At 44.7% G+C, this 57,671-nt stretch carries 41 protein-coding genes (1 of these 41 running past the window's edge); 21 read left to right on the top strand and 20 right to left on the bottom strand.

Annotated elements, in window-relative coordinates; genetic code table 11:
* Both A3EU_RS0111510 and ftcD read left to right on the top strand, forming a co-directional pair.
* Window positions 1–687, top strand: the final stretch of a protein-coding gene (locus tag A3EU_RS0111510) for a BamA/TamA family outer membrane protein (protein ID WP_020536316.1). Its footprint begins 720 nt before the window's first position; 687 of the gene's 1,407 nt are visible here — the last part of the coding sequence; the start codon falls outside the window, past its left edge; the stop codon is at window positions 685–687.
* Between the two features lie 253 nt (window positions 688–940).
* Complete coding sequence (gene ftcD, locus A3EU_RS0111505; protein WP_020536315.1) at window positions 941–2,629, top strand: glutamate formimidoyltransferase; 1,689 nt, start codon at window positions 941–943, stop codon at window positions 2,627–2,629.
* Between the two features lie 97 nt (window positions 2,630–2,726).
* On the opposite strand, the gene bamA is transcribed toward ftcD, so the two are convergent.
* Window positions 2,727–5,279: an outer membrane protein assembly factor BamA gene (gene bamA, locus A3EU_RS0111500; protein ID WP_245569350.1), complete on the bottom strand. Its 2,553-nt coding sequence runs from the start codon at window positions 5,277–5,279 to the stop codon at window positions 2,727–2,729.
* Between the two features lie 197 nt (window positions 5,280–5,476).
* A complete protein-coding gene (locus tag A3EU_RS0111495; protein WP_020536313.1) occupies window positions 5,477–6,217 on the bottom strand; it encodes an undecaprenyl pyrophosphate synthase in 741 nt (246 codons plus the stop codon).
* Window positions 6,218–6,403: 186 nt separating this feature from the next.
* Between A3EU_RS0111495 and A3EU_RS0111490 the strand changes: the two genes are divergently transcribed.
* The 14 genes from A3EU_RS0111490 (at window position 6,404) to A3EU_RS0111425 (ending at window position 30,989) form a co-directional block, all read left to right on the top strand.
* Window positions 6,404–8,101, top strand: a complete 1,698-nt coding sequence (locus tag A3EU_RS0111490) for a M3 family oligoendopeptidase (RefSeq protein WP_020536312.1) — start codon at window positions 6,404–6,406, stop codon at window positions 8,099–8,101.
* A gap of 287 nt (window positions 8,102–8,388) precedes the next feature.
* Entirely contained in the window at window positions 8,389–9,534 is a 1,146-nt protein-coding gene (locus A3EU_RS0111485; RefSeq protein WP_020536311.1) for a T9SS type A sorting domain-containing protein, read from the top strand.
* 250 nt (window positions 9,535–9,784) lie between these two features.
* Complete coding sequence (locus tag A3EU_RS30180) at window positions 9,785–12,610, top strand: M4 family metallopeptidase (protein WP_020536310.1); 2,826 nt, start codon at window positions 9,785–9,787, stop codon at window positions 12,608–12,610.
* 337 nt (window positions 12,611–12,947) lie between these two features.
* The gene (locus A3EU_RS0111475; RefSeq protein WP_020536309.1) at window positions 12,948–13,523 is read left to right on the top strand and encodes a hypothetical protein; all 576 of its coding nucleotides are present in this window, start codon (window positions 12,948–12,950) and stop codon (window positions 13,521–13,523) included.
* Between the two features lie 295 nt (window positions 13,524–13,818).
* Window positions 13,819–15,405 carry a sodium:solute symporter gene (locus A3EU_RS0111470; RefSeq protein WP_020536308.1) on the top strand — a complete coding sequence of 529 codons (1,587 nt, stop codon included), beginning with the start codon at window positions 13,819–13,821 and terminating at the stop codon, window positions 15,403–15,405.
* A 114-nt stretch (window positions 15,406–15,519) separates the two neighbouring features.
* Window positions 15,520–16,509: a beta-ketoacyl-ACP synthase III gene (locus A3EU_RS0111465; RefSeq protein ID WP_020536307.1), complete on the top strand. Its 990-nt coding sequence runs from the start codon at window positions 15,520–15,522 to the stop codon at window positions 16,507–16,509.
* A 6-nt stretch (window positions 16,510–16,515) separates the two neighbouring features.
* Window positions 16,516–17,109 carry a plasmid pRiA4b ORF-3 family protein gene (locus A3EU_RS30175; RefSeq protein WP_020536306.1) on the top strand — a complete coding sequence of 198 codons (594 nt, stop codon included), beginning with the start codon at window positions 16,516–16,518 and terminating at the stop codon, window positions 17,107–17,109.
* A 587-nt stretch (window positions 17,110–17,696) separates the two neighbouring features.
* Complete coding sequence (locus A3EU_RS0111455; RefSeq protein WP_020536305.1) at window positions 17,697–23,171, top strand: T9SS type A sorting domain-containing protein; 5,475 nt, start codon at window positions 17,697–17,699, stop codon at window positions 23,169–23,171.
* Between the two features lie 509 nt (window positions 23,172–23,680).
* Window positions 23,681–25,573, top strand: a complete 1,893-nt coding sequence (locus A3EU_RS0111450) for an amidophosphoribosyltransferase (protein ID WP_026211350.1) — start codon at window positions 23,681–23,683, stop codon at window positions 25,571–25,573.
* Between the two features lie 22 nt (window positions 25,574–25,595).
* Entirely contained in the window at window positions 25,596–26,816 is a 1,221-nt protein-coding gene (gene hflX, locus A3EU_RS0111445) for a GTPase HflX (protein WP_020536303.1), read from the top strand.
* A gap of 48 nt (window positions 26,817–26,864) precedes the next feature.
* The gene (locus A3EU_RS0111440; RefSeq protein ID WP_020536302.1) at window positions 26,865–27,962 is read left to right on the top strand and encodes an aminopeptidase; all 1,098 of its coding nucleotides are present in this window, start codon (window positions 26,865–26,867) and stop codon (window positions 27,960–27,962) included.
* Between the two features lie 162 nt (window positions 27,963–28,124).
* A complete protein-coding gene (locus A3EU_RS0111435; RefSeq protein ID WP_044085774.1) occupies window positions 28,125–28,904 on the top strand; it encodes a hypothetical protein in 780 nt (259 codons plus the stop codon).
* Between the two features lie 126 nt (window positions 28,905–29,030).
* Window positions 29,031–30,047: a UDP-glucose 4-epimerase GalE gene (galE, locus tag A3EU_RS0111430; protein ID WP_020536300.1), complete on the top strand. Its 1,017-nt coding sequence runs from the start codon at window positions 29,031–29,033 to the stop codon at window positions 30,045–30,047.
* A 138-nt stretch (window positions 30,048–30,185) separates the two neighbouring features.
* Window positions 30,186–30,989 (top strand): hypothetical protein, encoded by an 804-nt coding sequence (locus tag A3EU_RS0111425; RefSeq protein WP_020536299.1) that lies wholly within the window; start codon window positions 30,186–30,188, stop codon window positions 30,987–30,989.
* Between the two features lie 20 nt (window positions 30,990–31,009).
* Here the strand turns inward: A3EU_RS0111425 and rsgA are convergent, their stop codons facing one another.
* Complete coding sequence (gene rsgA, locus A3EU_RS0111420) at window positions 31,010–31,960, bottom strand: ribosome small subunit-dependent GTPase A (protein WP_026211349.1); 951 nt, start codon at window positions 31,958–31,960, stop codon at window positions 31,010–31,012.
* Between the two features lie 274 nt (window positions 31,961–32,234).
* Complete coding sequence (locus A3EU_RS30170) at window positions 32,235–33,572, bottom strand: cytochrome P450 (protein WP_020536297.1); 1,338 nt, start codon at window positions 33,570–33,572, stop codon at window positions 32,235–32,237.
* A 47-nt stretch (window positions 33,573–33,619) separates the two neighbouring features.
* Between A3EU_RS30170 and A3EU_RS30165 the strand changes: the two genes are divergently transcribed.
* Both A3EU_RS30165 and A3EU_RS0111405 read left to right on the top strand, forming a co-directional pair.
* Window positions 33,620–34,594 carry a formylglycine-generating enzyme family protein gene (locus A3EU_RS30165; protein ID WP_020536296.1) on the top strand — a complete coding sequence of 325 codons (975 nt, stop codon included), beginning with the start codon at window positions 33,620–33,622 and terminating at the stop codon, window positions 34,592–34,594.
* 140 nt (window positions 34,595–34,734) lie between these two features.
* Entirely contained in the window at window positions 34,735–36,537 is a 1,803-nt protein-coding gene (locus tag A3EU_RS0111405; RefSeq protein WP_020536295.1) for an acyl-CoA dehydrogenase family protein, read from the top strand.
* A gap of 210 nt (window positions 36,538–36,747) precedes the next feature.
* On the opposite strand, the gene A3EU_RS30160 is transcribed toward A3EU_RS0111405, so the two are convergent.
* The 4 genes from A3EU_RS30160 to A3EU_RS0111380 all read right to left on the bottom strand — a co-directional run bounded on the left by A3EU_RS30160 (window position 36,748) and on the right by A3EU_RS0111380 (window position 40,631).
* Entirely contained in the window at window positions 36,748–37,440 is a 693-nt protein-coding gene (locus A3EU_RS30160; RefSeq protein WP_020536294.1) for a DUF1361 domain-containing protein, read from the bottom strand.
* A 638-nt stretch (window positions 37,441–38,078) separates the two neighbouring features.
* On the bottom strand, window positions 38,079–39,536 hold the full coding sequence (locus A3EU_RS0111390; protein ID WP_020536292.1) for a DUF4153 domain-containing protein: 1,458 nt from the start codon (window positions 39,534–39,536) through the stop codon (window positions 38,079–38,081).
* A 136-nt stretch (window positions 39,537–39,672) separates the two neighbouring features.
* Window positions 39,673–39,981 (bottom strand): winged helix-turn-helix domain-containing protein, encoded by a 309-nt coding sequence (locus tag A3EU_RS0111385; protein ID WP_020536291.1) that lies wholly within the window; start codon window positions 39,979–39,981, stop codon window positions 39,673–39,675.
* A complete protein-coding gene (locus A3EU_RS0111380; RefSeq protein ID WP_020536290.1) occupies window positions 39,978–40,631 on the bottom strand; it encodes a hypothetical protein in 654 nt (217 codons plus the stop codon). Before A3EU_RS0111380 ends, A3EU_RS0111385 begins: the two co-directional genes overlap by 4 nt.
* 157 nt (window positions 40,632–40,788) lie before the next feature.
* Here A3EU_RS0111380 and A3EU_RS30155 point away from each other — a divergent pair, with 157 nt between their 5' ends.
* From A3EU_RS30155 to A3EU_RS0111365, 3 genes are all read left to right on the top strand, one after another.
* The gene (locus tag A3EU_RS30155) at window positions 40,789–41,343 is read left to right on the top strand and encodes a DinB family protein (protein WP_020536289.1); all 555 of its coding nucleotides are present in this window, start codon (window positions 40,789–40,791) and stop codon (window positions 41,341–41,343) included.
* 101 nt (window positions 41,344–41,444) lie between these two features.
* Complete coding sequence (locus A3EU_RS0111370) at window positions 41,445–42,065, top strand: RNA polymerase sigma factor (protein ID WP_020536288.1); 621 nt, start codon at window positions 41,445–41,447, stop codon at window positions 42,063–42,065.
* Complete coding sequence (locus A3EU_RS0111365) at window positions 42,062–42,802, top strand: hypothetical protein (protein ID WP_020536287.1); 741 nt, start codon at window positions 42,062–42,064, stop codon at window positions 42,800–42,802. Before A3EU_RS0111370 ends, A3EU_RS0111365 begins: the two co-directional genes overlap by 4 nt.
* Window positions 42,803–42,922: 120 nt before the next feature.
* Here the strand turns inward: A3EU_RS0111365 and htpG are convergent, their stop codons facing one another.
* From htpG to A3EU_RS0111305, 12 genes are all read right to left on the bottom strand, one after another.
* Complete coding sequence (gene htpG, locus A3EU_RS0111360; RefSeq protein WP_020536286.1) at window positions 42,923–44,782, bottom strand: molecular chaperone HtpG; 1,860 nt, start codon at window positions 44,780–44,782, stop codon at window positions 42,923–42,925.
* A 138-nt stretch (window positions 44,783–44,920) separates the two neighbouring features.
* A complete protein-coding gene (locus A3EU_RS0111355) occupies window positions 44,921–45,613 on the bottom strand; it encodes a DUF6090 family protein (protein ID WP_156825736.1) in 693 nt (230 codons plus the stop codon).
* A 120-nt stretch (window positions 45,614–45,733) separates the two neighbouring features.
* The gene (locus A3EU_RS0111350) at window positions 45,734–46,024 is read right to left on the bottom strand and encodes a PAAR domain-containing protein (protein WP_020536284.1); all 291 of its coding nucleotides are present in this window, start codon (window positions 46,022–46,024) and stop codon (window positions 45,734–45,736) included.
* A 17-nt stretch (window positions 46,025–46,041) separates the two neighbouring features.
* Window positions 46,042–47,850 carry a type VI secretion system tip protein VgrG gene (gene vgrG, locus A3EU_RS0111345; protein ID WP_020536283.1) on the bottom strand — a complete coding sequence of 603 codons (1,809 nt, stop codon included), beginning with the start codon at window positions 47,848–47,850 and terminating at the stop codon, window positions 46,042–46,044.
* A gap of 127 nt (window positions 47,851–47,977) precedes the next feature.
* Window positions 47,978–48,439, bottom strand: coding sequence for a phage tail protein (locus A3EU_RS0111340; protein ID WP_020536282.1), 462 nt, complete (start codon window positions 48,437–48,439; stop codon window positions 47,978–47,980).
* A 57-nt stretch (window positions 48,440–48,496) separates the two neighbouring features.
* Window positions 48,497–48,970, bottom strand: coding sequence for a phage tail protein (locus tag A3EU_RS0111335; protein WP_020536281.1), 474 nt, complete (start codon window positions 48,968–48,970; stop codon window positions 48,497–48,499).
* 33 nt (window positions 48,971–49,003) lie between these two features.
* Window positions 49,004–51,154 (bottom strand): phage tail sheath C-terminal domain-containing protein, encoded by a 2,151-nt coding sequence (locus A3EU_RS32730; RefSeq protein ID WP_020536280.1) that lies wholly within the window; start codon window positions 51,152–51,154, stop codon window positions 49,004–49,006.
* Window positions 51,155–51,389: 235 nt separating this feature from the next.
* A complete protein-coding gene (locus A3EU_RS35500) occupies window positions 51,390–51,611 on the bottom strand; it encodes a DUF5615 family PIN-like protein (protein WP_020536279.1) in 222 nt (73 codons plus the stop codon).
* Window positions 51,612–51,839, bottom strand: a complete 228-nt coding sequence (locus tag A3EU_RS0111320; RefSeq protein WP_020536278.1) for a DUF433 domain-containing protein — start codon at window positions 51,837–51,839, stop codon at window positions 51,612–51,614.
* A gap of 47 nt (window positions 51,840–51,886) precedes the next feature.
* Window positions 51,887–53,755: an ABC-F family ATP-binding cassette domain-containing protein gene (locus A3EU_RS0111315; RefSeq protein ID WP_020536277.1), complete on the bottom strand. Its 1,869-nt coding sequence runs from the start codon at window positions 53,753–53,755 to the stop codon at window positions 51,887–51,889.
* Between the two features lie 73 nt (window positions 53,756–53,828).
* The gene (locus tag A3EU_RS0111310; RefSeq protein ID WP_020536276.1) at window positions 53,829–55,127 is read right to left on the bottom strand and encodes a DEAD/DEAH box helicase; all 1,299 of its coding nucleotides are present in this window, start codon (window positions 55,125–55,127) and stop codon (window positions 53,829–53,831) included.
* Between the two features lie 362 nt (window positions 55,128–55,489).
* On the bottom strand, window positions 55,490–57,671 hold a 2,182-nt coding region (locus A3EU_RS0111305), incomplete at its 5' end, for a T9SS type A sorting domain-containing protein (RefSeq protein ID WP_156825735.1).

Genomic DNA, 57,671 nt, shown 5'->3' with positions numbered 1-57,671 from the left:
GAATGGATAGACCCCTTAGTTATTCAGGATTTCAACCCCGATTATTTTGGAGGCAACAAGAATGAAATCAGTTTTTTTCGGCTGCTTTATCGTTTCGCCTATGATTTTAGAGACAACCGGGCCTATCCTTGGTCAGGTCATATTTATGGTGCTGAATTACTGAAAGATGGCGTCGGAATCTTCAATGACCGTTCTTCGCTTACCCTGGATCTTTTTGGTTCTAAATATTGGCCGATAGGGGAGCGTTGGAGCTTTGGGCTTGTCGGAGGAGGGAAATATTCATTTATCCGCCAGCCACAGGCGTATCGCTATAATCGGGCGTTGGGTTTTGGCAGGAGCAAGTTGAGTGGTTATGAATTATACCTTCTAGATGGGCTTGATGCGGCGTACCTGCGCAAGAGTGTCCGTTTTAATCTTTGGAAGGGAAATATTACTTTTGGTAAATGGGTTTTTCTGGAATCCTTTCGGGAACTACCTTTTCATTTTAACCTTAGCATGAGTAGTGATATGGGCTACGCAAACAGTCCATTCAATACCCAACCCAACCCACTCAATAATGAGTTTCTGTGGGGTGGCGGCATCGGGATAGATCTCGTTTTTTATTATGATTTCGTACTTCGCCTACAGTACAGTGCAAACAAAATTGGTGACCGTGGGTTTTTCCTTGATTTTGAACTAGGGATATAAAAGAGAAATTAACTCTTTCCAAAATTTCCCATCTTTGCACTACCAAGTAAAACATAAGAAACAGCACGAAAATAAAAAGCGATTTCGTTTTGCGTCTACTAGGTGGTTGTTTTCATAATAGTTAGATAAACGATTCATTTTTCGGAAGGAATGCTATGGCAAAAGTGTTATAACTATTTGGAAAACTTGAGAAACCTCGAAGAAGCCGCGAAGCGAAACGACACTTTCTTTTCTGCGCAATACTAACGACCACATGTCTAAAAAAGCTCTGATCGAATGCGTGCCCAATTTCAGTGAAGGCCGCGACTTGACTATCATTAAGCAAATTACCGATGCGATTGAAACCGTTGAAGGCGTAAAACTCCTTGATGTTGATCCTGGTTATGCCACGAATCGTACAGTGGTTACTTTTGTGGGTGAACCCGCAGCTGTAGTAGAAGCAGCATTTCGGGGAATTCAAAAAGCAGCGGAACTTATCGATATGCGTCAGCATCAGGGAGAGCACCCCCGTATGGGAGCCACTGATGTATGCCCGCTAGTGCCTATTGCGAACATTACGATGGAAGAAACTGCTCACTGGGCGCAACAGTTGGGCCGCCGCGTTGGAGAAGAATTAAAAATTCCTATTTATCTATACGAAAGTGCTGCTTCTCGTCCTGAAAGGAAAAATTTGGCCACTGTTCGTGCCGGTGAATACGAAGGGCTGGCAGATAAGCTGAAGCAGCCTAAATGGGAACCTGATTTTGGGACAGCAACCTTCAATGCGACAGCAGGGGCTACAGCTATTGGTGCTCGTGATTTCCTGATCGCTTACAACGTAAACCTCAATACGACTTCGGTTCGGCGTGCCAATTCCGTTGCTTTTGATATTAGAGAGAAAGGCCGTATTCAGCGTTCGGGTAACCCGATTACGGGGCCTGTTGTGGAAGATGAAAATGGCGAACCAGTACGTACTCCCGGTGCTTGTAAAGGCGTAAAAGCTATTGGGTGGTTTATCGAAGAATATAGCGTTGCGCAGATCAGTATGAACATTACGGATACTAAGCTTACCGCCCTGCACGAAGCTTTTGAAGCGACGCGAGAGAGTGCCAATCGGCGTGGTCTTCGCGTTACTGGTTCCGAGCTTGTTGGTCTGGTTCCTTTGCAGGTAATGCTGGATGCGGGGAAGTATTTTCTGGCACAACAGCAGCGCTCTTTAGGCGTGAGTGAGGAAGAGATCGTAAAAATTGCCATAAAATCTTTGGGCCTGGATGAATTGAGTCCTTTTGATCCCAATAAAAAAATTATTGAATACCAACTGCGAGAAGAGGCAGGTGCGCCATTGGCTGCGATGAGCCTGCGCGACTTTGCAAATGAAACAGCCAGTGAAAGCCCTGCACCTGGCGGTGGTTCGATTGCAGCCTATGTAGGGGCACTTGGAGCAGGCCTTGGAACAATGGTCGCAAACCTAAGTAGCCACAAAAGAGGCTGGGATGATCGCTGGGCAGAATTTAGCGAATGGGCTGAACGAGGTCAGGAACTCAAAGACCAGCTTCTGTTGCTTGTGGATCAGGATACCCAAGCCTTTGAGGGCATTATGGATGCTTTTCGTTTGCCCAAAGGTAGCGAAGCAGAAAAAGCTGCCCGCCGTGAGGCTATTCAATCAGCGACTAAAGAAGCGATGATGACGCCTTTTAAAATTATGGAAACATCCAGTCATATTTTCCCTCTCTGCCGGGCAATGGCAGAAAATGGCCTTCCTGCCTCGGTCTCTGATGCTGGAGTAGGAGCGCTTTGTGCACGGGCAGCTATTCATGGAGCTCATCTCAATGTACAGATCAACGCCAGCGGTTTGCATGATGAAGATTTTAAAGATAATTTACTTGCGAAAAGCACTAAACTAGCTGCCGCTGCGGATCAGGAAGAAAAGGAAATCATGGAAATGGTCAGAAAGGCCATCTAGAAAAAATCAACTTGTTTTAGCGAACGAGCTTGACGTAAAAAAGGCACCTAAGTTCATTACTTAGGTGCCTTTTTCTTTGCTAAAAAACGTCCAGGAATTACTCTGGCTCAAATCCAAGGATGATATTAAAGTCACCCATGTTTTGTAAAGTTCTTGGCCCTGTTTTGTCAATGCCGATACCATAGTCAAATCCAAGTGTACCAAACATCGGTAGGAAAACCCGGACACCACCACCAACAGAACGCTGTAGTTCGAATGGGTTGAAGTCGCGGCCATTCCGCCATGCATTTGCTCCTTGCGCAAATGCGAGTACGTAGATGGTAGAACTTGGGTTCAAAGAAAGTGGGTAGCGTAGTTCAAACGTAAGCTTGCTGTAAAGCGGTGTCGCTACTTCCTGACCATTGCCAATAGTGTTACCAGGGAAATCAGCGATCTCATAGCCTCGACTAGAGATAATATCTACACCGGCATAACCAAATTGCTGGTTGTTGATACCATCACCTCCTAACTGGAAACGCTCGAATGGAGAAGTACCAATTTCATTATTGTAGCTGCCGATTACCCCAAACTTGGTTTGGGCTTTCAGTACTAATTTACCTACTAGTGTAGCGTACCATTCTGCATCAAAACGCCACTTGTGGTATTCCAACCAACGGTAACGATCCTCAGGAGGAAGGTCAGCATAGTTTTTGTCATCAAAAACAGAATAAGGAGGGGTAAATTGTACCGATAAAGATATATTGGAACCTTCTTTCGGGAAAAGAGGATCATTTACAGTGTTTCGCGCCAAGGTCTGTGTGATACTGAAGTTATTGTAATAACCACCACGAACCACTTGGCCATCATCAGAACGGAAAACATTAAAGAGACTCCAGTTTTGAAGATTTAGCGTCTGAATATTAACCCCCGTACGAGAAACAAAGTTGTCATCTGGCCAGCGCAAGCGAGTACCTACACTCACAGAAAATTGAGTGATGTTGAAACTCTGGTAGGCATCTGGATTATTCTTCGAAGCACCATTGGTGAAGCGATTGTAGAAACCAGCCACTGTTAAAGAGGTAGGTTTTTTACCACCCAACCAAGGCTCGGTGAACGAGATGTTATAAGACTGGTAGAAGTCACCATTTGTTTGCGCACGCAAGCTCACTCGCTGACCATCACCCTGAGGGAGAGGGTGCCAAGCTTTACGATTAGTGATATTACGTAAACTGAAGTTGTTAAAGGTGACACCCAGTGTACCAATAACTCGGCGTTGCCCACCCCAACCAGCAGAAAGTTCCAACTGATCGGAAGGCTTCTCTTCAACAGTGTATTCAATATCAACAGTACCACGGTTAGGATTAACCGGCGTATTGATACCCAGATTTTCTGGATTGAAATAGTTGAGGTTAATAATCTGGCGCTGCGAACGAATGATGTCGGAACGGCTGAATTTATCCCCTGGGCGGGTACGTAATTCACGGCGGATAACGTGTTCGTGAGTACGGTCGTTACCAGCAATCGTTACTTTGTCAATGGTCGCCTGTGGGCCTTCAAAAATTCTGATTTCTAAATCGATACTGTCGCCTTCAATCGCCGTCTCGATAGGATCGGCACGGAAGAAGAGGTAACCATTGTCCATGTATAAAGTACTCACGTCGCGGCCATCCTGGCTAAAGCTCAGGCGAGTTTCCAGTAGTTCCTGGTTGTAAACATCGCCAGACACAATACCCAATACTTCTTCGAGTTGTTGGGTTTCATAGATGGAATTTCCTTTGAAAGCAATGTCGCGGAAGAAATATTGTGTTCCTTCTGCTAAGTCGATTTGTAATACCAATTCCCCCTTTTCATTACGCCAGCTGCTATCCTGCACAATGCGGGCATCCCGGTAGCCAATCTTGTTATAGAAAGCGATGATGGCGTCTTGATCCGCATCATATTCTTCCGCAATGAATTTGGATCCAGTAAGGAAGCGGCGCTTCTCCTTGGTTTCCATTTCTTTCCGCAAGCGACGAGATTTAACAGCTGTATTTCCTGAGAAAAAGATATTTTTAACCTTGATTTTATCATTTTGGTTAACATCGAAAACCAGGCGGACAGCATTTACCCGGCTCGTATCATTGATCTCTTCTACCGCTACACGAGTATCAAGAAATCCTTTTTCTACAAAAAAGGCTCGAATACTCTCAGCGGCATTTACTTTAATATCCTCCGTAACAATTCCACCCTTTAGGAGGTAGCGGTTTACCTCGTCGTTGAGGTCGTCGTGGAAGGATTTCTTTACCCCTTTGTAAGAAAAGCGCGAAAGGCGTGGGCGTTCCTGGACAATGTATTCGAGAAAGATAACATCACCGATTTTCTTTTCTTGGAGGATTTGGACATCGGTAAAAAGACGAAGGCGCCACAGGTTTCTCAGTGCGCGCGGGATGTCATAACCAGGGATACGAATCTTGTCACCAACAGCTAGACCGGATACGCCAATAAGAGCTGTTTCATCGCTAAAGAAAGCACCAGTTACCTTGATGCCTCCAATTTCGTAATCCTGTGGATCAGTATAATCGAATATTTCCAGGTTGTCATCTTCCTGAGCTTGTATCGTTGCGTTAAAACCTACGGAGAGACCTATCAGCAAGACCGCGAAGCGGATGAGAGCTGAATTGGTTCTTGACAACCGCTTGCAAAATGTTGCTAGGGGTAGTTTACGCGCTTTAATTGTTAGCATCTGTTTCATAAAAATCAAAACCTGCTTGTACTTATCGGAAATCACGAAAAATAGGTGCTTCCCGGTAAGTGTAAATTATTCTTCCTCCTTAATTCTGGGGAAAGACGGACAAAGATAAGTCCTGGTTGTATAGTAACGGAGAATGTTTAGGCAATTTGTTCGCTGATCTTACCAAAACGTCTTTCTCTTTGCTGATAATCGACAATGGCTTGGTAAAAATTGGGCTTGCGGAAATCCGGCCAAAAGACGGGCGAAAAATAAAACTCGGCATAAGCGAGCTCCCATAACAAGAAATTACTGATCCTGTTTTCTCCACTCGTTCTGATCAAAAGTTCTGGGTCGGGCATGCCGTGTGTACTTAGCGCACCGGCAATTTGTTCGGCATTAATGTCTTCGGCTTTAAGCTCTCCTTTGGCAGCGGATGCCGCTAGTTTTTGAGTAGCCTGCGTGATGTCCCAGCGCCCACTATAGTTGAGCGCTAACACTAAAGTCATTCTGGTGTTGTTCTTCGTGTTTTCAATGCCTTCCAGCAGGGCATTGTAAGTAGCCTTGGGTAATTTGTCAATTTCACCAATAGCTTGTAGCCGGATATTATTTTCCATCAGGGTGTTGGTTTCCTGATAAACAGTTTCTACCAACAAACGCATCAGTGCGGATATTTCTAATTTCGGACGCTTCCAGTTTTCTGTCGAAAAAGCATACAATGTGAGGTATTCTACGCCAATTTCAGCAGCACCTTCCGTGATCTCACGAACGGATTTAACCCCGTTACGGTGCCCGAAGACCCGAGGTTTACCCTTCTCTTTAGCCCAGCGACCATTGCCGTCCATGATGACTGCAATGTGCTTTGGCAAGCGCTCTAAATCAATCTTGTTCTTCCAATCCATGAAATCTGTTTCCCGATAAAATAGGGTGGATAATGATGGAACCACAATGAGTGTAGTACCTACTGCCTCAAAAAGCTCACAAAATTACGAAAATATTGCTAATAGGGCCTTATTATCAAAGGGTAATCACATAATATACTGTAGATAAGATAAGTATATTTGCAGCCACAATTGCGACCCAATAATATGAGTACACCATCTTCCTTTGCGGAATATCCGTATACACGCCCCGAAATGGACGAGTTGAAAACTGATTTTAATCAGGTACTATCAACCTTTTCAACGGCGACGACCCTACACTTAGCCAGTAGTGCATTGAAGGACATTTACCAGTTGCGTAATGATTTTCAAACAATGTACAATCTGGCATATATTCGGCACAGTAGCAATACTAAAGATGCTTTCTACGAAGCGGAAAATAATTTCTTTGATGAGCAATTACCTGTTTTTGAAGAGCTTAAGACCCGTTTTTATCGTGAATTGCTGGCCAGTAAATGGCGATCAGCACTGGAGAAGGAACATGGAGAACAGCTTTTTGCAATTGCTGAACTTAGTCTGCGTACGTTTCGGCCTGAAATTATCGAAAAGCTTCAGGAAGAAAACCGCTTGGCAAGTTCTTATAATAAGTTGAAAGCTTCTGCTCAGATTGAATTTGATGGGGAAACCTACAACCTGTCATCAATTCAGCCCAGAGAAGAAGACCCTGATCGTGCTAAAAGAGCTGAGGCTACCAAAGCGAAATGGGATTGGATGGCCAGCCAGCAAACAGAGATGGAACGCATTTTTGATGAGTTGGTAAAGATTCGGCACCAGATTGCATTGGAATTGGGTTTTGAGAATTTTATCGAATTGGGCTACGCCCGGATGTTACGTACCGATTACAATGCTGAAGATGTTGCAAATTACCGAGAGCAAATCCGGCAACATATTGTTCCTCTAGCCCATAAGTTATATCAGCAACAGGCCGATCGGCTTGGTCTCAAAGAGTTACATTACTACGATGAGTCAATGTTGTTTTCTGACGGCAATCCTCAGCCTAAAGGCCAGCCAGCCTGGATTGTAGAGCAAGCTGCTGGTATGTATGCTGAACTGTCGCCGGAAACCAAGGTCTTTTTCGATTTTATGCAGGAAAGAGAATTGATGGACCTCGTCAGCAGGGATGGCAAAGCCACTGGCGGTTACTGTACTTTCATTCCAGCGCATAAAGCTCCTTTTATCTTCTCCAATTTCAATGGCACCAGCGGCGATATCGATGTACTTACTCACGAGGCAGGGCACGCTTTTCAGGTGTATTCCAGTCGTGGTTTAGCCATCAGTGAATACAACTGGCCCACCTATGAAGCCTGCGAAATTCACTCAATGAGTATGGAGTTTTTTACTTGGCCCTGGATGGAGAATTTTTTCGAGGAGGATGTGGATAAATACCGTTTTGGTCACCTGAGTGGTGCCATTTATTTTCTTCCTTACGGTGTAGCGGTAGATGAATTTCAGCATTTTGTCTATGCGCATCCAGAGGCCAATCCTGCGCAGCGCAATCAGGCTTGGCGGGAAATAGAAAAGAAGTATTTGCCTCAGCGTAACTATAATGGCCACCCTTTTCTGGAAGCCGGCGGGTTTTGGCAAAAACAAACCCATATTTTTGGAATGCCTTTCTATTACATCGATTATACACTAGCACAGATTTGTGCCTTCCAGTTTTGGATTAAAGACAGAGAAGATCATACTACAGCCTGGGCGGATTATGTTCAACTGTGTAAGGCCGGGGGGAGCGCATCTTTTCTGAAATTGGTAGAATTGGCAAATCTAAACTCTCCGTTTGCTCCGAATTGCGTAGAGCAATTAGCAGCACCGGTAGGGGCATGGTTAGAAGAGCATGTGCTTTAATATTTAGGCTCAAGACCAAAGAGAGCCATCCCATTTCTGAGATGACTCTTACCAAGGTTCTGATTTAGTCTTTGATGATTTTAGTTATTATTAAGAGCGTTTTTTTAGGCTAAAAAGTTCCTTATATACTCGGTGAGAAGGCGAAAACAGGAAGCTACGAAGCGAAGAACTAGTGACTAGATTGTCATCTTGGGTTCCATTATTACAATTCTCTTAACAGTATAGCATCCAGAAAACGCTTACCTTTGTGATTGAAATAAGCATAATCCCCTTAGAACCAACACAAGATGAAGCAATTTTTACTCCTTTCTTTTTCTCTTCTCCTTAGCATACCGCTACTGCTCAATGGGCAGATTACCTTGGAGAGTACCGACTATTTTCCAGCGATTGGTGATACTTTACGTACTGTTACTGATAATGCGCCGACTGGTGTAAGTATTACGACCCCCGGCGGCGACCAAAGCTGGAATTTTACAAGCCTGCAAAATAGTTTTTCACAAGAATTAGCCGTTAGTGATCCCCTGGGAGGAACCTCGGCGGACAGTTACCCTACGGCAAATATTCTAATGGATCAAGCTGCTGGTGGTGAGGGTTATTACGTCTCCAATAGCACCCAGTTTGCGATTCTCGGATACGCAGGAACGGATCCTTTAGGGCAAGGCTTTGAAGTGAATGCCCCCTTTGTTCCTGAATACGTGGAACGTTGGGCACCGCTGAGTTTCTTTGATTTACGGAATCACGAATCAGCACTCACTATTGCTATTGCCGCTGACGATATTCCCGGAAATATATTTGATGGCCTTCCTATTACGCCTGATTCTATCAGGGTAAGGGTCGCGACAACCAGAACAGACTTGGTAGATGCATGGGGAACCCTCAGTATTCCTGGCGGTGATTATGACGTGCTACGCGAGAAGCGGACCGAATACCGGGATGTACGCCTGGATGCTAAAATTGGTCCTTTCCCATGGGCAGATATTACCGATCTTGCATTAGACGCATTGCCTATTGATGCGCTCGGTTCAGATACAATTGTTACCTACAGTTTTTGGAGCGATGATGCTAAAGAGGCTATCGCTGTGATTAATGCAGACCCCACTGGTACACAAGTTGAGAGTGTTACCTACAAGGATAATGGTGTGGTTAGTGATAATAATACGGTTGTTGTTTCTGCACCTTCCTTCTCTGTTTATCCTAATCCGGCCATCGTTAATACTCGCTTTGAGTTCAATAACGTACCTGTAGGCAACTACACGATGGATGTTTATAACCTGACGGGCCGCTCTGTTTGGCGTGATAATTACCGGATGAATGGCCATCATGTGGAGAACTTTAATGTTACTCGCCTCAAAAAAGGCATGTACCTCTGTGTATTGAGTAACGATAAAGGGGAAAGAATAGGTGTTAAGCGCCTACTGGTAACAACACCATAAAACAAGTTGAAAATGTTTCTCCAGGAACAGTATACAGCACTGGAGTATTTAAAAAATGTGTGTTTCTGCAAAGCAGGGGCACACATTTTTTGTTGTGAAACAGTGCCCATGTAAAGGTGCTTAATCAGGCTTTCGCCAAAAAGAAAAGGTAGGCCTTATGATAGACATATATTTTTTTGTACAAATTTAACACCCTGGTCTCGCAACCTTAGTTATTGGATCCCGTATAAGTGAGCAAACGGGACAGAAAATGAAAAGGTTGGTATGGATATTTGCTGTCACAGCTATGTGTACAGTCAATGCCTGGTCGCAAACGGAAGCGGATCAGGCGCTTCTGCTTTTGCAGGCTACCCAGCCTAGTGCCTTTTATATTGATAATGCTACGGAAAATATTTCCTTTTTGCGTTGGCAAAATCCACTGTCTTTTCCCTCCTCCAGCCGTTTTTCAAAAGCCCAGGACTTTCTGTCTCTCTACGGGCCTGCTTTTGGACTAAAGTCAACCTCTAGTACTTTTCAACTCCTGAAAGAGGAGCGCGATATTGCGGGGAATTACCACTTACGATTACAACATTTGCACGAAGGCATTCCTGTTTTTGCAGGGACGCTCAATTTTCATTTCAATGCGGCGCTAATGCTGACAGGGATGGATGGAATGGTTCTTCCGCGAATCAACGCATCTTCCGCAACGCTCGTTTCGTCAGCCCAAGCGAGGCAAATAGGACTAGGGTGGTTGAATAAGCATTATCCCAATATCGATCAGAGTGAATTAATACTTACTCCCCCCAGTTTACATTGGTTCAAAGAAGGCTTAGTGCAAGGACTGGATGGAACCGTAAAACTTGCCTACTACCTTGAAGTAAGTAACGGCCAGCATTTACGCGAATACTTGCTGATTGATGCTCGGGAAGGTATTGTCATAGAACATTTTGAAGGAATATGTGAGCTTGCTGAAAGGCGGCTCTTTGTAGGGAATACCAATAACCCTGTCTGGCAGGATGGCGATGCTTATCCCGCTGACCTTTCTTTTTGGCAGCAGCAACAGGTGCATACGACTGAGGAAGTTTACTACCTGTTTAAAAATACCTTTGGCAGGATGTCTTATGACAACCTAGATGGTGACTTGTTATTGGTCGATCAGGCCAGTTTCCTTGACTGCCCGAATGCCAGTTGGAATGGTTATACCACCAATTTCTGTACTGCCACCAGCAGTGATGATGTCGTAGGCCACGAATGGGCCCATGCCTATACCGAGTATACCAGCAATTTATTATACGCTTGGCAGGCAGGAGCAATCAATGAAGCTTATTCTGATATTTGGGGGGAAACCCTGGATATTCTAAACAGTTCCCCAGAAGAAAAACAGCCTCGAACAGCATGTGAAAGTGGCGACCGATGGTTGATTGGTGAAGAAGCGACTGCCTTGGATGGAGCGATTCGAGACTTGTGGTACCCAGCTTGTTACGGTAAACCAGGAAAGGTAAGCGATACAACTTACCATTGTTCTCCACAAGACTTTGGCGGGGTGCATATTAATTCAGGCGTTGTTGCGCATGCGTATGCCTTGCTTGTGGATGGTGGTACTTACAATGGTTATGATATTACAGGCATAGGCCTGGATAAAGCGGCTCATGTTTTTTGGCAAGCACAAGCTTATTACCTGGGGCGGACCTCAGATTTTGCAGCGTTAGCCAATGCGCTGACTGCTGCTTTTTCTGATTTGCGGACAGCAGAACTTAGCCTCCTTAGTATTACCGAAGAGGGTAGCTCACTACCAGGAATACAGTTGAATAGTGCAGATAGCCTCGCTTTGCAACAGGTGATTCAAGCTACGGAATTGAGGCTGGCACCTGATTGTATTGGTTTTAGCGCTTCGTTACAAGCCAATACCCCTTCTTTTTGTTTGGTCAACGGAAATGAATTTACGCCATTCTTTACGGAAGATTGGGAAAACGGGGCCTACGATTGGTTGTTGAGTGCGCACCCTAATCATGCTGAAAGTTGGGTCTCAAGGCAATGGGCCTTGACTGCGGAAATGCCAAAAGGAAGACCCGGGCAAGGCATTTATGCTACCAATCCTAATATTGGTGATTGTGACACCTCATTGAATAATGGAATACTGCGGTTACAGAGTCCTGTAATTAACATCTCGGACGAATTAGAAGGGCGTATTTACCTCACTTTTGATCATTATTTCTCTTTGGAAGAAGGTGTTGATGGTGGGAACATAAAAATACAACAGAATGGAGGTAGTTGGATGACGATACCTACAGCGGCTTTTCTGTATAATACCTATTCCGATATTTTACCTCAGCCAGGATTTACGGATAATCCATTAGCGGGGCAAAGGGTGTTTTCTGGTGCTGATGAAGGAGCTGTTACAGGAAGTTGGGGGACCTCTCAAGTTGATCTAACGGTTATTGGCGTACAACCAGGTGAAACCATTCGCTTACGGTGGGAGTTGGGGACAGATGGTTGTAATGGCTGGGATGGCTGGTACCTTGATGATGTCAATGTAGGTAGTTGTGCCGCCAGGATACTACCTGTTGTATGGGCAGGTTTTGAAGCTGAGCTCCAAAGCAACGAAGTACTGCTGGAATGGTCAACCTTGTTGGAAGAAAACAATGCGGGTTTTTATATTGAGCGTAGCACCGATGGCCGGTTGTTTTCGGATTTGGGTTTTGTCCCAGCGGGGAATACGTCGGGAAGTGAGTATAATTACAAAGACCTTCATCTACCCGTAAACACAGTTTATGTGTATTACCGCTTAAGGCAAGAAGACCTCGATGGACATAAATCTTATTCGCCAATCAGAAGAGTGAAATTAGATACTGATAATCAATGGTTGGTTTATCCTAATCCAGCAGAAACGACCTGTGTGCTTAGTTTTCCTGCTGCACCATTCCTATCGGCGGCAGTGAGTCTACGTGACCTAAATGGCCGACAGCTTTGGGCATTTGCCGATTGGCGACCAACCACGGACCTTTCTATTGATGTGCAAAACATTCCTGCCGGGATTTATTTACTTCGGGTGCAAACAGAAAGCAATAGCTACTCCCGACGGATAATCGTTGAGTAAGAGCTTGTTTGGGAGGGTCTCAATTGCCTACAATCGGCAAATTTCATCCTGCTTTTTGTTCGGCGATCAGTCACTTAGCTACGGCTAAGCTCCTTCCTTGAGTCTCAATCAGAATAAAATTTGCTCGACTTCGACTAATCAGACCCTACCAAACAAGCTCTAAGGGTTGCTAATTGTTAAATTTGTTAATAATACAATATTTCAAATTGGGCTTAATGTGTTAGAAAGCTGTTAACTCCCGTTAAACAGGGTTAAGGCACTAGCGTGATGTGTGACCTGCTCGTATATTCGTGTCGTTGGAACATAAGGAATTAATCACCCACAAAAACAGCCCGACATGAAATCCTTGCAAATTGTAGTCATCTGCCTTTTAGCTTTTACTGGTTTGACTGCCCAGTCCGAAGAAACCCTTTTTAATAAAACCAACCTGAATTTATCTGGAGCCTGGGGCTCAGCGGCTTATAATTTCGCTAGCTTCAATGGTGACGATTGGACCTTGATTCGTGGTGGTTACGGTGGTATAGAACTTGGCCGTGATCTATTTATCGGATGGGGTGGCTACGAAACCCGCGATAAATTCACTGTTAATGACGGAGACCCTAATTTGAATTTCAAGTACCACGGCCCTGTTATTGGCATTGCACCCAATTCGGTGAAAATGATTCACCCTCGCTTCACTTTTATCACCGGTAGTGGTAAAGTATGGACCAGCGAAAATAACCAAAGTGACCGGATGTTTGTCTTTCAGCCTTCTGCTGGATTTGAATTTAATGTCTTCCAGTGGTTTCGTTTAGGTTTTGAAGGAGGTTACCGTTTTGTTGGTAGCAGCGATAAATTCGACCTTACCAGTGGCGACTTGTCTGCTCCTTTTGCCCAGGTAGAAATGCGTTTCGGCCTGAGCTGGGGTGACTAGGCACTTGTGAAAAAAATATTACCCACAGATTAGCACTTCAAGAGATCCCATTATAATTATACCACCCTATTAACACCCCACAAAACCAAGTTTAATTTGTCTCCTAGAACCCCTTAAAATCCTTCTGTTTAAAGCAGAAGAAGTTTTTACACCTCAATAACCCAATACTATACCGGCATGACCTCACTGAGCGTCGTGCCGGTTTTTTTTGCTGGATACTCACCAGATACCGGATTTTTATATCTTTGCCTACGCAGTTTTATCTGTATCCAGTTTTCATCCTATGGTACAAACTTTGACACCGACAGTTATCATCAGCATTATCACCGGTTATTTCCTGGTGTTAATGATCATTTCTTATTTCACAAGTAAGGATGGTAACAGCAATGAATCGTTTTTCTTGGCGGGGCGGAAATCACCTTGGTTTCTGGTTGCTTTTGGAATGATTGGTGCTAGTTTGTCTGGCGTTACTTTTATATCTGTTCCTGGTTGGGTTGGAGAGATAAATGCTACCACTGGCAAGACACAGGGCTTTGCTTATATGCAAATGGTAATGGGCTATCTGTTAGGCTATGCCGTCATTGCGACCGTTTTACTTCCTTTATATTATCGTTTAGGGCTTACTTCTATTTACGAATTTTTAGAACAACGCTTTGGTCGTTATTCTTATAAGATAGGGGCGTTTTACTTCCTTATTTCTCGCATCATTGGTGCCTCTTTTCGTCTTTATTTGGTGGCTATTGTTTTGCAGGAATTTGTAATGAATCCTTTTGATGTTCCTTTTCCTGTTACTGTGCTTACTACTATTCTCCTGATTTGGGTTTATACCTTCAGAGGAGGCATAAAGACCATTGTTTATACGGATACGCTACAGACCTTATCTATGTTGATGGCTGTAATCCTAACCATTCTGGGAATCGGGCAGGCACTGGAAACTGATATCAGTGGTTTAGCGGAAATGGTTTCCAACAGTAACTACAGCCAAGTCTTTTTCTTTGAAGGAGGCTGGAGTGATCCTTATAATTTTTGGAAGCAATTTTTAGCGGGTGCATTAATCACGATTGTCATGACTGGCCTTGATCAGGACATGATGCAAAAGAACCTTAGTTGTAAAAGTCTGGGAGATGCGCAAAAGAACATGTTTACTTTCAGCATCGTTCTGTTCTTTGCCAATATTCTTTTCCTTTCTTTAGGCGCATTGCTTTATATCTACGCTATGCAGGTGGGGATAGATATTCCGGCAAGTACGGATAAGTTGTATCCCATGATAGCGCTACAGCACTTGTCACCTTACATTGGGATATTGTTTATCATAGGCCTGATTGCTGCGGCATACTCTAGCGCCGATTCAGCGTTAACGGCCTTGACGACATCCTTCTGTGTTGATTTTCTTGGGTTTGGAAAGAAAGAGGAAGAAGAGGATGTTCAGAATGCTCAGAAAAGGAAACGATTTTTAGTCCACATCGGCTTTTCGGTGGTACTGTTAATTGTGATTTTAATTTTTAATGCCCTGAATAATGATGCTGTAATCAAGCAGCTGTTTACGGCAGCTGGTTATACCTATGGGCCTCTTCTTGGCTTGTTTACATTTGGGATGACGACGAACCTCAAAATTCGGGAAGTCTTAGATCTTAAATCTTTTAGCTGGGGCGAAAAACTTCCCCCTTTCTTACAGAAAGTAAACCTGGTCATTCTGGTTTGTTTACTTGCTCCTTGTTTGTCTTTTGTGATCGATAGCTATTCTGCTGACCTGCTTTATGGCTTTGAATTCGGTTTTCTTATTATCGCCCTTAATGGTTTTTTAACCTTCCTTGGGCTGCTTGCTATCTCGTATCATGACTACGAAGATCAGCTGGATAAGCATGAGCCATATCAAGAATAAGAAACTTAGGAACCGTAACTTACTGTAATCGTTAAGTTTTCACCTCCGTGAAATTTAGCAAGATATTCTTACCTTGCGGCGATTTTACGCAATGTATCAGAATAACTATTGACCATGTCGAAAATTCGTGCAGCCATTACTGGTGTTCAGGGCTATGTGCCTGAGTATGTTCTTACCAACGCAGAGTTGGAAACAATGGTGGATACCAATGATGAATGGATAACCTCCCGAACGGGAATCAAAGAAAGGCACATCCTCAAAGGCGAAAACCAAGGCACTTCTGTCATGGGAATTGAAGCGGTTAAAGGATTGTTGGCGAAAACCAATACAGACCCTTCAGAAGTAGAGCTTGTTATTTGTGCTACGGTTACACCTGATATGCAGTTTCCTGATACTGCCAATCTGATTGCAAATGCACTGGATATCAATAATGCTTTTTGCTTTGATGTAAATGCGGCATGTTCAGGTTTTCTGTATGCACTGACCGTAGGTGCGCAGTTTATTGCCAGTGGCAAGCACAAGAAAGTGATCGTCATTGGTGCTGATAAAATGTCTTCTATTGTTGATTACACCGACAGGTCTACCTGTATCATCTTTGGCGATGGCGCTGGAGCCGTTATGCTAGAGCCTGATACCAGTGGTAACGGTATCATTGACTATACTCACAAAAGTGACGGCTCAGGATCAGAGTTTTTGCACCTGAAAGCAGGTGGTTCTATGAAGCCTGCCTCTGTTGAAACGGTTTTGGCACGTGAACACTTTGCGTTCCAAAATGGCCGCCCAGTATTCAAGGCAGCAGTTTCCGGGATGAGTAGTGTAGTTGGGGAGGTTATGAAAGCCAATGATTTGGAAATCGATGATATTAAATGGTTGGTACCTCACCAAGCAAATATTCGCATCATCGAGACTGTTTCCCGGATGGCTGATTTCCCGATGGAACGTGTGATGGTCAATATTCAGAAATACGGTAATACTACTGCCGCTACGCTCCCACTTTGCTTATGGGACTATGAAGACCAGCTTGAGAAAGGAGAAAATATCATCCTTACCGCCTTTGGAGGTGGTTTCACTTGGGGAGCTGTTTATCTGAAGTGGGCAGTATAGCGAAATATGGCTACAGAAATTTATCAACTTAAAATTACCCTTCAGTGGCCTAGTAAGCCTCCGATCTGGCGGCAGGTGCTTGTTGCGTCAACCATCAATTTTCAGGAGCTACACGCAATTATTCAAGGAGCGATGGGATGGACTAATTCGCATCTCCACGCATTTACGGATAGTAGGCGTAATTTTTTTATTGGGATACCGGATAACTCTGGGATGATGGACGTTACAGATGGACGGACAAAGAAAATCAATACACTGCTAAAGAAAGAGAAAGACCAAGTTCTCTACGAATATGATTTCGGAGATGGTTGGATTCATGCAATCGAAGTACAAAAAATCCTTCCAATTGATGATAAGTTGCACTATCCCTATCTGCTAAAAGGAAAAGGAAGCTGTCCGCCGGAAGATTGTGGAGGGGTAGGTGGATACTACAATATGGTAGAAGCCATAAATGACCCCAAGCACCCTGAACACGAAGACCTTGTCGAATGGACAGGGTTGGAGTATTGGGATGTTAATGAGTTTGATCTGAAATTGCACAGGGAAGAAACCTGGGATGCATTTGACAATGCCAAAGGTTTCTACGGAATGATGTTTTAGCTTCCTCCCAAGTCTAGAGAAAGGCCTTCTCTTAAAATGCGACCTCATCCGAGGCCGGAAACCTTACTTCTGTTAGAACAGCCAAACAAGCTCTTAATAGAGCACTATTGCGTTTCATTTGAGTATCGTATTTGTGCGCGCAGGCCAGCGGCCGGAGCGCGGGGTGCGGAGCAACCAAGGATAAGCTGGTGAAGTGGTAGTGCGCAGCGTAGCAAGCCCTAAGAACGGAACAAGCGGTAGCGCACGAAGTGCCGCTATAGCCCCAAAAATGCGTTGATCTGCTCCTTATTATACCTGAATAATCACCTTTTATAGTTGCATTTTTTAGTGTTTTTTAGTTTTTGGCACACCTTTTGCTTTACCTCTGGCAAAGGAGAAATATAATTTTCTTTAATAGTTAAAAATCTGGTTGCGAGTATAATATGTACTTCGTAACCCTGATGAAGCTATGCCCAAGCATAAGAGCTTGTTTGGGAATTTAGTTTGGTGAAAAATGAATATTCCTAATTAAATCTCCAAACAAGCTCTAAGTCATTTCTATTGAACACGATTAGGTGAGCTGCCAGCTTACCCAAAAACAACCAAGCATGAAACGCAAACAAGAAGAGTGGGGGTCCCAGGCTCACTTGCAGCGAGGCCCCTCGCCGAAAAGGCTGCTGAAGATGAAAAAAGACGAAAAAAAGCGTGTGCTACGGGTAGTTCACGTAAAAGAAGAACCTAAAGCTGATATTGTTTGGCCAGGGATACAGCGAATGCTGTTTTTACCTTGCCTTTTGCTGCTTTTGTCCATCAGCGGATGGTCGCAAACTCCTACAATATTTTTAGGGACGGATGCGGGTACAGGAGCGCAATGCCATTGCTTGAATAATGCTACCACTTTGGCAGATGGGCAGTTTGCCGATACGATAACTATCGTAAGCCTTCCGGGAGAAACCTGGATGGTGACGAATAATAATGGTGCTTTTACTGAAGCAAGTGCTGCTCCTCCTGCGGCACCTACACCTATTGGTATTGGGCAGGTATTGCCTGAGGTAGCCAATGGTGTTTACCAACTTATTATCAGACATGTTGATGCTTCGGGTTTTACCCTTTTCTTCAATAATGGATCAACAACGCTTAATATTAGCAATACCTGCTACTATCCGAATGTTGCTTTTCAGGGCTTGCCCGATACGATTTGCCTTACCAGCAATCCGGTGATGCTTTTAGCAGAAAACAATGGAATTGCAGGCGTTGGTGCTTTTGCGATTGAGGGACAGCCGGCCACTGTCTTCAATGCACAAGTGCTTGGGTCGGGAACCTATACCGTTACTTATACTTTTGATGCCTTGGCGGGAACACCCAATAATCCGAATGATCCGGGGTGTGTGTCTGTTATTAGTAAGGATGTCGTTGTTCCTGCGCAGCCCAATACAGCTGTAATAGCGCTGGTGAATGTAACCCTTGGACTAGATTGTGAAGCGGTTATTACACCGGAGATGATGTTGTCGGGGAATTATCCATGTCTTGACGATTTTCTAATTACCGTCTTTGACCAAAATGGCATCGCTATTGGTAATACGGTAAATGGTACACATGCCGGTGAGCGGCTAAATGTGAGGGTCATGTCGGAAGCTGGCCAATTTATTGGTGATGGTCAAATAGATATTTTTGATGTAGATGCTCCATCGATTACTTGTCCTCCTGGGAACAGTATGCCCCAAATAGCGAATGATGTACAGCTAATAGATGGTAGTGTGCCTAACACATCGCCTTTGTTTATACCTAATAATTTTGCCTGTTATAATACTGCTGTGGCGCCAATGAGCGGACAGCACTATTATACCTTACGGGAAATAACGGTGGATGAAACCGATACTTATACGATAGAGTTGAATATGGACCTCCCGAATGGTGGCGTATTTGGTATCTACCAAGGAAGTTTTGACCCGTTTCAGGGGCCGTGCCAAGGAATTGTAGGTGTGGGAGAACCTTTGCCAGATGGAGAAGGGTACTACACCACGGTTGACGCGGTAACCCGCTTGCACGTGATGCTAACACCGGGCATGCCCTACACGCTGCTGACGATGGCCTACGATGGCAACCAATTGGCGAACTATCAATACGCTATTTATAGTGAAGGGACAGGCCGAGTGAATGGGTTTTCTAGCATTCCTGCCACTATTCAATTGCCCTTGTACTGTAGTAGTGTCCCTGGCTTAATCAATAATCCAGCGAGTGTAGATTTACTGGGCGCTCCGGTGGTTAGTGATGCTTGTATGCTCAACCCACCGGTGACTTTTACTGATCAGTTTGTCAATGGGGGGACCTGCGGCGTTTCTACCATCACCCGTACCTTTACGGTAACGGACCAGGCAGGGAATAGCAATCAGTGTACGCAACAGATCAGCTTTTCGGCAATTACGATGGAAGATGTCAATTTGCCGCCCAAGACGTTCAATATTTCTTGTGATGAAACTTACCCTACAACGCCTGGCGGAAATCCGCACCCTTCCCTGACCGGTTATCCCTTTGTGATTACCGCCGGAGGTGTGTTTGATATTGCGCCAGTTTACTGCAATATGCTATCGAGCTTTGTGGATATACCTCGCGTACTGGTGTGTACAGGAACGGAGCAATTTATCCGCCGCTGGACCATCTTTGATGATTGTGGTAGTACTGCGCTTGTTCAGTTTGATCAAACGATCATTATTGGTGACCGGACTGGACCAATGATTAGCTGTCCGGCACCGGATACAGATATGAATGGCTTGCCTGATACGTTGATTTACGGCACGCAGGGAGCTAGCTGTACTGGAACCCTTGAAGTGCCGCTACCTAACGTCACCGATAATTGTAGTGGCTGGACCGTAAGTACGGAGGTGGTAACCCAATTGCAAGTACCTATTCTTAACCCGTTTGGACAGGTTATTGGTTTCGAAACAGAAGTAAGCGTTTTTGCGACGATTCCTCCTAATGATAGCCGAATTGTTGCAAACGTACCGGTAGGGACCCACTTTTTCCGATTTATTGCCACCGATGATTGTGGAAATAGTGCTCAGACAGAGTGCCCGTTTCGGATAGAAGATTTTGCTATACCGACAGCCGCGTGTGATGATTTGATTCATATTTCCTTGGGAGGAGACGGCGTTGGTGTGATAACCGCACAGGATATTGATGAAGGAAGCTCTGATAACTGTGGGCCTGTAAGCTTGCAGGTGAGACGGGAGATTGATTTCAACCCAGCAAACTGCGATGATATTGCTCCGACTGTTACGGATTGGGGCCCATTTGTAAACCTTTACTGTTGTGAAGTAGGAGATACCGTTACGGTAAACCTGCTGGTGACCGATATTGTAGGAAACTTCAATACCTGTTCCGGACAAGTAGTTGTAAGTGATAATACTGCACCAGTATGTCTGGCTCCGCAACCGGTGACCATTAATTGTTCTGAGTTGCCTGAAGGTGCCAACCTAAACAGCACCAGTGTGCTGGAAGCACTCTTTGGGTCAGTACAGGTTATTGATGCCTGTCAGGGGGCACTTGCAACGGAACTTACGCCACAAGTAGATATGCAAAACTGTGGACTAGGCTCCATTATTCGACGGTTTCAAGTGAGTGATGTTGCTGGAAACACCAGTAGTTGTCAGCAAGTTATCAACATTACGACCAATACAAATTACGAGATTAAATTCCCGCGTGATGTTATCGGGAATTGTGTTGAACCAGGTGCAGATACCTTAATTATCAATAATTTTGGTTGTGATGACTTTGCAGTGAATAGCACCGATGTACGCTTTGATGTTGTGAATGGGGCTTGCTATAAAATATTGAGAACTTATTCGGTGATCAACTGGTGTGAATACGATGGCTTTTCAGCGCCTGTTGAGGTTCCTCGAAATGCTGGTTGCCAGGCTGAAGGAGGAATGGAAGATGTATGGGTAATTCGTACCCCTGATGGCACGACTTATCTGGATGCAGATAATAATCAGAATAATAGCTTCCCTGCAGCAGGCACCCGCCCTATTACCTGTGATGGCCTTAGCAACCCTACGGGCTATTGGAGAACTATCCAAAGCAATGGTTCGTGGACGTATACTCAGGTCATTAAAGTGATTGATACGACGGCACCAGTGGTGACGGCTACCAATCCAGCACCCTTCTGTACCGTGAACAACACTTGTGAAGGAAGCGTAAGTATAGACTTTAGCCTCACCGATGGCTGCGCAGCTTCGGCTCCAACTTTGACGGTTGCGATCGACCAGTTTAGTACGGGGGAGTTTACAACGAGCGCTACACTGACAGGAACTTTTCCGAATTATCAGGTGAGTGGTACGTTCCCGGTGGGTAATCACCGGTTGCGGATAACGGCGAATGACCAGTGTGGAAACTCAGGAAGCAGAACTGTCGATTTCTCGGTGGCGGATTGTACTACTCCTGGATTTATCTGCAATTCCAGCATGGCAGTACCGCTGATGCCTCAGCTACCCGGTGTGGATGCTGATGGTGATGGCGACGATGATTTGGCCGCTGCCGCAGTAACGGCAGAAATGTTCCTGAACAGTGTTGGGGAAGATTGTTCTGGTCCGTTACGCTTTACGATTCACCGGGTAGACCAGTTGGACAATGGTAGTGATGTGCCGTTTCCAAATCATCCGGCACTAGTGGTGACTTGTGACGAGATAGGCTTTATTCCTGTAAGAATTTACCAATGGGACAGTGCTTTTAACCCGACAGCAGTACAGCCAGACGGTACAGTAGGTGGCCCTAACTATACGACCTGTGATGCCTTACTACAAGTACAGGACAACAATAATATTTGTACCACATCGACAGCAATGGGCACCATTTCGGGGCTGATTATTACTGAAGAAGGGGTGCCGGTTTCCGGGGTAGAAGTGAGCCCAAGAGAAGATATGGCCTACGACATGATGATGACCGAAAATGATGGCCTTTACGATTTTGAATTGGCGATGCAGGAAGGTTATGATATTCAGCCTTACAGCGCAGAAGATTATATGAATGGAGTTTCTACGATTGATATCATTTACATTTCCAAGCATATTCTGGGGGTAGATCCATTGGATTCTCCTTACAAAATGATTGCAGCGGATATCAATCATTCCAACACGATTAGTACCCTTGACTTGGTGCATTTGCGTAAAGCTATTCTGGGCATCACCCAAGGATTTCCGAACAACGAAAGTTGGCGTTTTGTGGATGCGGGATACAATTTCCCTAATCCAGCCAACCCGTGGGAAGAAGTGTTCCCGGAAACGGTAGATGTTCCGATGTTGAGTAACAATGTCTACGGTGCCGACTTTATAGCGGTGAAAGTAGGCGACATCAACGGTAACGTACAAGCCAACCTCCATGATGGTGGCGAAGAGCGTGCGGTAGGCAACACCTACTACCTGCGTACGGAGGAGCACAAGTTTGAAACCGGAGAAACGATAGAAGCAGTATTCACAGCTGCCGACTTACTGGATGAAGTACAAGGTTTTCAATTTACACTTCAATTTGATCCCGGAAAGATTGCCTTGGAGAACATCGAATGGAGCCAGATTCAACCTGCTCATGTAAATCAGGAACAAGCTGATCGAGGTATTCTGACGATCAGCTGGGATGCCAGCCAGACGGAGCAGTACCTGAGCCAGGAGGAAATGACCTTCTTCATTCTACGCTTCAAAGCACAAACGGATGGCCGACTCAGCGAAAGCATCGGCATCACCTCGCGGATGCTACCTGCCGAAGCTTACGGCCTCGACGATAGCTTACGCGAAATAGGCCTGAACTTTGCGCCAGCAGCAAAATCAGCAGACGGTTTCTTCCTGGAGCAAAACCGCCCCAATCCCTTCGGTGATCAGACCATCATCGGTTTCCAAATCCCCGAAGGCGGGCAAGTAACCCTGACGATCTACGATACAAACGGCAAAGTAGTACGCGCCTACCAGCAATACTACACCGCCGGATACAACCAAATTTTGGTGGATGCTCAAGACATCGCCGCCCGCGGCCTACTGTACTATAAGCTGGAAACCGACCAGTATGCAGCTACCAAGAAGATGGTGATTTTGGAGTAAAAGGGAGCGCGTGCCGCGCCCGTAGATGGATAATTAGGTAGAGGGTAGAGGGATGTAGCTACTAGCGAGCATTTATCTCTATACCCTTTACCAGAAATCCCTGTACGAGATTTGGAGACAAATCTCCCTAAAGACGTAATTTTTTTCATCTGTACATCTCGTTGTACAAAATTAGGTGTAAACCGATGTGGAATGGGTTTTAACACCGCCGGCCGGCCCCCGCTTTTTGGGGGTCGGTTTTTTGGGTTCTAAGTTATCGGCTTAATGCATTTTAATCTTTGGTTTCCGGAAGAGGTCATGCGTAGAAAACAGCCCCTAATCGACGCATAATTTGCGTAGAATAGCTGCTGCTTTTAAGAAGTAGGTGGAAGAGGTAACTACAAATTAGTAGATATGATTAACCTTCTTACACCGCATTCAAGCTCTCAATCACAACGTTTTTCACATTCATAGCGTTTATCCTCTTTTATTCTCCTATTTTTGCAGGAAACTTCTGTATATCCCTCCACATGAGTGAGCAAATCAAACACGAGTGCGGTATAGCCATGATCCGGCTCCGCAAACCCCTTTCTTTTTACCAGGATAAGTATGGTTCTGCCCTTTACGGTCTCAATAAGCTGAAATTATTGATGCAAAAGATGCGTAATCGTGGGCAAGATGGCGCTGGCTTAGCTACGCTAAAACTAGACATTCAGCCTGGAGAAAAGTACATTAGTCGTAAGAGAAGTAATGCTTCAAATTACCTCGATGACTTGTTTGAAAAGGTATTTGAACGGTTTACAAAACTGAGCCCTGAGCAACTTGCTGACGCTGAGTGGCTGAAAGGTAATCTTCCTTATACCGGAGAATTGCTGATGGGCCACCTGCGCTATGGTACGCATGGCGATAACAGTATTGAGACCTGCCACCCGTTTTTACGGCAGAATAACTGGATCCCTCGTAATCTTATCCTGGCGGGCAACTTCAACCTGACCAATGTAGATGAGCTGTTCCAGGAGCTGGTAGAGCTGGGTCAATACCCCAAGGAACTCAGTGATACGGTAACTGTACTGGAGAAAATCGGTCATTTCCTGGACGATGAAGTACAGCGCCTATTCAATTGGTTCAAGTCCGATGGATACACCAATCGGGAAATCAATGACCTCATCTTTGATAAACTCGACTTGCAGCGGCTATTGCGCCGGGCTAGTAAGAAATTTGATGGCGGTTATGTGATGAGTGGCCTTATTGGTCATGGTGATGCATTTATGATGCGCGACCCCAACGGTATTCGACCGGCCTTTTACTATCAGGACGAAGAAATAGTGGTAGCAGCCAGCGAGCGGCCAGCCATCCAGACAGCCCTCAATGTGCATATTAGTAAGGTGAAGGAGATTCCGCGCGGGCATGCACTTGTTATAAAAAGGAATGGTGTTGCAGCCGTTGTTCCCTATACAGATCCGGGAGAAAAACTAGGTTGCTCTTTCGAGCGAATTTACTTTAGCCGAGGTAATGACCGGGACATTTATTTGGAACGAAAAGAATTGGGCCGTCGATTGGCAAAAGCTGTTTTGAAGAGCGCGAATAACAACTTTAAACGGACGGTATTTACTTTTATCCCAAATACGGCAGAGATCGCCTTTTATGGCCTCGTTGATGGCCTCGAAGATGAACTTAATCTGCACAAGGCGGAGAAGATAGCGGCACTGGGTAAAACGATTAGCCCAGGTAAATTGCGCAAGGTGCTGAACCTTCGGGCGCGGGTCGAAAAAATTGTGGTCAAGGATGCTAAGGTTCGTACTTTTATAGCAGATACTACTTCCAGAGGGGAAATGGTTTCGCACATCTACGATGTTACTTATGGTATCGTGGAAAACGAAAAAGACACTTTGGTACTGATGGATGATTCGATCGTTCGGGGTACGACCATGCGCGACAGTATCATTCAGATTGTCTCCCGTCTGCGGCCAAAGAAAATAATTATTGTTTCTTCTGCCCCACAAATCCGCTATCCTGATTGTTACGGGATAGATATGTCGAAGATGAACGAGTTTGTGGCCTTTAGGGCATTAGTGGCTTTGTTGAAAGAAAATAAAAAAGAACATCTTTTGCAGGAATGCTACGACCGCTGTGAAGCGCAAGAAAGGCTACCGAAAGAAGAAATGACCAATCAGGTCAAAGCGCTCTACGACGAGTTTAGTTATGAGGAGGTATCTGCAAAAATTGCGGAAATTATCACTCCTCCTAACATTAAGCCTAAAGTAGAGGTCATTTACCAAACGATTGAAGATTTGCGGGCTTCTTGCCCTGGGAATAGTGGTGACTGGTATTTTTCCGGTGATTATCCTACCCCTGGAGGGAACCGTGTAGTTAATAAATCGTTTATGTATTTTATGGAGGGTAGGGACGAAAGGGCTTACTAGTTTTTTAAAAGAAGATATTGATATGGAGCAGCAGGGATGGAATGTAGGAACCTCTTCACAACAGAAGGGGCTTGCAAAGAAGACAGAGCAGGTTATTCTCGTAGGTTTGGTTACGCGTGACCAGACAGAGGATATGATTACCGAATATTTGGATGAATTGGAATTTTTGGCCCTCACTGCTGGCGCTAAAACAGTTAAGCGTTTTATCCAAAAAATGGATCACCCTAATCGCCGGACTTTTGTTGGAAAGGGGAAGATGGAGGAGATCGCAGAATACATCGAAACGCACGAAGATATTACCGCAGTCATTTTTGATGATGACCTTTCTGGCAAACAAACCAATATCTTAGAAGAAGAACTGAAGGTGAAAATCATTGACAGGTCTTCACTTATCCTGGATATTTTCGCTCGGCGAGCACAAACGGCCCAGGCGAAAACACAAGTAGAACTTGCCCAGATGCAATACTTGCTGCCCCGCCTACGAGGGCTTTGGACTCACTTGGAGAGACAGCGTGGTGGTATTGGTATGCGTGGACCTGGTGAGAAAGAAATTGAGACGGATCGTCGTATAGTCCGCGACAAGATTTCGAAGCTCAAGAAGCAGTTAGAGAAAATCGATCAGCAGAACTCAACGCAGCGTAAAACGCGTGGCGAATTGATCCGGGTAGCACTTGTGGGGTATACCAACGTGGGCAAGAGTACCATCATGAATTTGCTTACCAAGTCGGAAGTATTTGCGGAAAACAAACTCTTTGCAACACTGGACACTACGGTACGCAAAGTTGCTTTTGATCGTACACCTTTCCTGCTGTCTGATACGGTAGGGTTTATTCGTAAGCTTCCTCACCATTTGGTGGAGAGCTTCAAATCTACGCTGGACGAAGTTCGCGAAAGCGATATCCTCCTACATGTAGTAGACTTGGCGCACCCTCAGCACGAAGATCATATTCGTACCGTCAACGAGACGCTTAAAGATCTAGAAGCATTGGAGAAGCCTACGTTGATGATCTTCAATAAGATAGACCTGTATCGTGAGAGAAATTACGATCTCTATCTCGATGATGAGGTAAAGGAAGAAATTGAATTGGGATTAAAACAACGCCTGGAAGCACAATTTGATCAGGAAAGTGTCTTGGTATCAGCAATTACTAAAGAGAATATTGATGCGCTGCGTAGTAGAATGATGGAAATGGTAAAAGCACAATACCATATTCGTTATCCTTACATTGCAAAACAATGGTAGAATTGCTGCTGTTGTTTTATTAGAGTTCTTGAGTACTACCCAAATAAGATGAAAAACATACTACAAAGCTACGCCCGACTTCTCGTAAACTACTGTTTAGAGTTGAAAGCGGGAGAACGTTTATATATCAGAACGACCACTTTGGCAGAAGACCTGCTCCGCGAAGTTTATCGTGAGGCCGTTCGTGTAGGGGCCCATGTGGAGTATGAGTTGGAGTTCAGAGAGCAGAGTCGCATATTTCTGGAAACAGCGAATGATGAGCAGTTGAAGTACATCTCTCCACTTTATCGCCAAGCGATGGAAGAGTTTGATGCTTATCTTTATATCCGTGCGCCTTTTAATTTACGGGAGGGGCAGCAAATAGATCCTGATCGTCGCGAAATTAGACAACAAACACTTGCGGATCTTTCGAAGACTTACTTTAGCCGTACGGCAGATCGTTCGCTGAAGCGTAACCTTTGCCAGTTTCCTACCCAGGCTGCTGCTCAGGAAGCCGGGATGTCTTTGGAAGAATATCAAGACTTCATTTATGGGGCTTGCCGCCTCTACGACGAAGACCCTATTGAAAGCTGGTTGCAGGTTAGAAAAGATCAACAGCAGATTGTTGATCGCCTCAATTCTTGCCAGGAAATCCGTTATCGCAGCCCTCTTTTTGATATCACCTACCGCACGGATGGGCGGATTTTTATGAATTCTGATGGCCAAACCAATATGCCCAGTGGAGAGGTTTATACTTCGCCCGTAGAGGATTCCGTTAATGGAGTGGTTCATTTTGATTATCCTGCTATTTACCAAGGAGAAGAAGTTCAGGGAGTAACCCTTTGGGTGAAAGATGGCTACATTGATAAATGGGAAGCAAAACAGGGCCAAAAGGTACTTGATCGTGTATTTCAAATACCAGGTACTCGTAGGTTTGGAGAAGCCGCCATCGGTACTAATTATGGAATTAACCGTTTTACCAAGAATATCCTTTTTGACGAAAAGATTGGTGGAACCATCCACATGGCTATTGGACAATCGTATCTCCAAACAGGAGGTAAGAACCAGTCGACTGTTCACTGGGATATGATTGCAGATATGACGAAAGGGGGCGAAATCTACGCGAACGGTGAAAAAATTTACGAAAACGGGCAATTTGTCCTTTAAATCCTTATCTTTTTGCTCGTGTTAAAGGCACGTAAGGCTAGTTTTCGTCGGAAAGTACTGAATGGATTTAAAATTTCTGGCTACCTTGCGTACATATTACCAAATGAACTGGCGAATAGCACCCGAAAACAATTACAGTAAACTGAAACACAACCTCAAACCGTGAACAGGAACATCGCATTTTTGGAATTAAAGTATGGCAATATTTACGGAGGGTACCCAAACTTCTACGCCATCAGTGAAATCTCCTTGTTGGTTTTTGAACAAGGCTCTAACCGAATTTTTCTTGAAAGCTGGGTCAATAGCGCAAACGTTGATGTTGTCAATGTATTCGCTCAGACCAATGAACTAGGCCATACCATTGGACGTGGAAAAGAAGTCATCAATATGCGGACCCGCAGACGGTTCCGGTTTGATGAAGAGTTCCGCCTCGAAGAACATGATCTTTCTTATGCATTCAGAAACTTGCGCTCTACCAAGATGGCTATTCGGAGCTTCTTGTTGCGCAATTTTAAGAAATACCGTTTTGAAGATATCGTTGTCTTTGATGGTCGTCGAGACATTTTCTTGTGTGAGCGTGCTGGTGTAGACTTCGGACGTCATCAGATCATTGATATTCAGAAAGACCTTAACCGGGAAACAGATTACCTGTTTAGTTTAAATAAGCTGGCAGTTGTGATTGGTTTTGAAATGGACCGTTCTTACCTGCGTTCTAATAACCTGGAATACTGGCTGCACCCTATCGCTGCCCGTCAGTTGATGCCCAAGTCAGCAGCTTTTGATGCGGCTCGCCTGATGATGATTTTCAACGAATATACGGAGCACCATGACGACTTCTTGATGAAGGCCGCTTTGTTGCTTAATAAAATACAGAACTCGAAAGAGGAAGAAGAAAAGAGAAAGGCAGCGGAAGCAGCGAAAGCCGCAGATTCCGAAGAGTAATCTTATTATTTTGAACCTTTTTCAATACATCCCGAATATTAGCTTAATGGCTGGTATTCGGGATTTTCTTAAGAGGTATTCGGCATTTTATATCAAGTTATTTTTTTTCGAAAAAGACAATAGCAGATGAGCAAAGGGAGGATTTTAGTAACCGGAGGATGTGGTTATATAGGTAGTCATACTATCGTGGATTTGATTGAAAACGGTTATGAGGTAGTTGCTGTAGACAACCTTAGCAATGCTGATGAATCTGTCCTGAAGGGTATTGCGGAAATCACGGGAGTGAACGTAAAAAACCATGTAGTTGACCTGGCCGAGCGAGAAGCTACAATACGCTTATTTCAGGAAGAAGCCTTTACTGGCGTCATCCATTTTGCAGCACTAAAGCATGTAGGAGAGTCTGTTGATCAGCCAATTCGCTATTACCAAAACAACCTCAATAGCTTACTTAATGTCATTGAAGGAATGCAGGAGACGGGGTGTCAGCATTTGATTTTTTCTTCTTCCTGCTCGGTTTACGGTAATACAGACGAACTACCGGTGACGGAAAAAACACCTCGCCAAAGTGCGGAGTCACCGTATGGTCGTACTAAACAAATGTGCGAAGACATCCTTTTCGATGTTTGTAAGATCAGCCCCGATTTTCAAGGGGTATTGTTGCGTTATTTCAATCCTGCCGGAGCACATCCCAGTTGCCTGATAGGGGAGGCTCCTTCGAATCCTGCCTCTAACCTGGCACCAGTGATTACGGAGACAGCGATAGGGAAACGTAAGGAAATGATGGTCTTTGGGAATGATTACAACACCAGTGATGGCAGCTGTGTCCGCGATTATATTCATGTTGTAGACCTTGCTCATGCGCATACCCTGGCCTTGGATTACCTTCGCGAAAACCGCCAAGCGAGCAACTGTGAGCTTTTTAATCTTGGCATCGGAACGGGCGTAAGTGTACTAGAAGCGATTCATGCTTTTGAGGAGGTGACGGGTGTAAGGCTCAACTATCGCATCGGCGATCGCCGCGCAGGAGATGTAGTTGCTATTTATGCGAATGCAGATAAAGCTGGCCGGGAGCTAGGTTGGCAACCCAAGTATAATATCAAAGATATAATGAAGACGGCGTGGGCTTGGGAGCAGAAACGGTAGTGTAGATTTGAAGTTTGATTGTTAATTTTTTATTAAAGTAGAGAACTACGGATTCTAGGCGTTTTCTTTTCTTGGTACATTGGATTTGCCTACCAAACTGCCCCGGCAGAACAAGTCTAAAGCTAAAACGCGGGTACAATGAACTCAAGGAGATTAACATTCAAAATTACCTATTTATCTGTATTTATTTTTCTGACAAGTCAAGCTTTGCAGGCTCAAACCAACAAAACGAGCACAGCTATATCAGAAGTTAGGTTGACGATCATCAGCGGGAGGTCATCTGCATTAGAATTTGACCGAAACTATTCGACACTACAGTCGAATAAGGCGGATGTAGTATCAGATGGGGCTTATTTGTTTGCGTTACGAGCAAATTATACTCAATCATTTTACCCTCGCCTCGCATGGAGTCTGGGGCTAGAGGCTGGACTCGATTCTTATCATTTGCGAGTGACTGCTAGTGAAGAGTTCTTAAACGTTGGGCTTACCCGGCCATATAATCAGGAGGCTACCTTTTTTGATCTTGCTTATGCCGCAGTGGTGATGGGGCTAAAGTACCAACTACCTATCACCTCAAGAAGCAGTGTTTCTGTTAAGGCTAATACGCGTTTTTCTTTTTTTATGCCTGTTTTTATCGGCGTTGGTTTTGGAGTGAGTACCGGTACCGGAATAGGTATGCAAGCTAGAGTTTTCGATGCCGATATGAAAAGTAACCCAGATGATCAGTTGATCGTTTCGCCAGAATTTGGTTTGGATTATACCTATGATTTCCCGCAATCTAATTTCGCTTTGGTTGCTGGCATTCACACTTCCTTTTCTAGAAAAGTTACGCTCAGTGGAGATTATTTACTGACCGGGGAACAAGAGGTTTTCAGAGGGACACTACAGAAAAAAATGATGTTTTTCAACCTAGGCATAGGAGTAGCCTACTGTTTTCGCTAAAGAAGTCTGTTTTACCCCCCCTACACATTCCTCCTTTCCCAATAATTCTGCTCATCCACTTCGTCGAGCAAAGCCAGGTAGTTGAAGTAGCGCAATTCGCTAATTTCTCCTTCTTCAATAGCGGCTTTTACAGCGCAGCCGGGTTCGTTGCGGTGCAGGCAACTTCCGCCGAAGCGACAGTCACTAGATGCAGCAAAGAATTCCCTGAAATTGTGGGCTACATCAGCTAATTCGAGATAATTAAAAGAAAGGTTTTTTATCCCCGGCGTATCGATCAGTAAGCCCCCGAAAGGCAGCTCAAACATTTCTGCAAAGGTCGTTGTATGCTGGCCTTTACCACTGTAATCACTGATATCACCAGTGCGTAAATCCAAATCAGCTGCTATGGCATTGATTAGGGTGGATTTCCCAACGCCAGACTGACCACCAATGAGGGTCGTTTTGTCTTTTAAGAGGACCTTTAAATCGTCTAAGCCATGCCCTTTGGTTGCCGAAAGGATCAAGGTTTTGTAACCGATATCTTCGTAAACGCCTTGGAGGTAGGCAAGCGTGTCGATATCTTCTTCTTTATAAACATCCACTTTGTTGAAAGCAATGACGGTGTCAATGTTGAAAGGTTCCGTCATTAGCAGAAAGCGATCAATAAACCCTTGCTTAAGCTTTGGTTGAGCAATGGTCGTAACAATGATGGCTTGGTCAATATTACTGGCAATGAGATGGAGGGAGTGCTTCTTGCGAGGAGATTGACGTACGACATAATTATCGCGCGGCATGATCTTTCGAATAGCACCGGCTCCTTCTTCATCCACGTCGGTCTCTACTTTGACTTTGTCTCCAACGGCTATGGGATTCGTAAGTCGTTTGTCGTCTTTGCGGAATTTACCACCAATACGGCAGGGGATGATTTGGCCGTCTTCCAGACGAACATTGTACCAGCTTCCTGTTGATTTTGTAATTATACCGTCTTGCAAATTATCGGAGATAAGAAAAGTTCTGTGTAGAGATACTAAATATAAAGGTATAACAAAAAAAATGAGGCAACCGTTCCGATTGCCTCCTAATAACCCCAAAAAACCAAATGAAAACTATCTTTGAATAAAATTCTTCGTGTTAATGGATTCCGTGATTTCTCGGAACCGCAACAAAAAAAAGATGTTTTAAGGAGAATCCCAAAAATATTAGCGAATATTTTTCAAATGAAACAGTAGGAAATTTTTACATCGTTGAGCGTTAACACATTGTAAATTATTTATTCTCTTGTAGATACATCTGTATGCCGTTCGCCGGTCGTAAAGTGATCAATGCTTTGGCCTTAATCCCTTGGTCAGGAATAAGTTGGAACGAAAATCGCCGGAGCCAGGCAGCTATAACGAGTTGCATTTCCATCATCGCGAAATTATTACCGATACAAAGACGAGGGCCTCCCCCAAAAGGGAAGTAAGTGAAAGGGGCCTGGTGGTTCAGAAAGCGATCTGGGCGAAATTCTTCGGGGTCATCCCAATATTGAGTTGCGTGATGAATTCCATAAATAAAGGGGATAACAATGGTGCCTTTAGGAATTTTTACGCCTCCTATTTCGTCGTCTTCTAGCGCTATTCGGTCGGTAATCCAAGCCGGAGGATAAAGCCGCATCGATTCCTTAATGACATTCGTCAAGATGGGCAGGGATCGAAGCTCTGTAAATCCAGGAGGCCGACCTGGGGCAATTTCTTCTAATTCATTTCTCAATTGTTCTTGTATTTCTGGATGCTTGGCTAGCAGATACAGCGTCCATGCCAAGGCATTAGCGGAGGTTTCATGCCCAGCGACAAAGAGGATTCCGGTTTCCTCTACCAGTTGTTGTTCCTCCATGGGGAGGCCAGTATCTTCATAGCGTGAGTCCAATAGCATCTGGAGCAGGTCATCCCGGGTGGCACCATTTTCTTCTCTGCGTCGGATAAACTGCCGCTGCATATCGAGAATATCGCGGGAAAGACTCAGGTTGCGTTCTCGCTTACCTGTCAAGATGTACCACCAGCGTAGGAAGGGGAGGCGTACCTCTTTGATCACGTATTCCTGTATTTGGGTAATTTTAGCCCCTAATTGGTTCAATTCTTCTTCCACCACATCTTCGCTAAAGATTGCTCGTCCTACAATACGAAAAGTGATACGGAGCATTTCTTCGTAAATATCCATACCGCTCTCCTTATTCCGTTGGCAGAGTAGGTCTAGCTCCTGGTCAATCACACCTTGCATGATGTTGGTCAGTGTAGCCAAGCGATCACGGTGAAAACCAGGTTGAATCAGGCGCCGTTGCCGTAGCCAGGAACTGCCGGTATTGGTCAATAAACCACGACCTATATATTTTGAGAGTACATCCGTTTGGATAGGAGATTTTTCGTAGCGGCGGTGTTGTTTTTGGAGTACATGCTGGGCTACCTCGGGGTCAATGGTGACTAAAGACTTGGAAATACCCCCAATATAGAGGTAGAAGGTATTTCCGTAGCGTTCGGTATATGCCTGTAGGCCAGCAATAGGGTCGTGCGCGAAACTGAGTGTAGTAGGCAGGGACACAGAACGGGGGATAACAGGGATGTCAGCCATTTTGATAGTAAAAATACCTTATCTTCCAAACAAAAAAAAACGCTGGTATGAATACCCTTCTCAATTACACCTTCCTTTTCGTGCTTACGATTCTGGGATTAAGTTTTCTTTCCTTAAGTCCTGCTTTTGAGGCCACAACTACAAACCTTAATGCAGCTGCTGAAACAGGAGTATTACCTGTACCGGTGATGATTAGCGTGCCAGGAGGGACGTTTCGGATGGGAGACAATTTTGGTGATGGAAGCCTTGATGAAAAGCCTGCTCATATGGTAACGATTAGTGCTTTTGAGATTGGCGAATACGAACTCACATTTGCGGAGTACGATCACTTTTGTTCCGCTACAGGCCGTCAATTACCCAGAGATGAACGCTGGGGGAGGGATCAAATGCCGGTCATTAATGTTAGCTGGTATGATGCTGTAGCTTATTGTAATTGGTTGAGCGAGCAGCAAGGTTATAGCAAAGTGTACCGGGTAGAGATAGAAGAAGCCTTTGACGGTTCGGACATGAAAGTCTTTTATTCTGATTGGGAAGCTAATGGCTATCGCTTGCCTAGCGAAGCGGAGTGGGAATATGCTGCCAGTTGGAGCAATGCTTCGGAGAAAACTACCCGCCGTACTATTCGTGCTAGTGAACGCTATGCGGGCACCTCTTCAGAACACTTGTTGGATGAATTCGCTAATTTTTGTGATGCCAAATGTGGTTTTCGTTGGAAGACTACTCCTCGAAACGATGGTTATGCCCATACTGCACCCATAGGGCAGTTTTCGCCAAATGAGCTGGGCGTCTATGATATGAGTGGCAATGTATGGGAATGGTGCTGGGATTTTTATGATGGGGAGTATTACAAAGATTCGCCCAAAGAGGACCCCCGTGGGTCCGATATTGGAGGTTACCGGATTGTGAGAGGTGGTTCCTGGAGAAACCTTCAGCCAGAGGTACGCTGTGCTTCTCGACAAGAGAAATCACCGGGCAAAGGTAATTTTACGACAGGCTTTAGATTAGCACGCACGGTCAATTAGCGAATTTTCGCAAAAATAAAGGAATTGGTCTTTACATTATGAGCAGAAAGCCTTAAATTTGTAGCGAATTTTCGCTGGAAGGCGATTTTTCAAGAATTCATGTTCTTTTTTTGCTTGAAACGACTAAACAAAATTGACCAATGGCTGAAGTAGCAACCTCCGAAAAAACACTTCGTGGTGGAGAATTCCTGGTAAGAGATACCCGCCCTGAAGAGATTTTCATTCCCGAAGAATTCAATGAAGAGCAGCGGATGATCCGTGATATGGTTCGTGATTTTGTTGAGGGCCATGTTTTCCCAAATATTGAAAAACTGGAAAAGCAAGAGGATAATATTGCGGTAACCTTTCTGGACACGATAGCTGAATTAGGCTTGTTGGGTACACATATGCCTGAGGAATATGGAGGCATGGCTTTGGATACCAACACGAATACGCTCATTTGTGATGCGATGGGGCCCTCTGGAGCGTTTACGGTTTCTTATGCTGCGCATACCGGAATTGGGATGTTGCCGATTTTGTATTTTGGTACAGATCAGCAGAAAGAGACATTTCTACCTCGCTTGATCAATGGAGAGCTAAAGGCGGCCTACTGTCTTACCGAGCCAGGTTCTGGTTCCGATGCCCTTGCGGCTAAAACGCGTGCGGATCTGACAGAAGATGGTAAGCACTACGTTTTGAATGGTCAGAAGATGTGGATTTCAAATGCAGGTTTTGCCGATCTGTTTATTGTTTTCGCACAAATTGACGGCGACAAATTTACCGGATTCATCGTACCTCGTGATACCGAAGGACTGTCTCTTGGAGCAGAAGAAGCTAAGTTGGGGATCAAAGGGTCATCTACCCGGCAGGTGTTCTTCGAGGACGCGAAAATCCCTGCAGACAATGTTTTGGGAGAGATTGGTAAAGGCCACCTTATTGCGTTTAACACCCTGAATGTTGGGCGTTTCAAGTTGAATGCTTTATGTAATGGTGGTGCGAAAGAGTGCATAACAAGGTCTGTTAACTACGCTAACGAACGCCACCAGTTCAAGCAGCCTATCGCTAATTTTGGAGCTATTAAATATAAGTTAGGGGAGCAAGCTATTCGGGTATTTGCGAGTGAAAGTTCGTTGTATCGCACTAGCCAGTTGATGCAAGACTGGAACGAAAACCTTAAGAAAGAAGGCGTCGGTTTTGGTGAAGCCAAATTGCAGGCTGCTGAAGAGTATGCCATCGAGTGTGCTTTACTTAAAGTGATTGGCTCTGAGGCCCTGGATTATGTTGTAGATGAAAATCTACAGATTCACGGCGGAATGGGCTACTCTGAGGAAGGCACCGCAGCCCGTGCTTACCGCGATAGCCGGATCAACCGGATCTACGAAGGTACCAATGAAATTAACCGCTTGCTCTCTGTGGATATGTTTTTCCGCCGGGGAATGGCTGGTTCATTTGATATGGTAGGCCCAGCTTGGGCAGTGCAGAAAGAACTGGCGAGCATGCCTTCAATGGAGCAGCCAGAAGGGCCTTATGGGCAAGAAGTAAAAGCAGTTTCAGAGTTCAAAAAGATCCTTTTGATGGTAGCTGGAGCCGCCGGTAAAATGCAGATGGAAGGCAAACTGAATCTGAAGGCGGAGCAGGAAATTGTAATGAACCTGGCCAACATTCTAATAGATGTTTTTCAGACAGAAAGCACCCTGCTACGTGTACAAAAACTGGCCACCATGGACGATAAGCCACAAGCTCAGGAAGTGTACGACGCGATCTTGAAAGTGTTGATGCACGATGCTACAGCTCGGATCAATAAAGAAGCATCTGACGCGGTAGCTTCTTTCGCAGAAGGCGATTTACTCCGCACTTTCCTGATGGGAATTAAGCGCTTTACCAAGTATCCTCCAGTGAATGTGATGAAAGAGCGTCGCAAAGTTGCTGAGGCTTTGATAACGGCTAATCAGTATGCTTTTTAAGAAATAGACTTTAGGTCAAATAGTCGCTTTAAGGAACAGCACGAAAATGAAATACGATTTCGCTTCGCGTCTACTACGTGGTTGTTTTTCACAATAGTTAAATAAACGCTTCATTTTAAGTGTTTTAAATATTTGGAAAACTTAGAAAAATTGTCATTTTTTTGTGCGCAATACAAAGAAAGCCCCGACATTGTGTTCGGGGCTTTTTATTTAGAGCGTATTGCGAAATTGCTTACGCTGACTCCAGTAAATAGTACTAAAGACCAGTGTGAATAAGAGAATCATTAACCAGGCTTCTCCATTTTGTAGGGGAGAGTGAACCAATGCAAGTGTGTCCAATATGGGCCCTTGTGGATGTAGCAGGGCGTCCCAACTATTCCAGCGTAGTACGCGCCCCAAGTAGATTCCGAGACCGCTAAGTAGCAAGGTGGCGAGGGTAAATCCGTTAGCCCATGTTCTGGAATAATGCTCGCGCAGATAGCTACGTAACCCTTCCAGCGTACGAATCCCCAGAGCCAAGCCCAAGTAAGCAAAAGTAAAAAGCAACAAGGCATCAAACCACAAAGGGATACCCGGCCGAACTCTTAGGTGAATCAAATCTGTCATGAGGTAGGGGGCATTAGGAAAGAACAATAACCATGCGGTTAGAATGGCTCCTTGTATCCATCGTTTACGGGGCATGTACGGAAGAAGGTACAATAACCCCAGTGGAACCCATGCAAGTATCAGGTTCCAGCCGAGAAAGAGGAATCGCAAACGTGGCCAGGTACGCAAGTTCGAATAGCCTTCAATATTTCCTTCTTGTAAATAAAAGATTCGAAAAAAAACCAGACCCGAAGCGAGTAGGCTTAAAAGCAAGAGTGCGCGTTCCTTGTGAAGGAACTGCTGGAGAGATGATTTCATTGTTGGTGATTTTTTGCTTAAATGTGGGTATTTTGTAAGGTTTAGCTTTTGGTTTTTACGCCTAGCGAACACACGCTTAATAATCCGCCCCCTCTGCCCGCAACTCACCACNGGTCAGGAAATGCTGTAAATCAAGAAGGTTTTCACGGAGCAAGTATTCATAATACCAATGGTGGAAGGTGCGTAATTGTCGCCCTTTTTGGAATGCACGGCGAAGCCGCCCCCAATATTCAGGGAAGAAAGCCGCACCTGTAAAGGCGGCCAAGAATGCGTAAACGCTTCGTTTGCCATTGCCAAGTAAGCACCATTGCAACTCTACTTCCTCAGGCGCGGTGAGGCCATATTCCAGCATTACATGAAAAACATCATGATTCTCAAAACCAGGAAGAAGATCGAGTTGATTACCAGTTAGAAATTGACCAACCCGCTGGCCGAGACTACCGGGAGGTAGTTGTAGCAAATCATCGCGATTGAGTTGCCACTGCGGGCGCGACCGCGCAGAGATACGTGCGTAAATAGGGTATGTTTTTTCATACATAAAGTGGAGAAACTGGCTTCTGAGCCCATAGAGCGGTAGCCTTACAGAGAGGGTAGACATATGATGTGAAGTTTGTAGCTGGACGCTGGCAACGCCTAGCCTAGTTGTTTAATGTTTTTTGATACTCCTGCCATTGCTGGTACTGTCGATATTCACTCCAGTTCCAACTGCGCCAGTCTTTATTTTCCCAATCGTTTTTCAGCCGATTTCCGCGACGAACCAGTTTGGTAGTACGCAGTTTGTCTGAGAGCATTGTACGGCCTTGAGCGGTGTTTAGTAATGGAGTGAGATTATTGTCCAATCGGTCCACCAGATGATAGATGTCAGGGTTTTTCTGGTTTAGGTTGTAGCGCGTAATAAGTTTATCCCAATTGACGCTAGCTGCAAGGAGTAAGGCAACCATTACGGCAGTGGCATTGGTTTGGAGCAAAAAGTAAATGGTCTTTGGCCCTTTGACTTTTAGGTACATCGTAAACAAACCAAATAATACCAANGCCAGGAAAAATACGACTGTAATCCGGCCATGCGCTAGGCCATAATGATGGATGTAATGGCCATTTCTAACTCCTACAGACAAGGCTAGAAAGGCATTCTGCCCCAACCATAAATAGGCCAACTGCCGGAGGCGCTGGTTGTTGGCAAAGAAATTGAGGTTCGCCCGGAAAAACCCTAGTACGACCAACATAGCCAGGACAATAGCAAAAATTAACAACCAGGTACCTCCGTGAACATAGGCACTTAATTCACTTGCGGTGCGTTCTTGCCGGGATAACCAAACGGAGAAAATATCCAGGAGGTTTATGATGCCAATAAGAACGTTTAATGCTGTGAAAGTGAGCAGCGCGCTTTGGTATTCTTGTTTCAAGGCCATTGTCTTAGCTGGCCAAGTTCTTTTCCGCTGCCGTTTCAGGGGGTAGCTCCAGTTGGCTATCCATTTATGAAGTGGTGCGACTCCCGTTCGATGTCCTAGAAATGCAGCTATAAATGCCCATCCAAGAAGGAAAACAAAAAAGCGAGACCAGTCTATTTCTAGCTGGAATAAGGTGCCTGCCCATTCTAATAACTTGTCATTAAAGGTACCTAATGCCGTATTTGCTTGACTATAAATCAAGTAAAACGGAGGTACGATCAAAACCGGTAGCAGGAGCAGGCGTACCTTTCGCCAGGAAGGTAAAAAGGCATGCTTGTCCCCTAATTGTTCCCCAAAGTGACGGATACTGAGCCACCATCCGCCAAATAGGGCTCGAATACTTTCAAGGATGCCAAACACCCAAAAGCGTACCTGGATTTCTTGAAGGTAACCTAATGTGATAAAGCCAAAAAGCCAAAAAACGACCATGCTGAGAGAGGAGTTGTGCCAAAAGACCCAAAAGGAGGATAGGCACCAAGCAGCTAAGAGGTACTTTACTTCTGCCCGAGCAAAAGCCTTTGGTTTGGCCCAGGGAATTATTGCTGTAATAGATACACTAAATAGCAGCACATTTAAGCCTAACTGAGCTTCCCAGATGAGCAGGTGCCACCAGGCAGCTAGCAGGATAATAAGCAATGCTTTTTTCATATAAAAGTACTTTGTTTTTCAAAGTTAAAGGGTAAAAAAATAGACTGTAAATACCAAAGTGCGGAAACGTATTGTAGTTTTCAGACTACAATGTTACCCCTGACCAATGCGCGCGTTTTAGGTCACAGTACTAAATTTATTCACCTCCCTTTTGTAGGTTAATTATTTTTTCCAAATAGGCAAGGTGATCTAAAAAAGCAACCCGACCTTTCTCTGTAACCTTGTAACTGGTATTGGGCCTGCGGCCGATAAATTGTTTACGGAGTTCTATATATCCCTCTTTGTCCAAAGCTTTCAGGTGACTGGCCAAATTACCGTCACTCACTTCAAGGTTATCCCTCAGGTGGGTAAAATCAACCCATTCTGTTACCATCAACATCGACATGACACCCAAGCGTACCCGGTGATCGAAAGCTTTCCGTAGATGTGTGATGAGTTCTTTCATGTTCCTTGTTCGTATTTCAAATACATCATGATACCATAAACAATGTGCAATGCCCCAAAGCCAATGGCCCAAAGTAATAATCCCCAGCCGATGAAAAATACACCAATACAGCCCAGTGCAATTTCGCATAGCCCAAGGTAGTAAACATCCTGAAGAGTGAATTTGCTGCCATTTACGAGTGCTAATCCGTAAAAAATGAGGGTTGCAGGGCCAACAAGTCCCAGATAGCCGTGGAAAAATAAGGCTAAACAAAAAATACCTCCTGTGACAAGTGGTATCGCTAAATGAAGTAAAAGTCGCTGGGTGAGGGCATCCCAGATAGCTTGACCCTTGCGATGAGCACGCCTGGTGGTAAAGTAAATGCCACTAGTGAGTGCGCCTGCAAGTACAAAGCCTGCGTCTAGAATGTAAAAGGTTAGTGGTGACCAGCCCCAGGGGTGTGGTTGATTGGGCCAGTAACGCAGCGATGGTCCATAACCATCAAGGCCTCCTGCCACCAAGTACCAGTGGGCCATTATGGCTCCGATCAAAGCAAAAATACCAGCGCCAACGCCTGATAAACCACTCAGACCAATAAACTTACTGGTACGCTCCATCATCCGATGGATATCACGTAATTGATCTAATGGCTGGTGAGGATATTGGCTCATAAAGTACTTTGAAATGCAAAGTAAGTCGTTTTTTTGCTAAGAATCAAGTAGAGGCCGAATTTATTTATCAGAAAGACTTAATTTTAGCGGCTTGCCAAGCTGTGTTCGTTGCACCACCGTGATTCCGATTTTATCGGAAGAGCACAAAAACAACAATATGAGAACGATTGATAAACCAACTTCTGATCAACATCCCGACTGGGCATCTGTATACATCAAGCATGTATCTGATGATGGGAAGGTGCTGGACTTTTTAGCAGAAGGGTTAAAAGAAGTAGTCGCGTTAGTCCAGCCATTGACAAACGAAGAGTGGAATTACCGTTACGCTGAAGATAAATGGACCATCAAGGAAATGTTGGTACACTTGATGGATGCTGAGCGAGTGTTTACCTACCGTGGATTGTCGGCCGCTCGTGGAGATAAGACCTCTCTTCCTGGGTTTGACCATAATGCCTACGTGCCGGAATCACGTGCCAATCTGCGAACAGGAGACGATATTTTGGCGGAATACCAAGCTCTCCGAGCTGCCACAATTGCTTTTTTTCAAAACCTGGATGAAGAAGCGCTCAATACCATCGGCGAAGCCAAAGACCAGCCGTGCAGTGCGCGAGGTATGGTGTACATGATTGCCGGCCACGAACGCCATCATTTGCAAATTTTGCGGGAACGCTACATTAATATTGCGCAGAAAAGAAAATACGATTTTTCTTAGGTTTTTCAAATAGTTAAAACACTTTAAATGAATCGCTTATTCAACTATTGTGAAAAACAAAATCGCATTTTATTTTCGTGCTGTTCCTTAATCAATAAAAGATGATAGGGCAGGGGCTCTGGCGGCGCAGGTTGAAGCAATATGATGATGTTGAATTGGTAAAACGCTTTCAGCAATCGGGTAACGATGCTTATTTTGATGAGCTTTTCGAGCGCTATCATCCTTTGGTTTTTGGCTTGTGCCTAAACCTGACGGCCCACCGAGAGGATAGTAAAGATCTGACGTTGAGCATTTTTCAAAAAGCTTATGGCGTTTTACCTAAAACGACAATTGAGCGCTTTGATCACTGGCTTTTTACGATGACTCGCCATGAGTGTTTCCGCTTTATTCGTCAGCAAGCCAAAGCACGTACGAACTTGCTTCGTTGGCAAGAAGCCCAAAAGCTAGAGGATGGCTTTATGATCAACGAGGCCTTTCGACGTTTTTGGTATACGGAGGAAATTAGCCAGGATAAATTATTAGAAAATGGAATTGCGGATTTGACCAGTCCTCAGCAGAAATGCTTAAATTTATTCTTGTACGATTATCAATCCTATCAAGAGATTGCACGTACGACCGGCTTTAGCCTAAGGGAAGTTAAAAGTCATTTGCAAAATGGCCGGCTAAAGTTGAAAAGGTGGATACACCAGCAGCAGGACAGTAAAAATAAACTGTCAAAATGAACGAGGAATCAAAAAGTACAACCAATCGCTTGCTACGTTACCTGGAAGGGAAACTAGGAAGTGACGACCGCTACGAAGTGGAACAAACGCTCCTGCGCGATCCTGCTGCACAAGCGGCCCTCGACGGTATACGCGAAAGTGGCCTCTCCAATGTTGAAATAGAAAATGATTTGAATGATATCCGCCAAGGCTGGCAAAATCGCCCTAAAACAATGAATCGGCGGTGGACTGCAGTTGCGGCAATAGCGCTATTGGTGTTTACCGCTTGGTCGGCATGGGGCTATTTTCATGACCAGCAACCTGCCAGTTTATACGCAGAATATTTTGCCATTAGTGCTGCAAATGAGGATTATCTGGCGGTTAGAGGAGCGGATGAGTCGACGGTATCTGGCTTATCGTCTGCTTTGGATGCTTATCAGCAACAAGATTATCAGCAGAGTTTTGCTTTGTTTCAATCCTTGCGGGAAGACCACCCTTTCGATGGGTTTATCCTTCGTTATACAGCCATGTCGGCGATGCAAGTAGGCGATTATTATGCCGCAGAACAGGCTTTGGAGCAATGTTTGGCCATTGATGTATCAGCAACAGATCGTATTGCTGCGCAGTGGTACCTTGCATTGGTCTATTTACAACTCGACCGTCAAGCTGACGGGCAAGGTCTTCTTCAAGAGTTGGCCGCATCAGGCAATGGTAGGTATGCGACCCAGGCCAAGAAGCTACTAGCGGATTTAAAGTAAGAGCTTGTTTGGAAATTTTGCGAACAAGCTCTAAATAAAAAAGGTTTGCCAAGCGCTCTGCCCGACAAACCTTTTTCTATTTACATAGTACCTAATACTTCGTACCAAGTACCTTTAAATTTACTTCAAAAAGCCCATGCTTTTTTCTACAAAAGCAGTAAGCTCCTTGCCTTTTAGCATATTCTGATTCAGTAAAGCCAGCTTGTAAAGGTAGTCCACCGTTTCGCTTTGGTTGTCTCCTTCAGCATTCAATACTTTATCAGCTACCAGTGGGTGGTTAGCGTTTACGATCACTTTGTAATCATCGGGGAATCCACCTAGGTCCATTCCCTGCATCGCTTGCATTTCCTTCATCCGCCGCATAAATTCGGGGCGAACAATTTGTACTGGCTGATCGTCTGGAGAAAGAGGCTTCACCTCAATGGCTTTTCCTTCACCTGCAGCAAGACCAAAAAGATCTTTGACGGTCGTGACTTGCTCTTCATTAAGAACAGACTCTTTTGTTTCGTCGGTTTGCACCAAGTTGTCCACGGTGTCAGAGTCAATCCGTACGAAGGTAACCTTGTCCTCTTTCTGCTCTAGTGTTTGCAGGAAGTGGTTGTCGATAATGTGATCCAAAAGGAGTACATCGTAGCCCTGCTTCTTTGCCGCTGTGATTGCCGCATCCTGAGATGCAGGGTCATTGGCATAGATCATCACGGTACGCTCGTGTTTGTCTTTCTGGGTGGCGTCTACCTTTTCGCGGTAATCAGCTAGTGTGAAGGTTTCTCCATCAACATTCTTGAGCAGGACAAACTTGGTTGCTTTTTCATAGAACTTCTCGTCAGAGATCATCCCGTACTTCACGAAAACACTCAGGTCGTTCCACTTTTCTTCGTAAGATGGACGATCTTTCTTGAACAGTTCGTTGAGTTTGTCAGCAACCTTCTTGGTAATGTAAGAATTGATTTTCTTGACATTAGCGTCGGCTTGCAAGTAAGAACGCGACACATTCAACGGAATATCCGGAGAGTCGATCACCCCGTGCAACATGGTGAGGAACTCAGGAACGATCTCTTTTACCTCATCCGTTACGTAGACTTGGTTAGAATACAGCTGAATTTTGTTCTTCTGAACCTCAAAAGCATTGTTGAGCTTAGGGAAGTACAGAATACCCGTCAGGTTAAACGGATAATCGATATTCAGGTGGATCCAAAACATCGGTGGTGCACTGAAAGGGTACATCACCTGATAAAAATCTTTGTAATCCTCATCGGTCAGATCACTAGGCGACTTTTTCCAAATCGGATCGTGCTCATTGATGATATTTGGAACTTCAACCTCGGTGGTTTCTGCTTCGTCGCCTTCTCCTTCTGTTACAGACTCTTTACGCGTACCAAACTGGATAGGAATAGGTAAAAACTTACAGTATTTATTGAGGAGCTCTTCAATACGGCTTTCCTCCAGGTAGTCTGTAGCATCGTCCGAAATATGGAGAACGATATCTGTACCGCGGGTTGCTTTTTCGTTGTCTGCTAGTTCGTACGAAGGATCGCCTTCACATGCCCAGGTAACACCGTGTGAACCTTCCTTAAACGATTTAGTAACGGCCTCTACTTTGTCTGCAACCATGAATGCAGAGTAAAAACCGAGCCCGAAGTGGCCAATGATATTGGCTTCGTCCTTGTATTTTTCCAAGAAATCCTGTGCGCTGGAGAAAGCCACCTGGTTCAGGTATTTCTCTACTTCTTCCTCTGTCATGCCGATACCACGGTCACGNATGGTCAGGGTTTTATTTTCCTTGTCAGCGATGATTTCAATGGTCAAATCACCCAATTCACCGGTAGCTTCTCCCTTTAGGGCCAGGGTTTTTAGCTTGGTAGTGGCATCAACAGCATTAGAAATCAATTCCCGCAGGAAGATTTCCTGATCGGAATACAAAAACTGCTTAATGATCGGAAAGATGTTTTCCGTTTGTACTGCTATGTTACCTTTTTTCATAAATGTTTTATGGTTTACTCTGGATACTCTACAGAAACGCAAAGGCTATGCCATTCCCGTTTTGCTGTCAAAATGGCAAGTTTAATAAAGGGAGGTGTAAAATCGGCAGTAATATTTACGTGATATTATTATTATTATTTACCAAATAACTTCATTATTATATGCTTGAAGGATTTGAATCAATCTTTCCCCATTTTCTAATCCTTTTTTGAAATGTATTTCAAGACCATCAGCAAATGTTAACTCCTGGTTGATTAAGCCATAAAATCTATCCTCATTTAATTTTCTAAGCATTCTTCTTTGGTCACTTATTGAAATCTGACCCGGAGTATCTTTTTTAAATGATCTTAATGAATTTATATAATCTAAATAACCTGTTTTACTGCCTTGAATTGTTTTAGCTGCCGCTTCTTTACTTTCATAATAATTAATTATTTCTTTCCGAATTTCTTTGTCTCTAATAATTCTCAGATTTCCTGTACTAACAAGTTCGGTATATGTTGAACTGTTACTTGTTTCAACAACCCTACTATATCTCGCTCCGTATCCAACCGTATTTAAAAACAAGAGTGTATCATTGATTTGATAGTTTCCTAACAAATATTCTTTTGCTTGATTCAAAGCTTCTATTTTCTTTTTTATGTTTTCAACTCTTCTGTCATTGAAATAGGAAGTATCCTGACGGATGTCTATAATTAAGTCAGAAATATAATCTTTCTCAATTGTACTATTATTACTATTGTTTTGCCACGTATTAAGTGATAAAGCCAGTAGAATTCCAATAACGATAAGAAGTATTTCTACAACAGCATAAATTAGATACCTTTTCAACTTGTCCTTGTTCAGAAAGGTTAACCTTACTCTCCGAAAAATTTTTAGCATTAGTTTATTATTATTTTTCTTATGGCTACCAACATGGGGGAATACTCCCTAGTGCTTTTAGCTATACCATTATTCACCGATCATGACATTTGGAACTCCCATAACTATTGTTCCGCCGTGTGCTGTTTCACTACCCATGAAAGCTGCGGGAAGGCCTTCGATGAGTACGGTAGCGGAACCACTTACGATAATGTCTGGAGGACCTACGCATACACATTGGTCCGTTACTCGGGCGGCAGGTAACCCGCCAATCAAGACGGTTGGTGCTCCGGGGCCTACGACTGGGCCTCCTACGTGCGGAATTACGCCATCGACCATAGGGCAGACGTGCATGGATGTTAAGGTAGCTGCTGGTGGCATTGGTTGGTTGTTTAGTATTAATTAATCATTATCATCGCTCCGGTAAGGCTAAGTTCCCCTCCTGCGGTAATCGAGGCCTCGGCTTCGCCGGAAGCATTCAGTGATGTTTCGGCAGAAATGCTAACCTCCAAGCCAGAAACACTTAGGCCAGCTTCGGCTGAAATACTGGCTTCTGCTTCGGAAGATACCGTTACTCCTGCAGTGCCGCTTATGGATACCTGACCATCTGCTTTTATCTCTATATCAGCCGGGCTCTGCATTGAAATTCCTGAGGGCGAAAGCATGATTTTATTTTCATTCTGATCAACTATATTGATGCCTTGGTCTTCGTCGGTAAGCATGATCGTATTCCCTCCGGGAGTGCTGATTGTTATGACTTTGTTTTGGTCATCAAATTCTACTTTTAATTGACTCTTTGTAACAATAGCCTTAATCGGATTCTCTTCTGTTGGTTTGTAAGGAGGCGCATGTTCGCTACTATATAAACTACCAAGGATCACTGGGTATCGGGGGTCTTCATTTAAGAATCCCAAGGCTACTTCGTCACCTATTTCCGGCATGAAGAATTGTCCTGCTCCGCTTGTCGCGTAAGGTTGTAGCCAACGCGCCCAAATGAGGTTTCCTCCACCGGTAGCCTTTAGCATGGGCACTTCCACTTGCACGCGAGTTTCGCTGGCAGGATCGTTGTTGATTTGCTTGACAACAGCATTTTGCAAACCGCGAATCCCTGGAAGCAATCCACTTGCGGCAGAGGCGGTAATATCATTGGTTTTCGCAAACCAAGCTGGGTTAAGGCCAATGGATAAAGTAGACCACCAATTACCATCAGAGATATGATGTTCAACTGCGGAAACGTAAGCGGAACCATTGAATCGAGCACCTAAACCTGCTAATTCTACTATTTGGTCGGGTACAAAATCAGCTTGGCCAAAAAGCTTTACATCTCCCTGCACTTTTGCTAAACGAGATTTCAAAAGGTTGGCATCCGCCCATGTTTTGAGTTCTTCGTCAGTCAGTGGGGCAGTAGACTGAAGTTGGAAACTGCTGGGTGCTGCAACTTCCGCCAGGGTGCTGCCAGATAAATTTCCTTGGTCAACTACATTTGGATCGCTGGCACTGGACTGTAAATTGGTTTGTGTTTTATAGTCCCAGGATTGAGCATCAACTGCTCCTAATTGGGTGCTGGCGTCCAACTTTAGGTTCATCTCTATAAAATCCTGGCCAAAGATGAATTTGCCAAGGGCGTTACCATCAGCGGTTGGCGCTTTGACAGTCACTTTGTTATCCATGTTTAGGACAATCATGCCATTGGTTTCGGCACGAGCCATGGTAAAATCCCAGTCTGTTGAATAGTACTGAACGATTTGTGGAAAAGAATTACTGGTGCTGCTTACGTCAGCTGTGACACCATTGTCTTCAATAATTTTGGTGAGCGCATCACTATCGGTAGAATCGGTGAATACTCGATTTTTAGCCCCGATAGCCATTTTGACTGCTGTATCTCGACATTCTAAGTGCAGCTTAGACCCACAATCGCTTACCATTCGTATGTTTTGCGCAGTGATGATACCTTGGAAAATACTTTTGGTTTTAAGGCCAAATCCTGCCTGTATCTCAACTTTTTTTCCGGGTACAAAATTATCACTACTACTCAGGGAGAAGTCTTCCTGAGCTGCAGAACCATCGATTAGCGTTATATGTGCGACGGCTATACGATTTACGGCTTTGGATACTTGGATGTCAGAAATGTCATAACTTTCCTTAATAGGACTTCCGTCGATTATTAACTTAATCGAAACTAGATCTTTATTTTCTGAATTAGCCATAGTTTTATTTAATTATTTGTTGCGAAGGGGGGAGGCTAATAAGTTCCTCGTCTGATTCTTCTTTCGAAGAGCGTTCCAACTGAGTTTTAATGACGACCTCCCTTGTTCCTAATGACATAGGTGTTTCTTATTTAGTCTCCATGTAAGAGAAGGCCAATTCCAACGTCTCAATAGCGATCTCATTCTGCTGAGCATCGAAATTGGAAAGTTCCCATTTAACCGGCCATGTATTGTGTATGGTCCAAGACATGACCACTTTAGATTCCCCTCCCTCTGCACCAGGCCCTAAGAGTTCAATCATTACAGTGAGAGGGGTGAATTCAAATTTTTTCAATCCGTCTTCTACCCATTTTTTTAGTGCAGAATCTAGGGCCAACCCCCTCTTCAGTACTACGTTGGTGTAGTTATAAGTAGTAGGAAGTTTATGCTGGTATTCTAATAACCCACCTTCAGAGATGGTTTCTATTGAATTACTTACGCTTAACCCCGATACCTCCTTAAAGCTTGCCTCACCATCTTTCCCTGCCCCTTTTAAATCTTTGAAAAGTACTCGGAAAGAGAAGCTAGGGGGTGGATAGTAATCAGCCATGATTTTGAATTTAAAATATGCTTAAATATTAGGTTGCAATAGTGTGGTCCTTGTTTGCTAGACGTTGTTTTCGTTCTTAATCATAAGTGTTTCGTAGGCAATTTCAATCGTATCTATAGCGGCCTCGTTGCCATCTGATTTTAGATCGGTACTCGTTATTTTTGTAGGCCAAGCATTAAGTAATACCCATACCATTGTTGGTTTACCTTTTTCATTCAACAGTTGAATAGTGACGGTTTCCCTGCCTTTCTCAATGGTATTGAGTTGAATTTGCTTAAACCAATCGTAGTAGGTGTTGTCTCCCACAAATACACCGCGTTTCATCGTTACATTACCCACCTTCTTAATGCCGGGCATTTTGATGGGAGAATGTTCTTTGCTATCGCCGTGACGATATTCAACGATCTGAGCTTCGGTATCCAGGCCGGAGACCTCAGAAAAACTAATGGTCGTTTTACCCCAAGTTACCTTGAAGTAGAATTTGGGCATAGGCCATATAGCATTTTCCTGTTTTCCTGTTTTATCAGCCATAATTGTTTTTTACAATATTTAATGGAATTACGATTAAGGTTTCGGCATCTCTTGTTCGTAAGTAATGATGATGAACTCAGCTGGACGAACTGCGGCCACCTTGACTTGTACACGCATGATTCCATTGAGTATATCAGTAGGTGTCATTGTTTTGCCTAGGCCTACCATTACACTGTAAGCGTCATCTGGCGATGAGCCCTGTAGTGCTCCTTCTGACCATAAGTTATGAAGGAAATTAGAAATCATGGATTCACACATCGTCCAAGTCGAAGCATCATTAGGCTCGAAGACGAGCGAAAACGCTGCATTAGCCACCGATTGTTCGATCATGATTAATAGGCGCCTGACATTGACATAGCGGCAGTCCAGGCTATTGCCATCCATGGTCCGTGCTCCCCAGATTATTGCTGGGCCACGGCCGTAAAATGAGCGAATAGCATTGATAGATTTACCAGCGAGCGCATCTACGTTTAGTGGTGCTTGCTGATCATTATTGATACTGACCAAAGGAGCAATAACGGCGTCTATATTGCGATTGGCGGGGGAATTCCATACGCCAAGGGTATTATCTACTGTTGTGTAGATACCTGCCATGGCACTTGTCGGCGGTAGCCTGTTGGCTTGCTTTGCCGCCGCAGTCATGATATTGTTATAAGTCTTATTGGTATTCTCTAAAGAGGAGTTGTACTGGTTTAGTAATGTTTTGGCGTCGCCAATAATATGCTGTAGAGAGGTGAATAAGGTGTCAAATACGTTCTTCAGGGCTTTACTGGCCTGCGGAAATACAAAGGCTGCTTTTTCGGGGTCAGTAGTGACACCAGAAGGATAAGTCTTTGGATATGGACTTCCGGGTACGTTCGCGCTATCGCCAGAAGTAACCCATCCCCATTTTTTCATAAGAGTATCCGTAAAACCTAGACTTATAGTGCTTGTGCCAGGGAAATTCTTTTCATAGCTATAAGCACTGGCAATTAGCAAGCCTACCGAGCTTGTAATCAGGGTAATTAACTCAATTGAACTTCGAAGCTCTTTTGATTTAATGGTTATCGTTGGAACCGTTTCGCCAGCAGGCGTATAACTTCCGCCATGGCTCAGTTGATACATGATGTCAAACATCGTAGCGAGTACAACAGACTGTCCGCTTACGATTTGATCATACGTCCCTTCTGGTGAATTATAGGCGGCTGACCAACTGGTATACTGTTGTCCTGACCCCGAAGCGGTAAATTTCAAACTAGGCGTAGTGAGTAGGTCTTGCTTCAGCGTCTCATAATCTGAACTTATTGAATCAAGCACCTTTAGCATGGGTACGCCCACCAAGAGATCCTGAATATTTTCGACTGCAGGCGTAGCTGCCTTGTCGGACGAAGCAAGGTTCGCATAGGTGATTTCCGAAGCAGAAACAACTTCTGTTTGTAACCAGGGATAGTAAGCAATGGCATAGCTCAAGTCGTTTATCCCCATGTTGTTGCGAAAATCGCTGATGACGGAAGTTTCAAGGCCCTTGTAGCCATCATAAATATCTAGTAAGGCCACTCTGTCTTTTAAACTACCGGCCTGAGCAATCATTTGTTGTTGCAGCATGTAACAGTCGTTTTTATCAGCCAAAGCCATTGCATCCGGCATTAAGATCATGGTTGGTTTAGGGAACTGAATCAATGGTAGTAGATTCAGGCCAGCCATCAGCGCAGGTCGGCTTACGGGGTTGGCCTTAGTCTCTGGGACAGGAGGATCAGTCGTTTTTTCACCAGCGACAAACTCTACAGCTTCATAGGTTCCTACGGAAACGATATAGGCGGGGCCACCACCATTCAAATAGAATAAACGGAGGCAGTTGTAAAGATAAAAGAGTGTATCTGAATTAGCAGGACCAATTTTGTAGTAATGGGGGGGGATGGAAAAGTCGTACTCGTCAGCAGTAGGAGGCTTCGTCGGGTCTGCCATGTTGGCTGCTTGAAAAATAGGGAATTTATATTTCGGGGCTCCGCCGAAGTTGTTGTTGTACTCGCTTAAGGAGTTGATCAAAGTAGGCTTATTGATCAATGATTTGCCTTGATCTGCCGCTTTTTCAGTGTATCCAATAAAAGCAGGAATAGCAGTAGGTACCTGTGCGACTGAGGGTGGAAAAGCATTCTTTTCTACGGTATAAACCCCTGGTGTTTGAGGGTTGTTGGGATTCATCATTATGATAAAGCATTAAGCTCCGTAAATAATCACGAGGCGAATATGGAAAATTAAGTGTAGACTAAAATTAAGAAAAATCAACGATAGCTTCCGTGTTTTTTAGCGTCTTACCCTAAAGGGCTCGCTCAACGTAAAGGCTATTGTAATTGTTTTTATAAATAGGAGAGAGGATAATAAGCGCTCCATATTCATATCGCGCCAGAATCAAAGCTATAGCAGATGATTACACCAAGGTTTACAAAATAGGTGTGCGCGTTTTTTTTAGCAAATGGCTATTCTTAAAATCTTTGTCTTTTGATACGACAGTATAACCATGAGTATCTGCGTATTCACTAATCTTATTGTCACTGGTATACCAACTGTCTAATATGTCGTTAACATGAACGGCCTCAACGCCATTGTTCTGAAAAAAAGTACAAACTTTTTTTGCGATATGAACATCACAGAGCACTTTCATCTATGCCGCGGTTTGAATAGCTTGACCGGATACTAAGACTCTCGCAAAATTTAAACAAGCAAGGATGTCTTCTTTCTCTAATTCTGGGTGATCTTCCAGGATTTCATTGATGGTCATTTCTGATCCTAATAAATCCAAAATAACCTCTACGGGCCAACGCATACCACGTATACATGGTTTCCCATGACAGATTTCAGGATTGATGGTAATTCTTTCTAGGTAGGACATTGTTAATTGTTAGGTAGCTCTTACCAAATATACGGTTTTTGCTTTTATTAAGCCAAATCTACCAGCTCCATCCACTCCATCTCCAATTCTTCAATTTCTTCCTTCACTGTCGCCAAATCTTTGGATAGCTCCGTAATACGCTCCGCGCTGAGGGTAGTGTCGTTGAAGGCTGCGGTAATATCTGTTTTCTTAGATTCGAGCTTGCTGATCTTGTTTTCCAGTCGCTTGATTTGCTTACGTTGCTCTTGGGTCAGGCCGGGTTTTTGCTCTTCTACTTCGGCTTTGCGTTGCTGTTCTTCTTTACGTTCTTCACTGCGTTGAGCACGTTCGCGCTCTAATTGATCAACACGGTATTCGCTATAAGAGCCGAGGAAGTCTCTAACTTTACCTTCGCCTTCAAAGACGAACAGATGATCGACAACTTTGTCTAAAAAGAAACGATCGTGCGAAACGATGATAATACAGCCAGGAAAGTCCATGAGGAAATCTTCCAACACATTCAGTGTCATGATGTCCAGATCGTTGGTCGGCTCATCAAGAATGAGGAAGTTGGGGTTTTTCATCAAGACGGTCAGCAGATAAAGCCGGCGGCGTTCACCACCACTCAACTGACTGACAAATACGCGTTGCTGGGGACGGGGAAACATGAATCGTTCCAGCAGTTGCTCGGCCGTCAGTTTTGCTCCTTTTTCTAAAGGAATATACTCTGCAATGTCCCGGATCACTTCGATCACGGTCTGGTCTTCCTTTAGTTGAATACCATCCTGGGTGTAGTACCCAAATACGGTATTTCCACCTACAACAATCTTACCGCTGCTTGGTCTTTCCTCTTGGGTGAGCAGGTGCAAAAAGGTAGATTTACCAACGCCATTAGGTCCGGCAATACCTACACGTTCACCTTTTTTGAATTTGTAGTCAAAGTCTTTGAGGATCAAATTGTCACCATAAGACTTACTGACGCTGTATGCTTCCAGGATGGTTTTACCAAGGCGTTGTCCTTTGATATCGATTTGTAACTCGGAATCGCGGGAGAAGTCCTCAACTTTGTCTTTGAGTTGTAGCACACTACTTACCCGAGCTTTCCCTTTGGTGCCCCGAGCTTTGGGCTGACGATTGAGCCACGCCAGCTCCTTTTTGAGGGATTTTTTATTCTTTTCGTATTCGTTACCTTCAATCTCAAAACGGGTAGCTTTTTTGCGTAAAAAATCGCTGTAGTTACCGCTATATTTAAACAACTCGCCCTGGTCTAGCTCTACGATGTAGTCGCAGACCCTTTCCAGGAAATAGCGATCGTGAGTAACCATTAATATAGTGAGATTCGGTTGGCGCAAGAACTCTTCCAACCATTCAATCATATCCAGGTCAAGGTGGTTGGTCGGCTCATCAAGGATGATCAAATCAGGATCGTCGATAATCAGTCGTGCCAGTGCTACGCGTTTGCGTTGCCCCCCCGAGAGGTACTTGATTTTCTTTTGTAGGTCATCAATTTTTAGCTTACTGAGGACCTCTTTGATACGTGCTTCAAAATCCCAGGCACGCAGCTCATCCATTTTAGAGAGTGCCTTTTGCAGGTCGTCTGCTTTATCAGGGATCAGTAGCGCACGTTCGTAGCGTTCGATAGCTTTAAGGATGACGTTGTCTCCTTCAAAGATCGCATCCAGGATGGTTTGCTCTTCTCCAAAATCGGGCTCCTGGACGAGATAATGCATCCTTGCATCTCGGTGGATATAGACCTTCGCTCCCAGTCCTTCAGGCAAATCTACGCCTCCAGCAACCCGCAAGAGCGTAGATTTACCTGTGCCGTTCTTTGCGACCAGGGCTACCTTGTTACCCTTGTTGATGGGAAGGTTAATCTTGTCGAATAAGACTTTTTCGCCGTACGATTTGGAGACGTTTTCTAATTCAAGATAAATCATAGATTGCTATGCTGCTGCTGTTCTGACCGGAAGATTATATGCCCTTTGCGTAGGTTGTTTGTTTTCTCATCCCTTATCTACGGCCACCGGAGCCGCCACTTCCGCCGCGCCTGTCGTTGTTGCCGCCGCGTGAGCTTCTTCCACCCCCGCGTGAGCTTCCTCCGCGACCACGACCACCGCCTCCGCGAGAATTACCACCTCGGCCACGGCCACCACTACCGCGAGAAGGAGGATTGCCAACAGGAATACCTTCAGGTAAAGGCATCCGACGTATTTCCATGTCGATCATCTCTTCGATACGACGGAAACGACTACGGTCGCTGCGGCTGATAAATGTTAGTGCAACACCTGAGGCATCGGCACGAGCCGTACGTCCAATACGGTGTACATAATCCTCAGGATCTGGTGGTACATCGTAGTTGATGACCACATCAATTCCTTTAATGTCAATACCTCTGGACAGTACATCTGTAGCAACTACAATAGGTACTCTGCCGCTCCGGAAATCCTGGAGGGCTTCCTCACGAGCATTTTGGTCCAGATCAGAAGAAATAGCGGCTACGGTCAGTCCTGCCCGATGTAGAGCTGTATTGACTTCACGGACTTTTTTCTTGGTACTGGCAAAAATGATAGTTCGTTGGAGGTTCTTTTTGCCTTGTAGTAGATGAGCTACCAGTTTTACTTTGCTTTCGTCCTCTAATTCGTAAGCGCCCTGGAGAATGTTTTCTGCAGGTTTAGAAACGGCCACATTGACTTCCACTGGCTCGTTATTAAACAAGTCCCTGGCAAATTTGCGAATCCGTGTGGGCATGGTTGCTGAAAACAGCAAAGTCTGCCGCTTTTTGGGCAGATGGGAGGCTATTTTCAGAATGTCATGCACAAATCCCATATCAAGCATACGATCCGCTTCATCGAGAATAAAGTGGCGCACTTGACTAAAGTCTACATAACCCAAGTCAAGGTGGGCGATTAGACGACCTGGGGTCGCTACAATCACAGGGGCACCTGTTTTCAGGGCTTTGCGCTCTTGATCCATCGAACGGCCATCGCGGCCACCATAAATAGGAATAGAGCTCACTGGCGTAAAGTAGGAAAAGCCTTCCAACTGGCGGTCTACCTGTTGCACCAACTCTCGGGTAGGGCCAATGATAAGGGTATCCGTTCCTTTATGGGGTTCGGAAGTATAACGATTAAGGATGGGCAGCAAAAAAGCTGCCGTTTTACCGGTACCGGTCTGGGCACAACCCAGTAGGTCTTTCCCGGCCATAATCGCAGGGATAGCTTGTTCTTGTATTGGGGTAGCTTCAGAGAAGCCCATGGCGTCCAATCCCTCCATGAGTGTTTCGCTAAAACCGAATTCTGTAAACTTCAAGGTGTTACTGTTTCTTTTTCCCCGCGAAGATACGGAGAATTAAATGGATATGAATAGCTGTTTTAGTATACTAATTTATTAGCGTTCAGTAAATAGTCAACGCTGAGTAGTTGAGGCCACGAGCTAATAAACAGCTTCATATTAAGGAGTAACGATGAGAAGGCAAAGATGTTTTCTTTTTGATAGCTTGGTTGCTGAGGTTGGCAACGTATTAAGCTTCGATTATAAACAAGCTCTTAAGGTTTGAAGTATTGTTTTTAGTAGATCACGGATCGACGGATTAAACAAATTTTACGGTCTGTCTCTAAAAACCGCGCCAATTCTGTTTAATCCGTCAAACCTGTGTTCTATCAAGTACTAACCTACTTGACCACCATCACTCTCACCGTTCCGAAGGCATCACCATCGAAAAGTACGAGTTGATAGAGGCCGGGAGGCAAGAACTGCAAGTCAAAGGAATGGCGTAGTTCAATACCCGGTTTTGCCAATTGTTGTTGTACAACCAATGCCCCTGCGCTGTTGAATACCTTGCAAGTGAGTTTGCTGCCAGTGGCTTGTGCCAGCACCAGCTCAAACTGCCCAGTATTCGGGTTGGGATACACCTGAAGGTTCAGACTAGGATCAGCAGGGGTAAATACGCTTACCAGAATGCTGATAAAGGCTTCCGTTGCACAATCATTGGCATCTAGAACTGTGATCTGGTAATCGCCCGGAGGTAAGTCTGTGAAAATGTTTGATGCTTGGAAAGTACCACCATTAAGACTGTATTCGTAAGGGGCAGTTCCGCCTTCTACATCGGCGCTAATGCTATCGGTCATCACTGTAAGGATCAAGTTGAGTACATCTGGTTGCTCAATCGTAATGATACTTGTTGTAAACATTGTCCCCGTAGCATCTTCCACCGTCGCAACATAATCGCCAGCGGGAAGGCCTTCAAAGGTGTTCTCTGTGGTGAAGTTTTCACCATCTAGGCTATACATGTACGGCGCAATGCCGCCACTAGCGGTAATGCTCAAGCTACCATTTGTATCACCAGGGCAAGCTATATGGTTGACAACCTGACCACTGGCGAGTAGGTTGTTAACAGCAACAATGGCCTCCATAGCCACGGCACAACCGTTTTCGTCGCGGACACTCACCTGGTAAATGCCGTCAGGAACATCCGTGAAGGTATTCCCTGCCTGGAAGTTCTGGCCATCAATGCTGTACATCAAGGTGCCCGTTCCACCGCTAGCGGTGACGGTAATGGTAGAACCATCAATCATGACCATCATATTTACCAACGTTGGGCTGGTGATGGTAATGCTATTGGTGGTTTGGGTGAATCCTTCGCTGTCTAGTACCGTAGCCATATAGGTTCCTGGGCCGAGATTGGTAAACAAAGCTTCACTTTGATAATTCTCGCCGTCGAGGCTGTATTGGAAAGGTGGGGTGCCACCCTGTACTTCTGTCATGATACGTCCGTCATTGACGTTGTAACAAGTGATGTCGTTGGCCAAAGTAGCACTCACGATAAGCGAGTTGAACGATACGGTAGCACTCAGTGAGATGGTACAGTCATTAGCATCGTAGATGGTAATAGTGTGCTGTCCGTTGGCCACATTGTTGAAAACAGGGTTGCTTTGTAGCGCTCCGTCGTTGAGTTGGTAGAAGAGCGATCCTGTACCGCCGGAAGCATCTATGGAAATGACATTGTCCATAACCGTTGAGGTAGCACTGATGGCTGCCGGATTGGTGATGGTCACTGCATTGGTCGTTTGTGAAAATCCTTCGCTATCTAAAACGGTTATGGTGTAACTACCGGCAGCGAGGCCAGCGAAGACATTGCTGCTTTGGTAGTTTTCGCCATCAATACTGTACATGAATGCTGGTGTTCCACCACTTACACTTGCCTGAATGGTTCCATCATTGGCATTGTTACAGGTAATGTCATTGGCCAAAGCGGCACTCACGACGAGGGTGTTGACGGCCACGGTAGCACTCAGTGTGATGGTACAATCATTGGCATCGTAGATGGTAATGGTATGCTGTCCGTTGGGTGCATTGTTGAAAACCGGATTGCTTTGTAGCGCCCCGTCGTTGAGTTGATACATAAGTGATCCTGTACCGCCGGAAGCATCTACTGTAATAACGTTGTCTGTAACCATTGCGGTAGCGCTGATGGCTGCCGGATTGGTGATGGTCACAGCATTGGTCGTTTGTGTAAACCCTTCGCTATCCAAAACAGTGATGGTGTAGCTACCTGCAGCGAGGCCAGCAAAAACATTGCTGCTTTGGTAGTTTTCGCCATCGATACTGTACATGAATGCTGGTGTTCCACCACTTACACTTGCCTGAATGGTTCCATCATTGGCATTGTTACAGGTAATGTCATTGGCCAAAGTGGCACTCACGACGAGGGTATTGACGGCCACGGTAGCACTCAGTGTGATGTTACAATCATTGGCATCGTAAATGGTGATGGTGTGCTGTCCGTTGGGTACGTTGTTGAAAACGGGGTTGCTTTGTAGCACTCCATTGTTGAGTTGATACATAAGTGATCCT

The organism is Lewinella cohaerens DSM 23179, from assembly GCF_000379805.1.
GTDB classification, from domain to species: Bacteria; Bacteroidota; Bacteroidia; order Chitinophagales; family Saprospiraceae; genus Lewinella; species Lewinella cohaerens.
Note: the sequence above shows the minus strand (reverse complement) of the source record. Positions and strands in the feature narration are given on the sequence as shown.

What these genes read in the sequence shown, in the direction of transcription:
- A3EU_RS0111475 (WP_020536309.1), top strand. Translation starts at nt 12,948, where the DNA reads ATGAAATCCTTGCAAATTGTAGTCATCTGCCTTTTAGCTTTTACTGGT.
- ftcD (WP_020536315.1), top strand. Translation starts at nt 941, where the DNA reads ATGTCTAAAAAAGCTCTGATCGAATGCGTGCCCAATTTCAGTGAAGGC.
- A3EU_RS0111370 (WP_020536288.1), top strand. Translation starts at nt 41,445, where the DNA reads ATGATAGGGCAGGGGCTCTGGCGGCGCAGGTTGAAGCAATATGATGAT.
- A3EU_RS30160 (WP_020536294.1), bottom strand. Translation starts at nt 37,440, where the DNA reads ATGAAATCATCTCTCCAGCAGTTCCTTCACAAGGAACGCGCACTCTTG.
- A3EU_RS0111450 (WP_026211350.1), top strand. Translation starts at nt 23,681, where the DNA reads ATGAGTGAGCAAATCAAACACGAGTGCGGTATAGCCATGATCCGGCTC.
- A3EU_RS0111340 (WP_020536282.1), bottom strand. Translation starts at nt 48,439, where the DNA reads ATGGCTGATTACTATCCACCCCCTAGCTTCTCTTTCCGAGTACTTTTC.
- vgrG (WP_020536283.1), bottom strand. Translation starts at nt 47,850, where the DNA reads ATGGCTAATTCAGAAAATAAAGATCTAGTTTCGATTAAGTTAATAATC.
- A3EU_RS0111440 (WP_020536302.1), top strand. Translation starts at nt 26,865, where the DNA reads ATGAAAAACATACTACAAAGCTACGCCCGACTTCTCGTAAACTACTGT.
- hflX (WP_020536303.1), top strand. Translation starts at nt 25,596, where the DNA reads ATGGAGCAGCAGGGATGGAATGTAGGAACCTCTTCACAACAGAAGGGG.
- A3EU_RS0111465 (WP_020536307.1), top strand. Translation starts at nt 15,520, where the DNA reads ATGTCGAAAATTCGTGCAGCCATTACTGGTGTTCAGGGCTATGTGCCT.
- A3EU_RS0111350 (WP_020536284.1), bottom strand. Translation starts at nt 46,024, where the DNA reads ATGCCACCAGCAGCTACCTTAACATCCATGCACGTCTGCCCTATGGTC.
- A3EU_RS35500 (WP_020536279.1), bottom strand. Translation starts at nt 51,611, where the DNA reads ATGAAAGTGCTCTGTGATGTTCATATCGCAAAAAAAGTTTGTACTTTT.
- A3EU_RS30170 (WP_020536297.1), bottom strand. Translation starts at nt 33,572, where the DNA reads ATGGCTGACATCCCTGTTATCCCCCGTTCTGTGTCCCTGCCTACTACA.
- A3EU_RS30155 (WP_020536289.1), top strand. Translation starts at nt 40,789, where the DNA reads ATGAGAACGATTGATAAACCAACTTCTGATCAACATCCCGACTGGGCA.
- A3EU_RS0111365 (WP_020536287.1), top strand. Translation starts at nt 42,062, where the DNA reads ATGAACGAGGAATCAAAAAGTACAACCAATCGCTTGCTACGTTACCTG.
- A3EU_RS32730 (WP_020536280.1), bottom strand. Translation starts at nt 51,154, where the DNA reads ATGATGAATCCCAACAACCCTCAAACACCAGGGGTTTATACCGTAGAA.
- A3EU_RS0111385 (WP_020536291.1), bottom strand. Translation starts at nt 39,981, where the DNA reads ATGAAAGAACTCATCACACATCTACGGAAAGCTTTCGATCACCGGGTA.
- A3EU_RS30165 (WP_020536296.1), top strand. Translation starts at nt 33,620, where the DNA reads ATGAATACCCTTCTCAATTACACCTTCCTTTTCGTGCTTACGATTCTG.
- A3EU_RS0111315 (WP_020536277.1), bottom strand. Translation starts at nt 53,755, where the DNA reads ATGATTTATCTTGAATTAGAAAACGTCTCCAAATCGTACGGCGAAAAA.
- A3EU_RS0111425 (WP_020536299.1), top strand. Translation starts at nt 30,186, where the DNA reads ATGAACTCAAGGAGATTAACATTCAAAATTACCTATTTATCTGTATTT.
- A3EU_RS0111495 (WP_020536313.1), bottom strand. Translation starts at nt 6,217, where the DNA reads ATGGATTGGAAGAACAAGATTGATTTAGAGCGCTTGCCAAAGCACATT.
- A3EU_RS0111380 (WP_020536290.1), bottom strand. Translation starts at nt 40,631, where the DNA reads ATGAGCCAATATCCTCACCAGCCATTAGATCAATTACGTGATATCCAT.
- A3EU_RS0111490 (WP_020536312.1), top strand. Translation starts at nt 6,404, where the DNA reads ATGAGTACACCATCTTCCTTTGCGGAATATCCGTATACACGCCCCGAA.
- A3EU_RS0111485 (WP_020536311.1), top strand. Translation starts at nt 8,389, where the DNA reads ATGAAGCAATTTTTACTCCTTTCTTTTTCTCTTCTCCTTAGCATACCG.
- A3EU_RS0111335 (WP_020536281.1), bottom strand. Translation starts at nt 48,970, where the DNA reads ATGGCTGATAAAACAGGAAAACAGGAAAATGCTATATGGCCTATGCCC.
- A3EU_RS0111455 (WP_020536305.1), top strand. Translation starts at nt 17,697, where the DNA reads ATGAAACGCAAACAAGAAGAGTGGGGGTCCCAGGCTCACTTGCAGCGA.
- A3EU_RS30175 (WP_020536306.1), top strand. Translation starts at nt 16,516, where the DNA reads ATGGCTACAGAAATTTATCAACTTAAAATTACCCTTCAGTGGCCTAGT.
- A3EU_RS0111405 (WP_020536295.1), top strand. Translation starts at nt 34,735, where the DNA reads ATGGCTGAAGTAGCAACCTCCGAAAAAACACTTCGTGGTGGAGAATTC.
- galE (WP_020536300.1), top strand. Translation starts at nt 29,031, where the DNA reads ATGAGCAAAGGGAGGATTTTAGTAACCGGAGGATGTGGTTATATAGGT.
- A3EU_RS30180 (WP_020536310.1), top strand. Translation starts at nt 9,785, where the DNA reads ATGAAAAGGTTGGTATGGATATTTGCTGTCACAGCTATGTGTACAGTC.
- A3EU_RS0111320 (WP_020536278.1), bottom strand. Translation starts at nt 51,839, where the DNA reads ATGTCCTACCTAGAAAGAATTACCATCAATCCTGAAATCTGTCATGGG.